Source organism: Pseudomonas sp. KSR10, assembly GCF_022355455.1.
Lineage (GTDB): Bacteria > Pseudomonadota > Gammaproteobacteria > Pseudomonadales > Pseudomonadaceae > Stutzerimonas > Stutzerimonas stutzeri_E.
On sequence record NZ_JAKOEN010000015.1, the window covers coordinates 57,672 to 115,342 of the forward strand.

Below are 57,671 nucleotides of genomic sequence, written 5' to 3' on the forward strand. Positions count from 1 at the left end.
CGAGCTCGCATTTTTCGCTGAAAGAGGACGCTGGGCACTTTTGGATGCGCCCTGACGGGCGGGGTGACTTCTGTGATACGAGCCACTAGAATGCTTGCCCATTCTGGGGCCGGAATGCCGGCTTATGTCTGTGCAACGAGGAAAATCCATGCAAGTTTCTGTTGAAAGCACCTCCGCTCTTGAGCGCCGCATGACCATTGGCGTGCCGGTCGAGCGCATCGAGACCGAAGTCAACAAGCGTCTGCAACAGACCGCCAGCCGTGCAAAAATCCCAGGTTTCCGCCCCGGCAAGGTGCCGATGAGCGTCATCCGCCAGCGTTATGAAGCTGCAGCACGTCAGGAAGCACTGGGCGACCTGATCCAGGCCACCTTCTATGAAGCCGTGGTTGCCGAGAAGCTGAATCCCGCCGGCGCGCCTGCGGTCGAGCCGAAGGTGTTCGAGAAGGGCAAGGATCTGGAATACGTTGCGACGTTCGAAGTTTTTCCCGAGTTCAAGGTTGCCGGTTTCGACGGCATTGAGATCGAGCGTTTGCAGGCCGAAGTAGCTGATACCGACGTCGACAACATGCTCGATATCCTGCGCAAGCAGAACACTCGCTACGAAACAGTTGATCGTGCCGCCGAAGACGGCGATCAGCTGAACATCGATTTCGTCGGCAAGATCGACGGTGAGGCCTTTGCAGGCGGTTCGGCGAAGGGTACCCAGCTCGTACTGGGTTCCGGCCGCATGATTCCGGGCTTCGAATCCGCTCTGGTTGGCGCCAAGGCTGGCGAAGAGCGGGTCATCAACCCGACGTTCCCTGAGGACTACCAGAATCTCGATCTGGCCGGCAAGACCGCTGAGTTCACCGTGACCGTCAACAGCGTTGAGGCACCTCAGTTGCCCGAGCTGAACGAGGAGTTCTTCGCCCAATTCGGTGTTCAGGAAGGTGGTCTGGAAGGTTTCCGCACCGAGGTCAAGAAAAACATGGAGCGTGAACTGCGCCAGGCGATCAAGACCAAAGTGAAGAACCAGGTCATGGAAGGTCTGGTCAGTGCCAACCCGATCGAAGTGCCGAAAGCACTGATCGACAACGAAGTGAACCGTTTGCGCGTTCAGGCCGTTCAGCAATTCGGTGGCAACATCAAGCCCGACCAGCTGCCGGCAGAGTTGTTCGCAGAGCAGGCCAAGCGCCGTGTCGTGCTGGGGCTGATCGTCGCCGAGGTGGTCAAGCAAAACGAGCTCAAGCCTGACGATGCACGCGTTCGCGAGCTGATCGAAGAAATGGCTTCCGCTTACCAAGAGCCGGAGCAGGTCGTGTCCTGGTACTACAAGAACGACGAGCAGTTGAACGAAGTCCGTTCTGTTGTGCTCGAAGAACAAGTTGTAGATACTGTCCTGCAGCAGGCTAAAGTGACCGACAAGTCGGTCTCCTACGAAGAAGCAGTGAAGCCTGCGGAAGCCCCGCAAGCTGCCTGAGCCTCTTCAACCGTTTAATGCACATTCATAAGCCAGCCTCGTGCTGGCTTATGTCTTTGCGGCGTGACATAGGGAGTATCGTTGGACATGTCCGGCAATTCGTTTATGCAAGCACCAGACATCCAGGCAGCTGGCGGCCTGGTGCCAATGGTCATCGAGCAGTCTGCGCGTGGCGAGCGCGCGTATGACATCTATTCCCGTCTCCTGAAGGAGCGGGTGATTTTCATGGTGGGCCAGGTAGAGGATTACATGGCCAACCTGATCGTCGCGCAAATGCTATTCCTCGAGGCTGAAAATCCCGAGAAGGACATTCATCTGTATATCAATTCTCCGGGCGGCTCCGTCACTGCGGGCATGGCCATTTACGACACCATGCAATTCATTAAGGCGGATGTTTCCACCACCTGCATCGGTCAGGCCTGCAGCATGGGCGCGTTCCTGCTCGCCGGTGGTGCAAAGGGCAAGCGCTTCTGCCTTCCCAATGCCCGGGTGATGATTCATCAACCCCTGGGCGGTTTCCAGGGCCAGGCGTCAGACATCGATATCCACGCGCGTGAGATTCTCTACATTCGTGAGCGGCTGAACCAGTTGCTGGCCCATCACACGGGGCAGGACCTGGAGACGATCGAGCGCGACACCAATCGCGACTACTTTATGAGTGCTTCGCGAGCGCTGGAGTATGGGGTCGTTGACGCTGTCCACGAAAAACGGCAACTGCCGGTCTAATACCGGTCTTGGAGGGCGTTGTGAGCGGGCACCCGTCATGTGCGCTGTGCGCACCCTTGAAAATGCCCGCATTTGCCTTCATCTTGTATTTCAAGCCTTCCCGATTGGATCGATCGAATGACTGACACCCGCAACGGCGAGGATTCCGGCAAGCTGCTTTATTGCTCTTTCTGCGGCAAAAGCCAGCATGAAGTACGCAAGTTGATTGCCGGGCCCTCGGTCTTTATCTGCGACGAGTGCGTCGACCTGTGCAATGACATCATCCGTGAGGAGGTGCAAGAAGCACAGGCCGAGAGCAGCGCGCAAAAACTGCCTGCGCCAAAGGAAATCAGCGGCATCCTCGACCAGTACGTCATTGGTCAGGAACGTGCCAAGAAGATTCTGGCCGTGGCTGTTTACAACCATTACAAGCGACTCAACCAGCGCGACAAGAAAGAAGAAGTCGAACTGGGCAAGAGCAATATCCTGCTGATCGGGCCGACCGGTTCGGGCAAGACGCTGCTTGCCGAGACGCTCGCACGGCTGCTGAATGTGCCGTTCACGATCGCCGACGCCACCACCCTCACCGAGGCGGGATACGTGGGCGAGGACGTCGAGAACATCATTCAGAAGCTGCTGCAGAAGTGTGATTACGATGTCGAGAAGGCCCAGATGGGCATTGTCTACATCGACGAGATCGACAAGATTTCGCGCAAATCCGATAACCCGTCGATTACCCGCGACGTGTCGGGCGAGGGCGTGCAGCAGGCGCTGCTCAAGCTGGTCGAGGGTACGGTCGCTTCGGTTCCGCCACAGGGTGGCCGTAAGCATCCGCAACAGGAATTTCTGCAGGTCGATACGCGCAACATCCTGTTCATCTGTGGCGGGGCGTTTGCGGGCTTGGAAAAGGTCATCCAGGGGCGATCGACCCAGGGCGGTATCGGCTTCAACGCCGAGGTTCGCAGCAAGGATCCGGGCAAGAAGATCGGTGAGTCGCTGCGAGCAGTAGAGCCTGATGATCTGGTCAAGTTCGGCCTGATTCCCGAGTTCGTGGGACGGCTGCCAGTCATCGCCACCCTTGATGAACTGGACGAGGCTGCGCTGATTCAGATTCTGACTGAGCCCAAGAATGCGCTGACCAAGCAGTATGCCAAGCTGTTCGAGCTTGAGGGTGTGGATCTCGAGTTCCGCACCGACGCGCTCAAGGCCGTCGCGTCCCGCGCTTTGGAGCGCAAGACCGGAGCCCGTGGGCTGCGCTCGATTCTCGAGGGAGTGCTGCTGGACACCATGTACGAGATCCCATCGCAAAAGGATGTCAGCAAGGTGGTCATCGACGAGAGCGTCATCGAGGGTACGTCTCAGCCGCTTCTGATTTATGAGAACAGTGAGCCGCCTGCAAAGGCTGCGCCAGACGCGTGACAGCACAAGGGGCCTCCGGGCCCCTTTGCTTTTCTACAGCATCCTTGTTTTTTGCCCTGCGTGCCCTCATCTTGATTGCCAAGGTGTTTCCCGTTTACCGCCGTATGGCCGTCGTAGAGCTGAATTTATGAAGACAACCATCGAATTGCCCCTTTTGCCGCTGCGCGACGTAGTGGTCTACCCGCACATGGTGATTCCGCTGTTCGTTGGCCGGGAAAAATCCATCGAGGCCCTCGAATCCGCCATGGCTGGTGACAAGCAGATACTGCTCCTGGCCCAGAAGAACCCGGCTGACGACGATCCGGCCGAAGAGGCTCTGTACCGTGTGGGTACGGTTGCGACTGTGCTGCAGCTGCTCAAGCTGCCGGATGGCACCGTCAAGGTGCTCGTCGAAGGCGAACAGCGTGGCGTCATTGACCGTTTCTTTGAGGTGGACGACCACTGTCGCGCCGAAGTCTCGCTGATCGATGAGTCGGAAGTCGAAGAGCGCGAGGCGGAAGTCTTTACCCGCAGTCTGCTAAGCCAGTTCGAACAATACGTACAGCTCGGTAAGAAGGTTCCCTCCGAGGTGCTCTCATCGCTCGCAAGCATCGATGAGCCTGCACGCCTGGTCGATACCATGGCCGCGCACATGGCGCTCAAGATCGAGCAGAAGCAGGCTATCCTCGAGATCACCGATCTGCCGGCTCGTGTCGAGCACGTGCTGGCGCTGCTTGATGCAGAGATCGATCTGTTGCAGGTCGAAAAGCGCATCCGCGGCCGTGTCAAGAAGCAGATGGAGCGCAGCCAGCGAGAGTACTACCTGAATGAGCAGATGAAGGCAATTCAGAAGGAGCTGGGCGATATCGATGAAGGTCATAACGAAATTGATGACCTGAAGAAGCGCATTGAAAATGCCGGTTTGAGCAAAGATGCATATGCCAAGGCGACAACCGAGCTGAACAAACTCAAACAGATGTCGCCGATGTCGGCCGAGGCCACCGTGGTCAGGACTTACATCGACTGGCTCGTCAATGTGCCGTGGAAGTCTGCCAGCAAGGTGCGCCTGGATCTGGCGAAGGCTGAGGAAGTGCTTGATACCGACCACTACGGTCTCGAGGAAGTGAAAGACCGTATTCTGGAGTACCTCGCCGTCCAGAAGCGCGTGAAAAAGCTCAAGGGGCCGGTGTTGTGCCTGGTTGGTCCGCCTGGCGTGGGTAAGACTTCGCTGGCGGAGTCCATCGCGCGTTCTACCAACCGCAAGTTTGTCCGGATGGCATTGGGTGGCGTGCGTGACGAGGCCGAAATCAGAGGCCATCGCCGCACCTACATCGGTTCGATGCCTGGCCGATTGATTCAGAAGATGAGCAAGGTCGGGGTTCGCAATCCGCTGTTCCTGCTCGATGAGATCGATAAGATGGGCAACGACATGCGAGGCGATCCGGCTTCCGCGCTGCTCGAAGTGCTGGACCCCGAGCAGAACCATAATTTCAACGACCATTACCTCGAGGTCGATTACGACCTGTCCGACGTGATGTTTCTATGTACCGCAAACTCCATGAACATTCCGGCGCCGCTGCTGGACCGCATGGAAATCATCCGTCTTCCGGGTTATACCGAAGACGAAAAGATCAACATCGCGATTCGCTACCTGGTGCCGAAGCAGGTTCAGGCCAATGGCCTGAAAAAGACCGAGCTGCTGTTTGACGAGGACGCCATCCGCGACATCATCCGTTATTACACCCGTGAGGCTGGCGTTCGTGGGCTGGAGCGCCAGGTTGCGAAGGTCTGTCGCAAGGTGGTCAAGGAGCATGCGGCGGAGAAGAACTTCGAAGTGAAGGTTACCGCTGAGTCGCTGGAGCATTTCCTCGGTGTCCGCAAATTCCGCTACGGGCTTGCCGAGCAGCAGGACCAGGTCGGTCAGGTAACTGGTTTGGCGTGGACTCAGGTTGGCGGCGAGTTGCTCACGATCGAGGCAGCCGTAGTTCCTGGAAAGGGCCGGTTGACCAAGACCGGTTCGCTGGGTGATGTGATGGGTGAGTCGATCACCGCGGCGCTCACGGTTGTGCGTAGCCGAGCCAAGAGTCTAGGCATTTCGGTGGATTTCCACGAGAAGCAGGACATACACATCCATGTGCCTGAAGGCGCAACGCCGAAGGACGGTCCGAGCGCAGGAATCGGGATGTGCACCGCACTCGTTTCGGCGCTGACGCAGATTCCGGTTCGCGCCGAAGTGGCTATGACCGGAGAAATCACATTGCGTGGTCAGGTCTTGGCGATCGGTGGTTTGAAGGAGAAATTGCTTGCCGCGCATCGAGGCGGAATCAAGACGGTGATCATTCCGGAAGAAAATCAGCGTGATCTGAAAGAGATTCCTGAGAATATTAAGCAGGACCTACAGATTAAACCGGTGAAGTGGATTGACGAAGTCCTCCAAATTGCGCTGCAATACGCGCCGGAGCCCTTGCCCGATGCGGCTCCCGATATTGTTGCAAAGGACGACAAGCGCGAGTCTGATTCCAAGGAGCGAATCAGCACGCATTAGTCTGAAAGGCTTTGTTGACACATTTTCGGTAGCCTTGATATAAGCCGGCCCTCTGTGTTGCTGCTATTTCAGCACCGCTTTGCTTACACCCAAAAATTAAAGATACGACTCAACAGAAATAAGGGGACTTAGAGTGAACAAGTCGGAACTGATCGATGCCATCGCTGCATCTGCTGATATCCCGAAAGCTGTTGCTGGCCGCGCGCTGGATGCAGTGATTGAATCTGTCACTGGCGCTCTGAAGGCTGGTGATTCCGTGGTGCTGGTTGGTTTCGGTACTTTCGCTGTCAAGGAACGCGCCGCTCGTACTGGCCGTAACCCGCAGACTGGCAAGCCGATCAACATCGCTGCGGCCAAGATCCCGGGCTTCAAAGCTGGCAAGGCGCTGAAAGACGCTGTGAACTAAGCGTTTTCGATCCGGCCAGTTGCCAGTTAGCGCTGGTCCTGGCTTGGAGCGGTTAATCGAACAGGTGGTTGCCTGTTGCGTTCGGGCTTGGGGGATAAAGCCCAACCGCTCCAAAAGCTCCGAGAAGGCGCATCCCTGGATGCGCCTTTCTTTTATCCAGTTTCCACCCGTGCTGCAGTGGATATTGCGCAGCTGACTCCTGGGGGACGCATGCTTCAGAACATCAGGGACAATTCACAAGGCTGGATTGCCAAAACCATCATCGGCATCATCATTATGCTGTTGGCGTTGACCGGCTTCGACGCCATCTTCAACGCCGCCAGCAACAGTCGTAATGCCGCTGAGGTGAACGGTGAGGAAATCTCGCTGGACGAGCTCAACCAGGCGATGAATATGCAGCGTCGGCAGCTGGCTCAGCAGATGGGAGGCAATTTCGATCCGCCGCTGCTGGATGACAAACTGGTACGCGAGTCATCCCTGCGTGCGCTCATCGATCGTGCGTTGTTGCTGCAAGGTGCACGTGACGCCGATTTCGCCTTCTCCGAGGCCGCACTCGACCAACTGATTCTACAAACGCCAGAATTTACCGTAGACGGCGCTTTCAACGCAGCTCGGTTCGACCAAGTCATTCAGCAAATGGGCTACACGCGGCTGCAATTCCGCGAGCTGCTGAAGCAGGAAATGCTGATTGGTCAGCTGCGCGCTGGCATTTCCGGTTCCGGCTTCGTTACGGACGAGCAGATTGAAGCCTTTGCTCGCCTGGAACAGCAAACCCGTGACTTCGCCACCATCACCGTGCAGGCGGATGCCGGTGCGGCTGAAGTCAGCGACGAAGAGGCGCGTGAATATTACGAGCAGAACACTGACCGTTTTCGATCTCCAGAGCAGGTTGTTCTTGAGTACGTGGAGTTGAACAAGGAATCGTTCTTCGATCAGGTCGATGTTTCGGATGACGAGGTGAATGACCTCTATCAGCAGCGCATCGCTAACCTAGCGGAGCAGCGCCGTGCGGCACATATTCTGATCGAGGCCGATGACGCCAGCGACGCCGACGCCAAGAAAAAGATCGAGGAGATTGCCAAGCGGTTGGCTGCCGGCGAGGATTTTGCTGCATTGGCGAAAGAGGTCTCCGAGGATCCGGGTTCGGCCAATGAAGGGGGCGATCTGGGCTTTGCCGGTCCGGGCGTGTATGACCCGGCTTTCGAAAAGGCGCTGTATGCGCTTGAAGAAGGTCAGGTGTCGGCGCCGGTGCGTTCCGATTTCGGCTGGCATCTGATCAAGTTGTTGGGCGTGCAATCACCTGAGGTTCCGACGCTGGAGAGCCTGAAGCCGGAGCTGGTGCGTGAGCTCAAGGCGCAGCAGGTTGAACAGCGTTTTGTCGAGGCGAGCAAGCAACTAGAGGACACTGCTTTCGAGTCGTCCGATCTTGTCCAGCCGGCCCAGGAGTTGGGTTTGTCCGTGCAAACGACCGAGGCGTTCGGGCGCGAGGGTGGCGCTGGCATCGCAGCCAACAGGCAGGTTATCCAGGCGGCGTTCAGCGACGAGGTTCTGATTGATGGTGCTAACAGTAGCGTTATCGAACTGGATCCGGACACTGTCGTTGCGGTGCGTGTGAAAGAGCACCTGCAGCCAGAACTTCTGCCTTTCGATTCGGTGAAGGATGACATCGTTGCCCAGCTACAGCGCAGCAAGGCAGCCGAGCAGGCGCGTGAAGCGGGTGAGCGGATGATCGCGACGCTGCGGGACGGAGGCGAGGCAGACCAGCAGTGGGTGCCGGTGGAGGCCGCTTCGCGCAATCAGGACGGCATTGAACCCGCGGTACTGCAGCAGGTGTTCCGGATGCCAAAGCCCGAGGCGCCTGACAAGCCAACTTACGGCAGTGTCCGTCTCGCAGATGGGGATTTTGTCGTTGTTCGTCTGAGCGGAGTCAGCGAGCCGAAAAGCGAGCTCTCGGAACAAGACAAGCAGAACTATCGTCGCTTCCTGGCCTCGCGCAGTGGTCAGCAGGATTTCGCAGCGTACCGTCAGATGCTGCACGCCGACGCTGAGATCGAAACCTTCTAATCAAGCGCGGATAACTGCAGGCAAAAAAAACCGCATCCAGGATGCGGTTTTTTTTGGAGTGGTGAATCAGTCTTCCATCGCGCCCATTGCGGTGGTGTTGAAGCCGCCGTCGACGTAAAGAATTTCACCGCTGATACCGGACGCCAAATCCGAGCAGAGGAACGCGCCGGCATTGCCGACTTCCTCGATGGTGACGTTGCGGCGTAGCGGCGTCTGCTTCTCGTTGGCTGCGAGCATCTTGCGGAAGCTCTTGATTCCGGACGCCGCCAGCGTACGGATTGGGCCTGCCGATACGGCGTTTACGCGAGTACCCTCAGGGCCGAGGCTGCCGGCAAGGTAACGAACACCTGCTTCGAGACTGGCCTTGGCCATGCCCATCACATTGTAGTTAGGCATGGTGCGCTCGGCGCCCAGGTAGGAGAGGGTCAGGATGCTGCCGTTACGGCCTTTCATCATCGGGCGTCCGGCCTTGGCCAGTGCGACCAGGCTGTAGGCGCTGATGTCGTGCGCGATGCGGAAGCCTTCGCGGGTGGTAACTTCGGTGAAGTCACCGTCGAGCTGATCGCCCGGGGCAAAGCCGACTGAGTGAACGATACCGTCCAGGCCGTCCCACTTCTGGCCCAGCGCTTCGAAAACCTTGACGATCTCTTCGTCGCTGGCCACATCGCATGGGAAGCACAGCTCTGGACCCGAGCCCCAGCTGGCGGCGAACTCTTCGACGCGTCCCTTGAGTTTCTCGTTCTGATAGGTGAAAGCCAGCTCGGCGCCTTCACGATGCATGGCCGCGGCGATGCCGGAGGCAATCGACAGTTTGCTGGCGACGCCGACGATCAGTACGCGCTTACCGGTAAGAAAACCCATGTGCTTGTCCCTCTTCTGGTTGTTCATCAGTGGCCGGGGCCATAAAGGCAGACTCCAGCAACTGCTGTGTATACGGATGTTGGGGAGCGGCGAAGATAGCCTCGGCTGCTCCTTGTTCAACGACCTTTCCTTGCTTGATCACCATCATCTGGTGACTGAGCGCCCGTACCACCGCCAGATCATGGCTGATGAACAGGTAGGTCAGGTTGTACTTGGCCTGTAGCGAGCGTAGTAGCTCCACCACCTGCCGTTGTACGGTACGATCCAGCGCCGAGGTTGGTTCATCAAGCAGAATCAGCTCAGGCTTGAGTACCAGTGCTCTGGCTATGGCGATTCGTTGCCGCTGCCCCCCGGAAAATTCGTGAGGGTAGCGATGGCGACTTTCCGGGTCGAGCCCAACCTCGACCAGCGCATCGATGATCGCCTGCGCTTGTTCCTCAGCGGAGCCCTTTCCATGGATGCTGAGCCCCTCTCCGACGATCTGGCAGACCGACATCCGAGGGCTGAGACTGCCGAAAGGATCCTGGAACACGACCTGCATCTGGCGTCGTAATGGGCGTACCGCCCGTTGCGACATTTTTTCCAGGGCCTGATCCTGAAATCTAATCTGCCCAGTGCTGGACAACAGTCGCAAAATCGCCAATCCCAGCGTTGATTTTCCCGAGCCGCTTTCACCGACGATGCCCAGCGTCTGACCCTTCGGCAAGCTGAACGTGACTCCATCAACCGCTTTGACATGGTCGACGGTTTTCCTGAACAGCCCCTTTTTGATCGGAAACCAGACCCGCAGATCGCTTACTTCCAGCAACGTCGGCGACGAGGCCTCAACTGCTACAGGTCCGCCGCTAGGTTCCGCTGCGAGCAGTTCCTTAGTGTAAGGATGCTGCGGCGAGCGGAACAATTCTTCGCAAGGTGCTTGTTCGACGACGCGACCGCTCTGCATGACACATACATGATCAGCGATTCGGCGTACGAGGTTCAGATCGTGGCTTATCAGCAACAGAGCCATGCCCAGGCGGGCCTGCAACTCCTTGAGCAACTCCAGTATTTTCAGTTGTACCGTCACGTCCAGCGCGGTGGTTGGTTCGTCAGCGATAAGTAGCTCGGGCTCGTTCGCCAACGCCATGGCGATCATCACACGCTGACGCTGGCCGCCTGACAGTTCGTGGGGATAGGCTCGAATCCGCTTGGCGGGTTCGGGTATTCCGACCAGTTCGAGGAGCTCGAGGGTGCGTGCCGTGGCGGCCTTGCCGTTGAGCCCCTTGTGAATTTGCAGTACTTCGTTGATCTGTTTGCCGATGGTATGCAGCGGGTTGAGCGACGTCATCGGCTCCTGAAAGACCATGGCGATACGGTTGCCGCGTATTCGGCGCATGCGCTTTTCGCTTGCTTTGATCAGATCTTCACCGGCGTAGCGAACCTCACCGGCCGGATGCTGCGCGAGCGGATAGGGCAGCAGGCGCAAGATCGAGTGAGCCGTAACGGACTTGCCGGACCCACTTTCACCGACCAGCGCCAGGGTCTCGCCTTTGCGGATATCGAAGCTCACGGCCTCGACAACTCGCTGTGCCTGACCGCCGGTTACGAACTCGACGGCCAGATCGCGGACCTCTATCAGATTCTCAGCCATGCTATTTCCTAGGATCGAAGGCGTCGCGAGCGGCCTCGCCGATGAATACCAGCAAGGTCAGCATGATCGCGAGGACCATGAATGCGCTGATGCCGAGCCATGGCGCCTGCAGGTTCGCTTTCCCTTGTGCCACCAGTTCGCCCAGAGACGGAGCTCCGGGTGGCAGGCCGAAGCCAAGGAAATCCAAGGCCGTTAGCGTGCCGATCGCGCCGGTCAGGATGAACGGCATGAAGGTCATGGTCGAAACCATCGCGTTGGGCAGGATGTGACGGAACATGATCGCGCCGTTGCGCATACCCAGTGCTCGTGCCGCGCGTACGTATTCGAGGTTGCGGCCGCGGAGAAACTCGGCACGGACCACGTCGACCAAGCTCATCCAGGAAAACAGCAGCATGATGCCGAGTAACCACCAGAAATTGGGCTGCACGAAGCTTGCGAGAATGATGAGCAGGTAAAGCACGGGCAGTCCGGACCAGATTTCCAGCAGTCGCTGTCCAACGAGATCGACCCAGCCTCCATAGAATCCTTGCAACGCACCGGCAATGACGCCGATCACCGAGCTGATCAGCGTCAGCGTCAGCGCAAACAGAACCGAAATACGGAAGCCGTAGATGACTCGCGCAAGCACGTCCCGGCCCTGGTCGTCGGTGCCTAGCCAGTTATCCCATGAGGGTGGGGCGGGCGCGGGGACCTGAAGGTCATAGTTGATACTGGAATGATGAAACGGGATCGGGGGCCAGATCATCCAGCCGCCCTTCTTTGCGATCAGTTCCTGGATGTACGGACCCTTGTAATCGGCCTGTAGCGGAAACTCACCGCCGAAAACCGTCTCCGGATAACGTTTGAATACCGGAAAATACCAACCGCCATCGAAACGCACCACGATCGGTTTGTCGTTGGCGATCAGTTCGGCACCCAGGCTTAGGGTGAACAAGGTGAGAAACAGCCACAGCGACCACCAGCCGCGCTTGTGAGCTTTGAACAGGGCGAAGCGGCGCTGATTCAGCGGCGATAGCTGCATGTCAGGCCTCTCTGCTTTCGAAATCGATTCGCGGGTCGACGAGCGTGTAGGTCAAATCGCCGATCAGCTTGACCACGAGGCCGAGCAGGGTGAAGAGGAACAGTGTGCCGAACACGACGGGATAGTCGCGGTTGACGGCCGCTTCGAAACTGAGCAAGCCCAGCCCATCGAGCGAGAAGATCACCTCGATCAGCAGCGAGCCGGTGAAGAACATGCCGATGAAAGCCGATGGAAAGCCAGCGATGATGATCAGCATTGCATTGCGGAACACATGACCGTAGAGCACGCGATTCTTGCTCAGTCCTTTCGCCCGCGCTGTGATCACGTACTGCTTGTTGATCTCATCGAGAAAGCTGTTTTTGGTCAAAAGGGTCAGGGTCGCAAAATTGCCGATCACCAAGGCCGTGACCGGAAGTGCCAAGTGCCAGAAGTAATCGATGATCTTGCCGGTGAGTGTCAGATCGTCAAAGTTGCTGGAGGTCAGCCCCCTCAGTGGAAACCAATTCCAATAACTGCCGCCGGCGAACAGGACAATCAACAGGATCGCGAACAGAAACGCCGGTATCGCATAGCCGACGATAATGGCCGAGCTGGTCCAGACGTCGAATGGGCTGCCATGGCGGGTCGCCTTGGCAATGCCAAGTGGTATCGACGCCAGATACATGATCAGTGTGCTCCAGAGACCCAGCGAGATCGACACCGGCATCTTTTCGACGATCAGTTCCGTCACCGTTGCGTCGCGAAAGAAGCTTTCACCGAAATCCAGGCGCAGGTAGTTGCTGAGCATGATCCAGAATCGTTCGGGGGCCGGCTTGTCGAAGCCGTACAGACGCTCGATCTCGGCGATCAAATCCGGGTCCAGACCTTGTGCGCCCCGATAACTGTTGCTGCCGGTGGCCACTTCCGAGCCGCCGCCGGCGATTCGACTCGTAGCACCTTCAAAGCCTTCAAGCTTGGCGATTGCCTGTTCGACCGGACCGCCGGGGGCTGCCTGGATGATGATGAAGTTGATCAGCAGGATGCCGAACAGAGTGGGGATGATCAGCAGCAACCGCCGGAAAATATACGCGAGCATGCTTAGCGCTCCGTCCCGGAGGAGGGGCGCTTAGAGACGATCGGCGCGTCGGCCTGGTTTGCGGGCGGCTCCGGCGTTGGCCTCTTTACGTCGGGTTTTTCCCACCAGGTCATGAGACCGATGTCGTAATCGGGTGTGATCTCCGGATGCGCCAGATGATTCCAATAGGCGACACGCCAAGTTTTGATGTGCCAGTTTGGAATCACGTAGTGACCCCAGAGCAGCACACGATCCAGCGCTCGCGTTCGGGTGATCAACTCATCACGGGAGTCGGCGGCGATCAGCTTTTCTACCAGCGTATCGATGGCGGGGTCCTTGAGACCGATGAAGTTTAAGCTTCCAGGGTTGTCGGCACTTGTCGAATGCCAATATCCGCGTTGCTCGTTACCCGGTGAGTTCGATTGGCCGAAGCCGCTAACGATCATGTCGTAATCACGCGAGCGGCGTCGATTGACGTACTGCGAGACGTCGACGCGGCGAATCTCCAGATCGATGCCCAGGCTGGCCAAGTTGCGCTTGTAGGGTAAGAGTACGCGCTCGAAATCGGCCTGAAACAGCAGAAACTCGAATTTGACCGGTTTCCCATCGGCATCGACCATGCGGTCGTTTTCGATCTTCCATCCCGCAGCGGTGAACAATTCATACGCTTTGCGCTGCTGCTCCCGAATCATGCCATCGGCATTGGTCTGAGGCAGCTTGAAGGGCTTTTCGAACACTTCGTCGGGTATCTGGCCGCGTAGGGGTTCGAGCAGTTTCAGCTCTTCCTCGCTGGGCAGCCCAGACGCAGCCAGCTCGGAATTGTCGAAATAGCTGGCCGTACGGGTATAGGCGCCGTTGAACAGTTGCCGGTTGGTCCATTCAAAGTCGAATAGCAGCGAAAGTGCTTCTCGAACTCGGACGTCCTGCAGGCGTTTCCTGCGGGTATTGAAGATGAAACCCTGCATGCCTTGCGGGTTCCGATTGGCGATCTCCTCCTTGATGATTCGCCCGCCTTTGACTGCATCGATATCGTAAGCGGTGGCCCAATTCTTCGCACTAGTTTCGAACCAGTAGTCGAAGTGCCCAGCCTTAAAGGCTTGCAGTGCCACCGTGTTATCGCGGTAGTAGTCGAAGTGCACATGATCGAAGTTATATAAGCCCCGGTTGACCGCCAGGTCCTTGCCCCAGTAATCCTCGACGCGGGCATAGCGTACCGAACGGCCGGCTTCCAAATGCTCGATGCGATAGGGGCCGCTGCCCAGGGGTGGCTCCATGCTGCCTGAGGTGAAGTCTCTTTCCTCCCACCAGTGCTTCGGCAGGACCGGAAGTTGTCCCAATATCAATGGCAGCTCACGATTACCTGCGTGCTTGAAATCGAAACGAACGCGACGGGGACCCTCGACTACGGCTTTTTCGACATCGGCGTAGTAGCCGCGATAATGCGGCGCACCTTTGCTGAGCAAGGTTTCGAAGGTGAACACGACATCCTCGGCCGTTACTGGCTCGCCGTCGTGGAAGCGCGCTTCGGGGCGCAGGTAAAAACGTACCCACTCGTTTTTCGGACCCTTCTCTATTTTTTCCGCCAACAGGCCATATACCGTAAAGGGCTCATCCAGACTGTTGGTTGTCAGGGTGTCATAGATGAGGCCGATGTCATCAGCGGCTACGCCTTTACTGATGAAGGGGTTGAATGAGTCGAAACTGCCGAAGCCTGCCTGGCGCAGGGTTCCGCCCTTGGGGGCGTCCGGGTTGGTGTAATCGAAATGGGAGAAATCCGCGGGGTACTTGGGCTCTTCGCCGTACAGCGTCAGCGCATGCCGTGGCGCTGCCTCGATTGTGTTTACCAGACAAAGGAAGGCCAGGACGCCTGCATGCAAGATCGGCAGTCGTGCGTTTTTTGTCATTGAGCCTTCTCCAGGTCCTTCAACCACCACGCACGCAGCCCGAGGGTATAAGGCGGTGTGGTGACATGCGCGAACCGATTGCGATATGCCAGGCGGTGGTAACTGATGTACCAGTTGGGGATGATGTAGTGGTTCCAGAGCAGGACCCGATCGATTGCGCGTGCTGCGGCAATCTGTTCTTCCCGGGTCTTGGCTGCAAGCAGTTTCTCAAGCAGCCGGTCGACCACCGGGTTGGCGACACCCGCATAGTTGCGGCCCCCCTTGATGTTCACCTGACTGGAATGGAAATACAGCCACTGTTCGAGCCCCGGGCTGAGGCTCTGGGCCAGCGTGGTCAAAATCATGTCGTAATCGTACTGATCCAGGCGCTGCTTGTACTGCGCGCCGTCAACGCTGCGCAAGCGGGTATGGATGCCGATGCGCGCCAGGTTCTCCACATAGGGTTGGAGGATACGCTCGAGTCCCGGATTGACCAGCAGGATTTCGAACCTAAAAGCGCGGCCTGCCTTGTTGCGAAGACCGTCCGGAGTCAGTTTCCAGCCGGCTTGGCCAAGCAACGTCAGCGCCTTGCGCAAGGTGTCTCGCGGAATACCGCGCCCATCTGTCTTCGGCAGCGCGAACGGTTCGGTGAACAGGTGCGCCGGTAGTTGGTCTCGGAAAGGCGATAGCAGCAACCATTCGCCTCCTTCTGGTGTGCCGGTCGCGGAGAACTCACTGTTCGGATAGTAGCTTTCGCTGCGCTGATAGGCGCCATAGAACAGGGCGCGGTTGGTCCATTCGAAGTCGAACAGCATGCCCAGTGCTTGACGGACCTTGATGTCGGCAAATACCGGCCGGCGCCCGTTCATGAACAGTGCTTGCGTCTGGGTGGGGATCTGATGCGGAATCTCCGCACGGATCACATCACCACGAAGAACCGCCGGGAACTGATAACCGTTGGCCCAGTTTTTCGCCTGATGCTCAATATAGAAATCGAACTCGCCAACCTTGAAGGCTTCGAACGCGACCGTCGTGTCGCGGTAAAACTCTACATCGATCCGATCGAAGTTGTACTTTCCGCGGTTGGCAGGAAGATTGGCACCCCACCAGTTCTCCACGCGCTCGAAGCTCACTCTACGTCCCGGTTGGACATTGCTGACGCGGTACGGACCGCTGCCGAGTGGCGGCTCGAAGGTGGTGGCGCGAAAGTCACGGTCTTTCCAATAATGTTGCGGCAGTACCGGTAGTTCGCCGAGGCGCATGATCAGCAATGGCTGATCCGGTTTGTCGAACACGAAGCGAATTCGGTGGCTATTGAGAATATCGACGCGCTTGATACCTTTTAGATCGGTGCGGTATCGAGGGTGGCCATCCTTGATCAGCAAACGATAGGAAAAGGCCACGTCATAAGCCGTGATCGGGTGACCATCATGAAAGCGGGCCGAGTCGCGCAGATTGAACACTACCCAACTATGGTTATCGCTGTACTCGATCGTCTCGGCGATAAGTCCGTACGCCGAAGCCGGTTCGTCGCCGGACGGATCGTAAACACCGGTGCCCACCATCAACGGTTCATTCAATTCGCTGATGCCGTACTGGAAGAAGCCCGGCGTCGCGCTTGGACTGGTCCCTTTGAAAGTATAAGGGTTGAGCGTGTCGAATGTGCCGGACGCCATCAGTTGCACTCGGCCACCCTTCGGCGCATCGGGGTTCACCCAGTCGAAATGAGTGAAGCCTTCCGCATATTTCAGAGTCCCAAACTGCGCATAACCGTGGCTCTCGCTGATAGTCGCGAACGACGGAAAGCTCAATCCCAGACAGCTTAATAACAATAGGATGGGTCGCATCAAACGGTGAATCCGATCCATGGCGCTTTCGGTCTTTTCGGCGGAGTACAGTAACAGCTTGTATCCGCTGGAAAAAGGCCGACTATCTGGGCAAACTGCCTTTCCTTACTAGCCGCCCGGTCACAGGGTGAGGTCGCAGATTTTGAGTGAAACGAGCTATGGCCTGCAGTCTTGGATAGACCGCTTGAACCAGTCTGAGCTGCCCGCGCTGGCGGCGGTCGTGCAGGATCTGCAGCGCCTCACGGAGCAGGAACATGCGTCCGTGCAGCAGCTCGCGGACGTGCTATTGCGCGACGCTGCGCTGACCTCCAAGGTGCTTCGTGTCGGCAATAGCAGTTACTACAATCCGTCGCAGGAAACCATCAAGACCATCTCGCGTGCCATCGTCATGATCGGCTTCGACAATGTTCGCTTGATCAGTCTTTCGGTCAGCCTGATCGATGGCCTGCTCGATCGCGCGCCGCGCCAACAATTGCAGGAACTGCTGGCACGCTCGTTTCACGCTGCCGTGCAAGCACGCAATATCGCCGGTTACGTACTGACGAAGCACGAGGAGGAAGTTTTCATTGCAGCACTGCTTCATGAAGTGGGTGAACTTGCCTTCTGGGGCTGCGGTGGCAAGCAGGCCGACGAGCTTGGTGAGGCTCTCGCGGCTAGTGATGCGGATCATGATCAGGCTGTCGAGCGAGTGCTTGGCACCAGTTTTCGCCAGCTGAACCTGGGGCTGATTAAAAGTTGGAATATCGGTGAACTCGCCAGTTTTGCTCACGGATCGGCGAATCTGCGTGACCCCGCAGTGCACGCGGTCAGCCTGGGTGTTCGCATTGGTTCGGCAGCCTTGAACGGTTGGGGGTGTCCGGAGATGGAAGGCCTGGTCAAGGAGCTCGCCGAGTTCAGTGGTATATCTGAAGCAGACGCGATGCAACAGGTCCTTGCCAGCGCGGATGAAGCCGTCAACGTGGCGGCGACGTTCGGGGCCAGCCGGCTGTGCAAGCTGATTCCGTCAACCGATCCTGAGCAAGTGCAGCTGCAACAGGCGCAACGCGCAGCTAGCCTTTTGCAACCGAATCTGTTGCTGATGCAACAGGCCATGCAGGACCTTGGAATGATGGCCGCGAGTCGCGGTGACGTCGGGCTGATTCTCGATGCGTTGCTCAAGGGGCTGCATGAAGGAGCAGGGCTGGAGCGCGTGATGCTGACTGTTCTGGCCGATCACCAAACTGCGTTCCGCGCCAAGCGCGTTGCGGGGGAGCATACCCAATCCTGGCTTGACACCTTCGTCTTGCCTGTCGATCCATCGGGTCAATCGCACATTTTCAGCTACGTGCTTCGTCAACGCCAGCCGCTATGGATGGGGGTGCCAGCTAGCTATAACCTTGAGGAAATGGTGACCTTGCCGCTTCGCCAGCAGTTGGGTAAAGGAATGTTTTTCATTGCGCCGTTGATGGCGGGCGCGCGCGAGATCGGTGTGCTCTACGCTGACAATCGGATATCCGGTCGCGCGCTGAAGCATGAGCAGTTCGTTGCTTTCCAGCGATTCACACAGCTGGCCGGGCGTTGTCTCGATGCGCTGGGCAGGCGCTAAGGGGGCGCCTTGCCCAGGCGAATTACTGGGGGATATACAGCGTGAGGGTCTGGCCTGGCTTGAGCAGCGCGCTGTCCCTGGGATTCCAGGTTTTCAGGTGATTGATCTGGACATTGAAACGCTTGGCGATCTCGTAAAGTGAGTCACCTTTCTTGACCTTGTAATAGGTCGGCCTCGGGTTAGCCCGTTGGTTGCCGCCGGCAGCCTGTAAAAACAGTGCTTGACCTACCTTGATGTTGCTGCCTGAAAGGTTGTTCCAGCGCTGCAGATCATGAACCGAGACTTTTTGGGTCTTGGCGATATCCCAGAGATTGTCACCCTTGCGGACCCGATAGCTGCGCGGTGCCGGTTGGCTCCGCGCTACGGCATGCAGGAGTTCGCGAGATTGTCCCGTTCCGGCCGACTGCGGGATGCTCAGGACCTGCCCGATCTGCAAGCGATCGCCTCGAAGACGATTGATATCACGAATGATGTTGACCGATAGGCGGTGCCTGTTGGCGATTGCGCCAAGCGTGTCGCCCGGGCGGACCTTGTATTGCTGCCAATCAACCAGATCTTGCGGTTTCATCATTGCTAGATTGGCGGCGAACATCTCGGCCTTAGCGCTTGGAACGAGCAGATGTTGTGGGCCGTCCAGCGTAATGCGACGGGTGAACGCGGGGTTCAACTGATAGATTTCGTCTTCTTCGAGATCCGCCATTTTGGCGACCCTGGCGAGATCCATGCGTTGTTTCAGCGCGACCACTTCGAAATAGGGCTCGTTGGCGATCGGAGTCAGGTTGAGGCCATATGCTTCGGGGCTTTGCACCATCTGCGAGAGCGCCAGCAGCTTGGGTACGTAGTCGCGCGTTTCGCGGGGCAGAGGCAGGTTCCAGTAGTCGGTCGGCAAGCCGAGCTTCTGGTTGCGCTCGATGGCCCGGCTGACGGTTCCTTCGCCCGCGTTATAAGCTGCCAGCGCCAGTAGCCAGTCGTCATTGAACAAGCCGTGCAGGTAGGTCAGATAGCGTAATGCGGCGGTGGTAGAGGCGGTGATGTCGCGCCTGCCGTCGTACCAGCTGGTTTGTTGCAGATTAAAGTGGCGACCGGTCGAAGGAATGAATTGCCATAGGCCTACCGCCTGGGCTGGAGAATAGGCAAAGGGGTTGTAGGAACTCTCGATTATAGGCAGTAGCGCCAGCTCGAGCGGCATATCCCGCTCTTCCAATTGCTCGACGATATAGTGAATGTAAGGGCTACCTCGCTCGCTGGCCGCCTCGATGGACTGTGGGCGACTTGAGAAAAGCAGGCGCTGTTGCTCGATGCGAGGGTTGCTGTCCAGATAATCCTGCAGTTTGAAGCCCTGCCGCATGCGATCCCAGACGTCCGAGTGGGTCGGCGCGGCGGTTTTCACGTCCGTGAGCCACAGTGTGTCCTGGACCTGAGGTTCAGGTCGTGTTTGAGCTTCGCGGTCTGGCGAGGTGCGCGAACCGGTGCTTTGGCAGCCGGTGATAACGAGACAGATGGCCAGCGCCAGGGCCCGGCCGGAGGCTGCCAAGGCGTCCGGATGAGGGCTATTTGATGAGTCAGACGGCATTGGCTGAAGGTTTCCCTAGCGCAAAATTCGAGGGAGTGTAGGAATGCCGTTCCGGTGGGTCAACCCGGTGCCTTGTTTTTTGGAGACTGGTCGACTTAGTCAGAAGCTGTCTTTCCAGGTGCGCAATGCCGTGAATACGCTTTCTGGCGTGGTTAATTGACGGCCGGCATGGCGACTTGCTGCAGCCGCGACGGTGGGTTCGGTGCTGCGCAGGAACGGGTTGGTAGCCTGTTCGATGCGCATGTCAGTGGGAAGGGTAATGCGTTTTGCCTCACGCCAACGAATGACCTGTTCGATGCGCCCTGCGATTTCCTGGTTGTCCGGCTCCACTGCCTGGGCAAATCGCAGATTGCTCAGTGTGTATTCATGAGCGCAGTACACCCGGGTGGACGCGGGCAGCGCCGCCAGTCGTTGCAGAGAGTTGAACATCTGGGCTGCGGTGCCCTCGAAAAGGCGGCCGCAGCCTGCGGCGAACAAAGTGTCGCCGCTCAATAGCCATGGCTCCTTTGCGTTGTCGTGAAAGTAGGCGATGTGGCCGCTGGTATGCCCGGGCACTTCGATCACCTCCAGCTCCTGGTCGAGGACGCGGATACGCTGCCCATCAGCCAGCGCATTGTCCTTGCCAGGAATATTCTCTGCAGCCGGCCCATGGACCTTCGCCCCATGCGTGGCCTTGAGTTGTTGCACGCCGCCAACGTGATCGTGGTGGTGGTGGGTGATCAGAATATCGGTCAGGCGCCAGTCGGGATGAGCATCCAGCCAGCGCTGGACGGGGCCCGATTCACCCGGGTCCACCGCCGCGCAAAGGCGGCTTTGAGGATCCAGCAGCATCCATATGTAGTTGTCAGTGAAGGCCGGCAGAGCTTCTATCTTCAACATATGTACGGGTCGCCAAGTCATTAGCAAAAGCGCATCCTAACAGCGATATCGGAAAGTTGAACCGGCCGGTAGCTCCGATCTGACCGACCCAGCCGATGAATGGAGGCTAGCCATGAGTGAGTCTTGTACCAAGTCGGATGAAGATTGGCTGTCGCTGATGAACGAGGCGAGTGCCTGGTTCGATAGCCCAACGGGTCGACAGCTGTTGCAGCAGGAAGAGTGGGTGATCAGTCAGGAATTGTCGCGTTGCTTCGGCAGCTACCTGGTGCATTACGGACCGTTCGCCAATACGCCAATCGAGCCGCAGAAGATCAAGCGTAGTGTGCGATTGGGGCCACCGTTGGCGGGCGTCGAGATCGTTTGCGAAGAGCAGAGCTGGCCGATCGGTGAGCACGCCGCCGACGTCGTGGTGGTTCAGCACGGCCTTGATTTCAGTCTGTCGCCACACGCTTTGCTGCGCGAGGCGGCGCGTAGCGTCAGGCCGGGCGGGCACTTGTTGATCGTTGGAGTCAATCCGTGGAGTGCTTGGGGAGCGACGCGCCTGGTGTCACGCAAGGCCTTTCGTCGTGCTCGCTGCATCCGTTCCACACGCGTCGGGGACTGGTTGAACCTGCTTGGATTCGCGCTGGAGAAACGTCGGTTCGGATGCTATTGTCCGCCGCTTTCCTCGGGTCAGTGGCAGACACGATTGTCCGGCCTGGACATCGTCGGCCAACGACTGCAGATGCCAACCGGCGGTTTCTATCTGCTGGTGGCGCGAAAGCTGATGGTGGGCCTGCGACCTCTGCGACAGAGCCGTCGCGAGCGTATGGGTCAGCTGCTGCCAATGCCTGTGGCAAAGGTCAGTCGCCGTGATGCCGAACAGTAAAATTAGGCAAATAATCCTTCATGAGTGATGAAACGGTCGAGATATACACGGATGGCGCCTGCAAGGGTAATCCGGGTCCCGGTGGTTGGGGTGCGCTGCTTGTTTACAAGGGCGTTGAGCGCGAGCTGTGGGGCGGCGAAGCGGAAACCACCAATAATCGAATGGAGCTGATGGCAGCTATCCGTGCACTGGAAGAGCTGAAAAGGCCTTGCCGGGTCAAGCTGGTGACCGACTCCCAGTACGTCATGCAAGGCATCAACGACTGGATGCCCAACTGGAAGAAACGGGGTTGGAAAACCGCTGCCAAGCAGCCGGTAAAGAACGCCGATCTGTGGCGCCAGCTCGATGAGCAAGTCAATCGCCATCAAGTGAGCTGGCAATGGGTGCGCGGGCATACCGGCCACCCGGGAAACGAACGCGCCGATCTGCTGGCCAATCGCGGCGTAGTACAGGCTAAACGACAAACCGCTTGAGTGAGTTGAAACATGCGTAGCGTAGTGCTGGACACCGAAACCACTGGCATGCCGGTGACCGATGGGCACCGGATCATCGAGATCGGCTGTGTCGAAGTCATCGGCCGACGCCTCACGGGGCGGCATTATCACGTGTACCTTCAGCCGGACCGTGAGGTGGACGAGGGTGCCATCGCCGTTCACGGTATTACCAATGAGTTCTTGACCGATAAGCCCAGGTTCAAGGATGTCGCCGATGAGTTCTTCGATTTCATCAAAGGCGCGCAACTTATCATTCATAACGCAGCGTTCGACGTTGGCTTCATCAATAACGAGTTCGCCCTGCTCGGGCAGCAGGACCGTGCCGAGCTGAGCGACCACTGTAGCGTTCTCGATACATTGTTAATGGCGCGCGAGCGCCATCCGGGTCAGCGCAACAGCCTCGATGCGCTTTGCAAACGCTATGGCGTGGACAACTCCGGTCGCGACCTGCACGGCGCGCTGCTCGACGCCGAGATTCTCGCCGACGTCTACCTGACCATGACCGGCGGGCAGACCAATCTGTCCCTAGCAGGTGAGGGCGCCGAGTCTGAAAACGGCGGTCGGCAGCAGGCAACGCCAATCCGCCGGTTGCCGGCTGATCGTCCCGGCACGCTGGTCATTCGCGCCAGTGCCGAAGAAGTCGCCGCGCATGCGGCACGCATGCAAGCGATCGAAAAGGCTGCGGGTGCGGCGCCGCTCTGGGTGCAGCTGGAACAATCCTCTGAGATCGAGACTGAAGCCTTGCCGGCCTGATCCGTCGGCGCTGTCTGACGCGCCTATTGTCGCGTCGACTCGGCGCCATCGCATTTCACGCTTGGTGCTTGAGGGCGGACCTTCTACGCTGGGGGGAGTACGCCTCCAGGAAGCACCCATGTATAAAGACCTCAAGTTTCCCATCCTCATCGTTCACCGCGATATCAAAGCCGATACCGTCGCTGGCGAGCGTGTCCGCGAGATCGCTGCCGAGCTCGAACGGGACGGCTTCCATATTCTTCCCACGGGTAGCGCTGCCGAAGGTCGCATCGTCGCTTCTACGCACCACGGACTCGCCTGTATTCTGGTCGCTGCCGAGGGTGCCGGTGAGAATCAGCGGCTGCTGCAGGACGTGGTGGGACTTATTCGCGTCGCACGGCGGCGCGCGCCACAATTGCCGATCTTCGCGCTTGGTGAGCAGATCACTATCGAGAATGCCCCGGCCGAAGCGATGGCAGACCTGAACGAGCTGCGCGGGCTGCTCTACCTGTTCGAAGACACTGTTCCGTTCCTTGCACGACAAGTCGCGCGGGCCGCCCGGAGCTATCTGGACGGCTTGCTGCCTCCGTTCTTCCGCGCACTGGTTCAGCACACCGGCGATTCCAACTACTCGTGGCACACTCCGGGTCATGGCGGTGGCGTTGCGTTTCGCAAGAGCCCGGTCGGCCAGGCTTTCCATCAATTCTTCGGCGAGAACACCCTGCGTTCCGATCTGTCGGTCTCGGTGCCGGAGCTCGGCTCGCTGCTCGACCACACGGGGCCGCTGGCCGCAGCCGAAGCTCGGGCGGCGCGCAATTTCGGTGCGGACCATACTTTTTTCGTCATCAACGGAACGTCGACCGCGAACAAGATCGTCTGGCACTCGATGGTGGCGCGGGATGACCTGGTCCTGGTGGACCGCAACTGCCACAAATCGATACTGCATTCGATCATCATGACCGGGGCGATTCCGCTCTACCTGACGCCTTCGCGCAACGAGCTCGGCATTATCGGTCCGATTCCTCTCGAGGAGTTTTCCCCGGAATCGATTCAGGCCAAGATCGATGCCAACCCGCTAGCGCGCGGGAGACCGCCACGAGTCAGACTGGCCGTCGTCACCAATTCCACTTACGACGGGCTCTGTTATAACGCCAATCTGATCAAGCGCACCCTGGGCAACAGTGTCGATGTCTTGCACTTCGATGAGGCCTGGTATGCCTATGCGGCCTTTCACGAGTTCTACGATGGCCGCTATGGGATGGATACGCGCGAGCAGGGGCCGCTGGTGTTCACCACGCATTCGACGCACAAGGTATTGGCGGCCTTCAGCCAGGCCTCGATGATCCATGTGCTCGACAGTCAGCAGCGACAGTTGGATCGGGATCGCTTCAACGAAGCGTTCATGATGCATATCTCGACGTCGCCGCAGTACGGCATTCTTGCCTCGCTCGATGTGGCTTCGGCGATGATGGAAGGCCCCGCCGGGCGCTCGTTGATACAGGAAACCTTCGACGAGGCACTAAGTTTCCGTCGTGCACTGGCCAATCTCCGTCAGCATCTGGCGCCGGACGATTGGTGGTTCAGTATCTGGCAACCCACCGCGGCGGATGGCGCGGACGAACTGGTTACCGCTGACTGGCTGCTGCAGCCGGAAGCGGACTGGCATGGTTTCGGTGATGTGGCGGATGACTACGTATTGCTTGACCCCATCAAGGTCACGCTGGTCACACCTGGCCTCACTGCTGGCGGTAGGCTGAGTGAGCGGGGCATTCCCGCAGCGGTTGTCAGCAAGTTTCTCTGGGAGCGGGGGCTGGTCGTCGAAAAGACTGGTCTTTATTCGATTCTGGTGCTGTTTTCCATGGGCATCACCAAGGGCAAATGGAGCACGTTGCTAACCGAGTTACTGGAGTTCAAAAGGCACTACGACGATAACGTCCCGTTATGCGACGCGTTGCCCACCGTCGGGCAGACCGGCGGCAGCCAGTACGCCGGGATGGGGTTGCGCGACCTGTGTGACTCCTTGCACGAGTGCTACCGCGACAACGCCACCGCAAAAGCCATGCGGCGGATGTATACGGCGCTGCCGGCGCTGGCGATACAACCGGCCGATGCCTATGACAAGCTGGTTCGGGGAGAGGTCGAAGCTGTACCCATCGAAGCGCTGGAGGGCCGTATTGCCGCGGTAATGTTGGTGCCGTACCCGCCAGGTATTCCCCTGATCATGCCGGGCGAGCGGTTTACTCCCGAAACGCGCTCAATACTCGACTACCTTGCTTTCGCCCAACGCTTCGCCGCCCGCTTCCCCGGATTCGACGCCGATGTGCATGGGCTGCAGCACGAAGAGCATGCTGGGGGAACGCGGTATACGGTCGATTGCATCCTTGAGGAATAGGCAATACTTGGTATTGACCTGCTATCGCGAGATGTCAAAGCCGATGATGTGCAAGGGCGTGGGCTGCTTCACAACGTCCCGCATCGACTTTCACCCGGCTGTTGTTATAGTTGTTCGGCTGAGAACAGTCCCTGCGAAGGGCCTGTCCAACCTGTTTAAGGCACATGAGTGCCTCGGCTGTCGAGGATGATAGCGTGACTGAGTACCAAGCCTTCCGTGTGGAGTTGAAGGACAAGATCGCCCATGTAGCGATCAATCGACCTGACAAGGTCAATGCCATGAACGCTGCGTTCTGGAGTGAGATTGTCGATATTTTCGAGTGGATCGACGATACGGACGATGTCCGTGTAGTGGTGCTTTCAGGCGAGGGTAAACATTTTTCGGCCGGTATCGATCTGCAGTTGTTAGCGCAAGCCGCAACCCAGATGGGGAATGATGTCGGACGCAACGCCGAGCGCCTGCGCCGTCAGATTCTCAAGCTGCAAGCGTCGTTCAATGCCGTGGACAACTGCCGCAAGCCGGTTATCGCAGCCATCCAAGGATATTGCATAGGCGGTGCGATCGATCTGATCGCTGCTTGCGATATGCGTTACAGCACGCTCGACGCGCAATTCTCCATCAAGGAAATCGACATGGGCATGGCGGCTGATGTCGGAACACTGCAACGGCTGCCGCGAATCATCGGCGATGGAATGATGCGAGAGTTGGCTTATACCGGACGCACCGTTGAAGGCCAGGAAGCGCAGGCCATAGGATTGGTGAATCGAGCCTATCCTGATCAGCCGAAGCTGATGGCCGCGGTGTTCGCTCTGGCAGCTGACATCGCTGCGAAGTCGCCGGTGGCGATTCGCGGCACCAAGGAAATGATCCGCTATATGCGCGATCACCGCGTCGATGACGGTCTCGAGTACATTGCCACCTGGAATGCTGCAATGCTTCAGTCGGCAGACCTCAAGGTGGCCATGGCTGCCCATATGAGCAAACAGAAACCGGATTTCTCCGACTGATGCATCATCTAAACGTTGCGCGGGAGGCGCGCTAGGCATGGTTACCGGAGCTACTTCACTCAGCCTGGTCCGCGATGAACTATTCGCAACCATGGAGGAAGCCGAGCAGAGCCTCGAGCATTTCATCATTGATCGGAACAACGGAAGTCTGCTGCAACAGGCCGTGGAAAATCTCAAGCAGGTTCGGGGGACACTCAATCTCATCGAATTGACCGGGGCCGAGTTGCTGGCGCAGGAAATACTCCAGCTCGCCACCGATATTCCGGTTGGCGCAGGCGAAGAACGGGATACTCAGCTGGCAGCGCTGAGCAATGCCCTGTATGTGCTCGGGCGCTATCTTGAAAGTGTTGATGCCAGCCGTCAGGAAATGCCGGAACTGCTCCTGCCGCCGATCAACGCGCTGCGGCTCGTCAGTGCACAGTCCCCGTTACCCGAGAGTTTCTTCTTCAGTGCCCGACTCGATCATGCGCGACCACCAGTGGTGGCGGCAGTGCGAGAGCCTGCCGCGCGGATGACCGAAGCACGACGCTTACGACAGATGTATCAGGTCGGTCTGCTGGGTTTCATTCGTGAAGATAATGCTGCCGCGAGCCTCAAGCTCATGGCGCGAGCCCTCAGTCGATTGGATCTGCTGTTCGCCAATACTCCTGCTGGCCGCCTATGCTGGTTGGGCAGTGCGGCGTTGGAGGCCCAGCTGGATGGCCAGCTGCTGCCGCGTCAGTCACGCAAGCAACTGTTTTCCCGGCTCGACCGTGAGCTTCGACAACTCAGCATCAATACGGCCTACGAGCCGCCGCGTGTCCTGCTCAAGGAATTGCTGTATCTGGTTGCGTTGGCGGAAAGCAGCGGGCCCATGGCGACTCAGGTTCGCGAGACGTTCTCGCTTGGTCCGCTGCCCTTTACCGATCATCTGCTCGAGGACGAGTCCCAGCGCCTCGCTGGTCCCGGTCAGGCAGTGATGCGTTCGCTGTCATCGGCGATTCGTGAAGAACTGGCGAGCCTCAAGGATCTGCTGGACCTCATCGAAAGGCAGACGGCTCCGAGCGAATCGTACGCCAACCTGCACAGTCTGTTGGGGAAGCTGGCGAAGACCCTGGGTATGGTGGGGCTGTCTTCCGCTTCGAGTACCTTGCACGCTCAGCTTGCCACGGTCGCCGGCTGGAGCGCCGAACAGGCTCCGGACTCCCAGGCGCTGCTGAAGCTGGCCGACGCGGTGCTCTATGTCGAAAGCATGGTGGCAAGCCTGGAGCGCGGCGAGCGCCGTGATTCGCGGCCTCCAATTGCCCAACCGGGCCAGGAAGCTGAAGCCTTCGCCAATCATCAGCTCACCGAGGCCTGCATTGTTGTGATCGGCGAAGCGACCGCGGGCCTGGCGTTGGCCAAGCGCGCTATCACAGCCTATCTGGAGTCCAATGGGGAAAAGCTGCATCTGGCTAACGTCCCGTTCAGCTTGATGGCGGTTCGTGGCGGGTTGCGTTTCCTTGAGCAAGATCGGGCGGCCGAGCTGATCGGTGCTTGTGCCGACTTCATTCAGAAGCAGATGCTCGAAGGCGTGCAGATGCCTCCAGAGCAGATGCTCGAAACCCTTGCCGATGCCTTGACCAGCCTCGAGTACTACCTCGACGGTGGCGCAATACTGCGGCGCGACGACTCTCGCGCCAGCGTGCTGGATATTGCGTCCGAGAGCGTTCGCGCATTGGGTCTTCCGGTGGCTGCCTGATGAGCCTTCGCTGGCAGCCTGCACTGCTCGATCCCGCGAACGAAGGCGGGTGGGCCGTTGTGCATTGTCAGCAGGGTTTTCTTTTCGATGCCAACGGTGTGCTGTTTCCGAGAGGCTGGCTCAAGCGGCTTGAATTACCTGTGATAAGTGAGCAGGGCTTGGGTTACTTCGACGGCGACCCGGTGTTTCTGTTGGAGCTGGCTCACCCTGCCGAAGTGCCTGGTGCAGCCTGGCAGGGCTTGCGTCAGTTCATGATGCAGGACGATGATGTCGACAGGTTCCGTATGCTCGGCTTCGCCGCACAGATCGGCACCTGGGCCAATCATCATCGCTTCTGCGGAAGCTGTGGCAACCCGATGCGTCAGCATCCGACAGAGCGGGCAATGCAGTGCGAGAGTTGCGGCATTCATCATTACCCGCGTATATCTCCGAGCATGATCGTTCTGGTGACTCGTGGCGATGAATTGCTGCTGGCGCGTTCACCGCGCTTCGCGCCGGGTGTATACAGCACGCTGGCGGGCTTCGTTGAGCCTGGCGAGTCGGTCGAGCAGTGCGTCCGGCGAGAGGTGCATGAGGAAGTCGGTGTTTCGATCCAGGAGCCTCGCTACATCTGCAGCCAGGGCTGGCCGTTTCCGCACTCGTTGATGCTTGGCTTCCACGCGGAATATGCGTCGGGAGAGATCGTCATGCAGCCTGAGGAGATCGAAGATGCCGGCTGGTTCTCGATCCACGATCTGCCGGCACTACCAGCGCCAAAATCCATTGCCCGCTACTTGATCGACTTGTATGTGGCTCGACGTTCAGGCCGCCCCGAACCAGTGCTGCCAAGCTAATCTCAGGCTCAATGCCAGCACGACCGAAATAAAGATCGGTCGAATGAACTTCGATCCACCTTGGATCGCTGTGCGTGCCCCCAGGTAGGCGCCAACCATCAATGCGAGCCCCATGCCGATCCCCAATGCCCAGGCAACCTGGCCACTGATCACGAATACGGCAAGCGCAACACCGTTGCTGACGAAGTTCATGCTGCGCGCCACGCCGCTCGCTTTTAGCAGATCCAGTGGGTAGATCAGCATGTTGCTGACGGTCCAGAAGGCGCCGGTGCCGGGGCCGGCCACGCCATCGTAGAAACCCAGCGTCAGCCCCTGCGGCCATTGTCGGCGTTTGCCGATCGGCGCTGAATCTTCTCGTGGTGTGGTCGGCACCCGACCGAACAGCAGGTACAACCCACAGGCGAAGACCACCAAGGGCAGCATTTGATTAAGCCAGCGGGCGGGAATCCAGTGCGCCAGTCCTGCGCCTAGTGCTGCGCCTACGGCTGTAGCCGTGAGTGCGAATCGCCATTGCCCGGGATCGAAGAGCTTACGGCGATAAAACGTGAAGCTTGCCGTGGCCGAGCCGAAGGTCGCGCACAGTTTGTTGGTGCCGAGAACCAGATGTGGCGGTAAGCCGGCCGTGAGTAATGCGGGTAGGGTCAAGAGACCACCACCCCCAGCGATCGCATCGATAAAACCCGCAAAGAAGGCAACGGCCATCAGAGCGGCCAGTACCAGCGGGTCTGTGGCGAATTCAAGCATTGGCATGCGCGTCACTCATGAGCAAATTGGTGAAGACAGGCGGCGCATGATGCCGCTTGCGTTGCCGCAAGCCAATCGCGAGCTAATAAACGTCGTTTCACCGTATCGTTAGGAGGCAACAAAGCAGAATGTCGACTCGTAGTCAGTGTCCCCATCTGCTGCTGGCTGCGCTGCGTGACCCTGTCGATAATGTGCCGTCAAATTTTCGGGAATGTGGCGATGCAATATCTGGGGCTTGCAGTGGTTGTCGCGTTGCTTGCGCTGATCACTGCGCTGATAGCGGTGCGTATGCTGGTCGGCGGCCGCTGGCTGTTGGGGTGGCTGCGAGGCACCGTCGGTATGCTGGTCCTCGCGCTGGGTGGTCTGATTGGCTTGATCGCCTGGGACGTCACCACTTATCAGCCGCTGGAGCAGGGTGCACCGTTGGCGTCCTTGTCGTTTCAGGCCGATGGCCAGCAGCGCTATCAAGTAAAGGTGGAGGAGGGGCAGCAGATCCGTTTTGTCACGCTGGAGGGTGATCTTTGGCAACTCGACCTGCGTGCACTTCATTGGAAAGGTCTGGCAACGCTGATCGGTTTGAAATCGGGCTATCGGCTGGAGAAGCTTTCTGGTCGCTACCTCGCCGTCGAACAGCAGGATCAGGCTCGCCACCCTCATGTGGCGCTCGGACGGAGCCAAGCTGGGGTCGACTTCTGGGCTTGGCTGCAGCGCTGTCAGTGCGCACCGCTGGTCCTCGAGGCCCAGCCGCGACGGGTGAGCTTTCTACCGATCGCCGACGGCGCTACCTATACGGTTGAGATGGCACCCACGGGTCTGTTGGCGAAACCGGCAAACGCTGCAGCGGAACAGGCGATGAAAGACTGGTAACGGCGAAGATTTCAGCTAGTGAAGAAAGGGAACCCTGAGGTTCCCTTCTTTGTTTCAGACCCGTTAGGCGAGGTAGCCACCGTCCACGTTGAGCGACAGGCCTGTGGTGTAGCTCGATGCGTCGCTGGCCAGATACAGCACGGCGCCGGCCATTTCACTCGGGTCGGCGACGCGATTCAGCGGGATATGACGCAGCGCTTCTTCACGGATCGAGTCGTTCTTGACCAGCGCCGAGGCGAACTTGGTGTCGGTCAGGCCCGGCAGCAGCGCGTTACACCGAATGCCTTGCGGTGCGCATTCCTTGGCGAACGCCTTGGTCATATTGATCACCGCAGCTTTGGTGACTGAATAGATGCCCTGGAAGTTGCCTGGCGTCACGCCATTGATGGAGGCGACGTTGATGATGCTGCCGCCACCATTTGCACGCATCAGCTTGCCGGCCTCGACGGACATGAAAAAATATCCACGGATGTTCACGTCGACAGTTTTCTGAAAAGCCGAAACGTCGGTATCGAGGATGTGGCAGAACTGTGGGTTGGTCGCTGCGTTATTGACCAGGATGTCCAGCCGACCGAATTGCTCGCGAATCTGAGCGAATACCGTTTGAATCTGTTCCAGCTCACCGATGTGGCAGGCAACCGGCGTCGCTTTGCCACCAGCTGCGACGATTGCATCCGCGACAGCCTGACAGCCTTCGATTTTGCGACTGGAAACAATGACATGGGCGCCTTGCTGGGCCAGCAGTTTAGCGATGGCCTCGCCGATGCCGCGGCTGGCGCCAGAGACGAAAGCGATCTTGCCATCCAGGTCGAACAGGGTGGTTTTGCTCATGAACTGTATTCCTCTTGGTGAGCTGTATTACAGCTTCGATTTATGGATGACCTGCAGGCTTACTTGTTCGAGCAGGGCGTTCATTTGAACGAATTTAGCGAACCGCTGATCCTGGGTCTGGCCGTGGAAGTAGCGGTAGTAAATTTGTTGCACGATAGCCGCTAGACGAAACAGGCCGTAGGTGTAGTAGTAGTCGAAGTTATCGATATGAATGCCGGCACGCTCGGCGTAGTAATCGACGAACTCCTGGCGCGTTAGCATGCCTGGAGCATTGCTGGGCTGTTTGCGGATCAGTTGCATAGGCGGCGGATCTGTCGCTTCTATCCAATAGGCAAGCGTATTGCCCAGATCCATCAGCGGGTCACCAATGGTGGTCATTTCCCAGTCCAGCACGCCGATGATCTCCATCGGGTTCTCCGGGTTGAGGATGACATTGTCGAAGCGGTAGTCGTTGTGCACGATACCGGGCTTGTGGTGGTCAGCAGGCATCTTGTCGCGCAGCCAGGTTTTGATCGGTTCCCAACCAGGGGCATCCGGTGTGGCGGCCCGCTCGTAACGATCGATCCAGCCGGTAATCTGACGCTGCACGTAGCCTTCGGGCTTGCCCAAGTCGCCAAGGCCGCAGGCGCTGTAGTCCACGTTGTGCAGCTCGACGAACTTGTCGATGAAGCTCTTGCACAGCGCGGTCGTCTGTTCTGGCGTAAATCCGAGTTCAGCCGGCATGTCTTCACGCAGGATGATGCCCTGGACGCGCTCCATGACATAGAACTCGGCACCGATAAGCGCCTCGTCAGTGCAGTGGACGTAGGCTTTCGGGCAGTAAGGAAAGCCCGCGTTGAGCTGATTGAGGATTCGGTATTCGCGGCCCATGTCGTGTGCGGACTTGGCTCTGTGGCCAAACGGTGGGCGACGTAGCACGAATTCCTGCCGAGGATACTCCAGGAGGTAGGTCAGGTTGGACGCGCCACCCGGAAATTGCGAAATGTTCGGGCTGCCTTCCAGTCCCGAAATATGGGCTTTGAGGTATTGATCGATGACTGCAGCGGGCAGTTCTTCACCTTCACGGATGCGGCTGGTCTGATCTGTTAGCGCCATGCTTGTCCCTTTCTTGTAATCGATGCCTTGATGAGCAGGTTCATGGCGGCTGTACTCCGCAACGCCAGCTGACCATCCAGCACCTGTAATCTAATGGGCGCCCATGGCAGCACCAAGCAAAGACGGTCTTTATTGGTCGGGGTGTTGCTATGTAATCAAGATGCTTGATGCTTGAACGTCACTAAAAAAGCGCACAAAAAAGCCGAAGTCGCAAAACTTCGGCCTTTGCGTCACGTCTCGGCAAGTTAGGCGGGGAACAGCTCGCTCAGCTTCAGCGCGAGCATCATGTCGCCCTCGGCGCGCAGCTTGCCTGCCATGAACGCCTGCATGCCGTCGGTCTCGCCACTGATGACGCCCTGCATGGTTTCGCTGTCCATGATCAGCGTAACGTTGGCATCGGCGGACTCGCCTTTGTGAAAGTCACAGGTGCCATCCTTAACGACCAGATAGTAGTTTTCCGCGTCGGTGATATTGAACTGGAAAACCAGGTCCAGACCGGCTGCAGCGCTGGGGTTGAACTTGGCTTTCATGCCCTGGATGGTGTCGTCGACGTTGCTCATCGGATATGTCCTTTTTTATCGTGGAAATTGCAGCCTCGGGCTGCAGTCGGGTTGGAGCTTATCGATAGGTGACGAGCTCCGGATTCTTCAGCAGTTCCAGATGCACATGGCTGTTGAACGAAGCCAGCGCTACGTCGTTGTCGCGAAACTTCAGGCAGCTGAGCGAGGTGTTGACGATCTGCCAGTTCAATTCGAACGCCTTGATGGGCGGCACGCCGATGATCAGTTGAAGCAGTGCGGTGATGGTCCCGCCAGACGTGAAAACGGCGATGTGATCCTTTTTGTTCGCCTGATCGAGCAAACGGTTCAATCCGTTTTGGACACGGTCGATAAAGCTCTGCCAGCTTTCCAGCCCTGCTTTTTCATGCTCGCCAGAAACCCATCGATGAATCACGTAACTGAACAGTCGCTGGAACTCGGCACGGTGACTGGCAGCGTTGCTGAATATCTGCATCGCGTCAGGCTCAACGGCCAACAGATCGGCCATGTGAGCACGAATCACCTCGTCAGCGTGAAACTCATTGAACGCTGAATCGATTTCGATGGGACATTCATCTAGATCATGAGTGCTCATCCGCGCCAGGGTGGCCCGAGCGGTATCTTGCTGCCGGCTCAACTCTCCGCTCACGCAGCGGTCGAAACGAACACCTAATTGCTCCAAGTAATCTCCCAGGGCTGCTGACTGTCGAAAGCCAAGCGGCGACAGGGCATCGTAGTTTTCCGCGCCGAATGACGCCTGACCATGCCTGATCAGGTAAATACTGCCCATGTTCAGCTCCAGGACCCTGTTTTTCGCGAGGGTAGGGGGATCGACTAGGAGTGTCAACGATAAATCATACGTTTGTTTGAATCGGCTTCCGCTGGCTCAGGTGTCTATGCAATCGGTATGCTTGAGCGCTTTACGCCATGCCGTGTCCCGCTGGCAACCGTAGGTGATCCGAGGAGGATATGTGGAATTTCTTGCTGACTATGCAAGCTTTCTGGTTAAGACCGTCACGCTAGTGGCGGCTGTGCTGGTAGTGCTAGCTGCGCTCGCCACACTGCGGCGCGGAAGGAGCAAGCAGACGGGTGGCCATCTGGAAGTCCATAAACTTAACGACTTCTATAAATCGATGCGTGAGCGTCTCGAACAATCGCTGATCGATAAGGATCAACTCAAACTGCAGCGCAAGCGTGAAGCCAAGGCAGCCAAGCTGGCGAAGAAAAAGCCGGAAACCCGCCCGCGGGTGTTCGTGCTCGACTTCGACGGCGACATCAAGGCGTCGGCCGTCGACAACCTGCGGCATGAAATCACTGCACTGCTGACCTTGGCCACGCCACAGGACGAAGTGGTCCTTCGTCTGGAAAGTGGCGGCGGCATGGTCCACGGGTACGGACTCGCTGCCTCGCAGCTGGTGCGCATCCGTGATGCAGGTGTGCCGTTGACGGTGTGTGTCGACAAAGTTGCAGCGAGCGGCGGATACATGATGGCGTGTATCGGCCAGAAGATCCTCAGCGCACCTTTTGCAATTCTCGGCTCCATTGGGGTCGTAGCGCAGCTGCCCAATGTCCATCGATTGCTGAAGAAGCATGATGTCGATGTCGAGGTGCTCACCGCAGGTGAATACAAGCGTACCCTGACGATCTTTGGTGAAAATACCGATAAGGGACGGGAGAAATTCCAAGACGATCTGGAAACTACGCACGAGCTGTTCAAGAACTTCGTCGCCCGCTATCGCCAGCAGCTGTCTATCGACGATGTTGCCACTGGTGAGGTCTGGCTGGGTATCGCCGCTCTTGGCAAGCAGCTCGTTGATGAATTGAAGACGAGCGATGAGTATCTGGCCGCTCGCGCCCGCGAGGCGGATCTGTTCCAGCTGCACTATGCGGAGAAAAAAAGTCTTCCAGAGCGATTCGGCATGGCGGCGAGTGCCACCTTGGAGCACGGCTTGCTGAAGGGCTGGACACGTCTCAACGAACAGCGATTCTGGCAATAAGGAGCAACTGATGGGTAGCTTCAAAGCACTGCAAACCAGCGAACATGCCGATGGCCGTTTCGAAACACGTGTCGTCGAGAGAGCCATCGACGAACTCCCTGTGGGTGAGGTGTTGATTCGCGTTAGCTACTCATCGCTGAACTACAAGGATGCGTTGTCGGCCAGCGGCAACCGCGGCGTTACCCGAAGCTTTCCGCACACACCGGGCATTGATGCGGCCGGCACAGTTGCCGAATCGAGCGTCCCGGAGTTTTCCAAGGGCGATGAGGTCATCGTTACCGGATATGACCTTGGAATGAATACGGCGGGCGGTTTCGGTCAGTTCATTCGCGTGCCGTCGGCGTGGGTAATCAAGCGCCCTGCCGGGCTTTCCTTGCGCGAGGCCATGGCGCTTGGAACGGCAGGGCTGACTGCGGCACTCTGCGTGGACAAGCTCGAGTTGGCGGGCCTTGAGCCAACAACCGATGCGCCAGTTTTGGTGACCGGTGCTACGGGTGGAGTCGGCAGCATTGCGGTGGCCTTGCTGTCCCGTCTTGGTTACAGCGTCGCTGCGGTGACCGGTAAGGCCGATCAAGTCGATTTCCTAACCCGGCTTGGCGCCGCGCAGGTCATTGAGCGTGGTGTGCTTCAGGCGGGAGCGGAGAAACCTCTGTTCAAAGAGCAATGGGCCGGCGCGGTCGACACCGTCGGTGGCGAAATTCTTTTCAACGTCGTCAAATCGTTGCGGCGTGGCGCCAGTGTCGCCTGTTGCGGTCTGACTGCCGGGACGAATTTTCAGGCCAACGTCATGCCCTTCATTCTGCGCGGCGTGAATCTGCTTGGAGTCGACTCGGTGGAAATCCCGCTGGTCGTCAAAGCGTCGATGTGGGACAGACTGTCCGTGCAGTGGAAATTGCCGAATCTGGATGATCTGGTGCAGGAGATTTCGTTGGAGGAGTTGCCTGCAGCTATCGAGCGAATCCTGGCGGGGCAGCAGGCCGGTCGAGTACTTGTGCGGCTTGACTGACTGTGTGACCCCTTCGGTTGGGCGGCTTCGGTTAACCGGCTATTGATGATATAGCTAAAACCGATTTTGTTGCGTTGATCGAGTGAGCGAAGCTAGCGCCACTCCAACGCAACAGGAATGGGTCATGAAAGCACTGGCAGAGAAGATCATCGAAGCATTCGGCAAGAAGCAGCCGACCGAGGCCCTTCAGGTCGAGCACCCCAACTTCTGGATGTATCAATAAAAAAACCGCCGAAAGGCGGTTTTTTTATTGCAGCACGAGCGTGGATTCAGCCTTGTCGGCGGCGAAACAAGGGCAACGGTTCATCGACGGCCGATTGGTAGGTGACGGAGAAATCCTTCAAACCTTCCAGCGCCTCATAGGGGTCGCGGTCAGCGCGCACCGCGAAGGCGTCGAAACCGCAACGACGCATATAAAACAGTTGATCGCGCAGCACATCGCCTATGGCTCGGATCTCGCCTTTGTAGCCGTAACGCTCGCGCAGCAGGCGAGCGCTGGAGTAGTGGCGACCATCGGTAAAGGCAGGGAAGTTCAGTGCGATGACTTGGAAATGCTCAAGGTCGTCGGCGATTTCTTCCACGGCTTCGTCGGCGTCCAGCCAAACCCCGAGACCGCCGTCGCGAGCTTTCAATGCATGAGCATGATCGAGCCATAGCTGGAACGGCACGATCAGATCGTCACAATTGGACAGACCATCAAGCGTTACGTCCTTGGGTAGCAGATGCCAGGTTTCGTCGATGACCTGGCCGTCCTTAATGATTCGCTGCATAGACGCGCTCCTTGAAGGGGTCGATGCCGATACGGCGGAAGGTGTCGAGGAACTGTTCATCTTCTGTACGTTGCTCCACATAGACGCCGATGATCTTTTCGATCACGTCGGGCATAACGTCCTGAGCGAAGGACGGGCCAAGTATCTGGCCGAGGCTCGCATTGCGGCCGGAACTGCCGCCGAGGGAGACCTGGTAGAACTCGGCGCCTTTCTTGTCCACGCCCAGAATGCCGATGTGACCCACATGGTGATGTCCACATGCGTTCATGCAGCCGGAGATGTTCAGATCGATGTCGCCGATGTCGAACAGGTAGTCCATATCATCGAAACGGCGCTGGATGGCTTCAGCGATCGGAATCGACTTGGCATTGGCCAGCGAGCAGAAATCGCCGCCAGGGCAGCAGATGATATCGGTCAGCAGGCCGATATTCGGGGTGGCGACGCCCAGTTCGCGCAGCTCGCTCCACAACTCGAACAGCCGTGACTGTTCGACATCTGCGAGGATCATATTTTGTTCGTGGGAGTTGCGCACTTCACCGAAGCTGTAGCGATCGGCCAAATCGGCGATGGTATCGAGCTGCTTATCGGTCACATCGCCTGGAGCCACTCCGGTGCTCTTGAGCGATAGGGTGACGGCTGCGTAACCGGGCTTCTTGTGTGCCACCACGTTACGCTGGCGCCAGCGGGCGAAACCGGGATGCTCGGTATCGAGTTGAGCGAGCGCGGCGCTTTGATCTTCCAGAGGCTTGTAGGCCGGGTCGACGAAAAATTTGCTGACGCGCTCGACTTCGGCTTCGGTCAGCGTGCTAGGGCCATCTTTGAGATGGGACCACTCGGCCTCGACGCGCTCGGCGAAGACCTCCGGCGTGAGCGCCTTGACCAGAATCTTGATGCGCGCCTTGAACTTGTTGTCGCGACGGCCATAGCGGTTGTACACACGCAGGATGGCGTCGAGGTAGGTCAGCAGATGCTGCCAGGGAAGGAATTCGTTGATGAAGCTGCCCACGATCGGTGTGCGGCCCAAACCACCCCCGACTGACACGCGGAAGCCCAGCTCACCAGCCTCGTTGTTCACTGCTTCGAGGCCGATATCGTGCACTTCGATGGCGGCGCGGTCGCTCGCGGCTCCGTTCACGGCAATCTTGAACTTACGCGGCAGGAAAGCGAATTCCGGATGGAAGGTCGACCATTGGCGAATGATCTCGCACCAGGGGCGTGGGTCGATCAGCTCGTCTTTGGCTACACCGGCAAACTGGTCGGTAGTGGTATTGCGGATGCAATTGCCGCTGGTCTGGATCGCATGCATCTGCACCGTTGCCAGCTCGGCGAGAATCTCAGGGACATCTTCGAGTTCCGGCCAGTTGAACTGCACATTGGTCCGGGTACTGATGTGGGCGTAGCCCTTGTCGTACTTGCGGGCAATTTCAGCCAGCTTGCGCACCTGGGTCGAAGACAGCAGCCCATAGGGCACCGCGATACGCAACATGGGCGCATAGCGTTGAATGTACAGGCCGTTCTGCAGGCGCAGGGGGCGGAATTCCTCGCCACCGAGTTCACCCGCCAGAAAGCGACGGGTTTGATCGCGAAACTGGCGAACGCGATCCTCGATGATGTGTTGGTCGTACTGGTCGTAAACGTACATGGGATGTCCTGTTCTCAGGGCTGTCTACAGCTTATCGCGCGCACGGCCGCGCACCCATTCAGGGAGGGCGGCACGATACCAGCTAGCGGTTATGCGCAAAAGTGATGTTTGGGAATATGTTTAGAACGAAACGCTGCTTTATTGGCATTTGAAGCGGTGAGCTTGAGCGACTCGCTGGCGTGGTCTTAACTGCAAGCAACGTGAGCCCGATAACAAGGAGAGCAGCCGTGTCAGAGCAGTCCAATCAACGCGGTAATGACAGCGTGGCGGATGCCACCGCTATTTTCGTCCTGATAATTCTAGTCGTCGCAACGGCGGTTTTCTGGGTCAGTCACCAATAAAGCATGCTACCTGTGCCGGGGCTGTCACAGACCGGCAAGATACAGCACCAGCTTGACCACGCCGAGGATGATCAGTACGAACGCCACTGTGAAGCCGACACCCAACAGAATGAAGTGGCTCGGTTTTCCCTGACTGAAATCCCTTTCTCGGTTTTTTCCGCTCTGCACACCGAGCGCGCCAGCCAGAACGCTTTGTAGCATTTGCCGAAACGTGAGTGGTTTTGGTTGCTTGTCGTCGTTCATAGCCGCCCCGATATGACTGATCCCCTCGAAGTCTAGCCACCATCAAGCAAGCCGTCGCATCTAAGTTCCGAGGGTACCTGCAGCGGCTAGGGTTTGTTGCTTGATCTTGTCGGGTGCGCCGCGTAAGGTTCGCGCCTTCAGCCGCCAAGCGGCTGTCTTCATGGAGTGCGCGGTGCCCGGATCAAGGTTCGGGTTAAATGGGAAATCAGTACCAAGCTGATGCTGCCCCCGCAACGGTAGAGCCGAACCTTCGGCCAAGCCCGATACCAGCCCGTACTCCCCAAGGAATTGTCGCGGTGGGCGACATCCTCAGAACGCCTTGCGCCTGTTCCAGGCTGTGCGGCCGTTCTGCCGCCCGCGCGTCTCGAGACGGAGTGGGCATGTCTATCGTTTTCCGCTGGGCTGGTTTGGTGCTTTCGCTGCTGCTCGCTCCTCCCGCCCTGGGCGGGCAGGTTAAGGCGATCATCTCGCAGTACAGCGCGGCTGAATTCGCCTCGGCGGTGGCCCTGTTCAAACAGCGCCAACCGGACGAAATCATCGATGCACGGACCCCGGAACAGCTGAGCGAGATGGATGATGCCCGCATAGCCGAATGGCTCCAGGGCGGAGACACGCTGCTCGCTGTCGGCGTCTTCGGGTCCGAGGTGGAGCGCTTGCGGCCGCTGATCGAGGGGTACAGCTCCGGTGATCGTTACATCATGCACAGCGATCAGGGCTTGGTTGCGATGAGCCGTATCGATGGCACGCCCGTGTTCCGCGACCGTGAACAGGCATCACGTCTCGGCGCAGAAAAGCCCGGCGAGGATCTGGCCGGCTGGGTCCGCGAGCTTGGCGATGCCAATCCCGATCAGGCCGGGTGGATCGAGGCGCGTAGCTACTGGATTGCCGGTGGGAGCGATAACATCGCGCGCCTGCTGAGCTGGCTGTCCGACGATGGTTCGAGGCGGATCATGCCTGCCGAGCCGCGTCCAGCGCTACGCTTCTACCAGGACGGGCGTACTCTCAACGCATCTGAGCTCGTCTGGCGCGGCGACAGCATGGTCGCGGTGATCGATCATGGCCGTGCCGATCGCCGGGGCGACGCCGACCTCAACAACGCGCTCTGCCAGACGCTGCAACAGCGTGATATCGCCTGCGTCAGCCTGCTCGCTGGATGGGGCGAGGGCACCCTGCAGGCGCTGCGTTGGCTCGAAAGCGGTGCGCATCCGACGCTGGCGGCGGTGGTCGTGCTGCAGGATTTCGTGCTCGGCGGTGGCGAGGGGCGAGAAGAGGCCACCGAGATACTCAAGCGCCTCGATGTGCCTGTGCTCAAGGCCTTGCGCCTGGATGACCGTGACGAGAGCGCCTGGCAGCTCTCCAGTGACGGGCTCGGGCGCGACAAGGTCCACTACCAGTTGGCCATGCCGGAGCTGCAGGGCAGCAGCCAGCCGATGGTGCTGGCCGCGTGGGAGTCGGCGCAGATCGATCCGAATTCCGGTATCCGTTTTGGTTTCAGCCAGCCCTTGCCGTCCCGGATCGAAGCGTTCGCCGCTCGGATCCATCGCTGGCAGCGGTTACAGCGCAAGGCCAACAAGAACAAGCGTGTCGCCATCATCTATTACAACCATCCGCCGGGACGGCACAACATTGGTGCCGACAACCTGGACGTACCGCAATCCTTGCTCGCGATACTGCGGCGTCTCAAGGCTGAGGGCTACGAAACAGGCGAGTTGCCGCTGTCTTCCGAGGCGCTGCTGGGCATGCTGCAAGACCATGGCGTGAATCTGCCTGAGCAAGGGGATGCGTTGGCCAACATGGCCGAGAAGGTGCCCGGGCTCGACCGCGATGGATATCTGCGCTGGTTCCGTACCTTGCCGTCGGCCTTGCAGGCCGAGATGGTGCATGGCCCGTTGGGCCACTGGAGCGCGCAGATGCGTCGGGCACTGCAGGCGTCGCATCTGGATATCGCCCAGCAGACCTTGCGTGATGGGTCGAGCGAGCTGCATCACCTGCTCGATGGCGTCGAGCATCCGGCCAGAGCCCGCGCGCTGGATCTGCTCGGGCAACTCGAGCACTTCTACGAACGAGCGCTCGAGCAGCCCGGGCTGGCCAACTGGAGTGAAGCGGATGAGCTGATCGACGCGCTGGCGGCTACAGGCATCGAGGGGCTGCGTGGTTGGGGCGAAGCGCCTGGACGGGTGATGGTGCAAGGGGAGCGGATGGTTTTTCCAGGTCTACGACTGGGCAACGTCTTCCTCGGTCCGCAGCCGCCGCGAGGCTGGGAAGTGGACGAGGAATTGCTCCACGCCAACCTGGTCTTTCCGCCAACGCACCAGTATCTGGGCTTCTATCATTGGCTGCGCGACGACTTTCGTGCCGATGCCTTGGTGCACCTGGGGCGTCACTCTACCTACGAATTCCTGCCGCGGCGGCGTGCCGGGCTGAGTGCCGAGGATTACCCGCTGCAGATCGTCGGCGATCTGCCGAGCATCTATCCCTACATCGTCGATGGCGTGGGTGAGGGCATCCAGGCCAAGCGTCGAGGGCTCGCGGTGATGATCGATCACCTCACGCCGCCTCTGGTGGCGACGCCGCTGTACGACGATCTGCTCAAGCTGCGTCAGCTAATCGAGAGTTTCGAGGCCGGGACTGGCAGCACCGAAGGGCCCGCTCGGCGCGCGACTATCGCTGAGATCAAACGGCTGCTGAGCGAGTCCGGGTTGGAACCCGAGCTGCGCGATTCCATGGCCGAGCCGCTCGCCGCGCGCGGTATCGATTTCGATCAGGTCGACGACGATCTGCTGGTCCACGAGGTCGGTCATTACCTAACCAATATCCAGGAGCGCTTCATGCCGCTCGGTCTGCACGTGTTCGGCAAGCCCTGGTCCGAGGAGGCGGTCGATACTCTGATGGCGTCGATGGGCGCCGAACGGACCGAGTACCGCCAGGCATTGGTCGATTCCCCGGCAGCCGAGATGCGGGCGCTGATCCACGCGCTAGAGGGAGGCTTCGTCGCGCCGGGTAAAGGCAACGACCCGATCCGCACGCCGGAGGCGTTGCCCACGGGGCGCAACTTCCACGCGCTGGACAGCAGCCTGCTGCCGAGTCGTATCGGTTGGGGGATCGGTCGAGAACTGGCCGATCGCGCCCGTGAGCGAGCCATGCCGGAGGGCGGCCGTGAAGCGGTCATCCTTTGGGCCTCGGACACCGTACGAGACGAAGGCGCCATGGTTGCGTTCGGCCTCGATCTGCTCGGCGTCGAGCCGGTCTGGAACAGTCGGGGAATCGTCGAGGGGATCGAGCGGGTGCCGCTTGAGCAGGGTCATGAACGCCGTGACTTGATGTTCACCACCTCCGGCCTGTTCCGGGATTTGTACGCCGACCAGCTTGCGCTGCTCGAGCGCGGTGTGCTGTTGGCGCTGGACGGCGCCAGCAACACCATCCGCCGGGATTATCCCGCTCTGCGTATCGCTTTGGATGCCGCGCTGCAACCGATCGGTGCGCTGGCGACCGGCGGAGATGAGACCCTTTCACAGAACCGGATCGCCGCCAACTGGGTCGAGGACGCGGCGCGCCGATTGGACGGCGGCGCCGATGCCGAGCAAGCCGGAAGCCTGTCGGCGCTGCGCCTGTTTGGGGTGGCACCAGGCGCCTATGGTGCAGGCATCAACGCGCTGGTGGAACGCTCCGGCAGTTGGCAGGACCGTAGCGAGTTGGCGCGCAGCTACGTCAACCGGATGGGCCATGCCTACGGCCTGCAGCACAATGGCGAGCCGGTCCAGGCAGTGTTCGAGGCTGGCTTGAAGCAGGTCACACGTACCTATCTAGGACGTTCCAGCAACCTCTACGGGCTGATGGACAACAACGATGCGTTCGACTACCTCGGTGGCCTGAGCATGGCCGTCGAGCATTTGGCCGGCCAGGCGCCCGAAAATTTCGTCAGCTGGCACAACGACCCGACCAAGGTGCGCCTGGAACCCTTGCAGCAGGCGTTGCTGGCGGAGCTTCGCGGCCGCTTCCTCAATCCGGCCTGGATCAAGGCGTTGATGCAGCATGATTACGCTGGCGCGCGGACCATGGGCAGCGAGTTCCTGGAATATCTCTGGGGCTGGCAGGTGACCAACCCGGACATTATCCAGGACAGCGCCTGGGAGGAGGTCAAGGCGGTGTATCTCGATGATCGCTACCAGTTGGGGATCGATTCCTTTCTTGAACAGGGCGCCAATGTGCATGTGAAGGCCAACATGCTGGCGATCATGCTGGTGGCCATTCACAAGGGCTTCTGGCAGGCCGACGAGCAGACCCGGAGTGAGTTGGCTGAGGCCTTCGCCACGCTGGTTTCTGCGAATGGGCTCCCCGGCAGCGGCCACACCCGCCCCGACCATCCGATGATCGAGTGGCTGCTGCCCCAGCTGAAGCCCGACGTTCGGGAGGCTTTGCAGGCGCGTCTGGATGCCGCGAAGCGCGAGCCGCAGCAGACCATGAAGGCGCCCAGCAGTATCAGCGAGATCCAGCCAGACGTAGCCGAGCAGTCTGTCGAGGCGCAGGAGTCGCAAGGCGAGGGCGATACCAGTGCCAGCCAATACCTGTGGCTGGCTGCGCTAGTCATGCTGTTGCTGCTGGGCGTCGGTATCTGGCGAGGCCGCCGAGCACCATCCAGGGGTGGCTCATGAGCATGCTCGATGACCGTTTGTTCGGCTGGTTGCACCTGCTGGTGGGGTGGCTGCTGCAGCCCGTGACCTGGACGCTGTTCGGACTCATGGCCATGATGATCTGCGACGCAGGCGTCGCGGCGGGAGAGCGGTTTGGTGGGCTTCGGCGCTGGCGCATGCTGACGGTGGCCGAAATCGAGAGGCGTGCAAGGCGGCGGCTTGATCGCGCCGATCTGATCGCTCGCGTCGGGCCGATGCTCGGCCTGATGGGCACATTGATACCCCTCGGTCCGGGCCTGGCTGCGCTGGGAGACGGCAATGTGCAGATACTCAGCGTCGCGATGCGAGTGGCCTTCGATACCACCGTGCTCGGGCTGTTGATCGGGGTGGGCGGCTTTGCGCTCGGCCGTTTGCGACGACGTTGGTATGACGAGCTGCTGGATGAGATCGAAGCGGCGGAGGCGCGCGACAATGAGTCGACGGTGGCGATCTAGTCGATTTGCGGCTGGCGATGACGATCCGTTGGGACCCTTGGCCAATCTGGTCGACGTAGTCCTGGTATTCGCCTGTGGCTTGATCGCCGCGTTAGTCGCCCAGACCGATCTACTGGAGCAACTCGATGCCGCCAAACAGCCCGTGACGGTCGAACGCGGGCGTGAGCTGCCGCGCTTGCCAGACAGTCTGGAGGGCAGCTCCGGCCAAGGCTTGGAAAGTGTCGGGCAGGTCTATCGTGATCCCGTGACCGGCAAACTCATCCTGATCGGAGACTGACTACCGAGTCCTATCGTCTCAGCCGCCGCCTTTGAACCAGTCCCACAGCCCCAGCGAATAGTTCGGCAACAGGTTGATCCCGAGCGCCGACTTGATCAGATAGAGCACCACCAGGCCGACCAGCACGGAGAACATCAGGAACAAGGTGATCGCGCCGGCCTTTGCAGCCAGCGAAAGGCTGCGCTGCGCGCGGGACAGGTTGCGTTTGTTGCGCCCGCCAACCAGTACGAAATAGTACTGGTTGCTCCACAGGCTGAACGTACCGCGCCAGTCAATCTTGTGACGGCCCCAGGAACGCGTGGCGAAGGCGCTGCGCAATCCTTCCAGCTGCTGTTCACTAAAGCTTTCACGCAAGTGTTCGGGCAGTCGTTGCTTGAGTCCGACGATGAATGGGTCGTGCTCGAGCGCAACGTTAGCGTTGGCCGCTGGCGACTGGGCGTTTGTGTCGTTATTGCGTGGTTCGGAGTGAGACATGCGTCAGAAAGCCGTCAGAGCTGGAAAAGTCGATTCCCTCCATGCAACTAATCGGCCGTATCGGTCCGTCCGGCGCAAATTGCTTCGAGCGCCTGGTTCAGTTGCGCGAAGTCCGGTCTTTCCAGTACGGCGTCAAGGAGGCAGCGGCGCTTCAGCTCGCCGAGGTCTCGCAGAGCCGGATCGTGGTCGGCGACCGTGCAATGCGCCAGTAGCTCTTCCAGCAGGCATCCGAACGCGCGTGCTTCGAGTCGCTGCAATGCAGGTGCTTGTGCGCCTTGCGGATCATAGAACGATGCAGCACCAAAATCGCTGAGCAGGGTCTGACCGCGCGGATCCACCATCAGATTGTGTGCGTAGAGATCGCCGTGCAGGATGCCTCGTGCGTGCAGGTGAGCGACCACAGATCCGACGCTGGCTGCGATGCGAAGCACCTGTGCAGGGCTGAACTGGCAGCTCGCTGGATAGCAATCGCGCGTACAACTGGACAGCGATGGCGGGCCGGCGAGCGTCTGGAAGGCGGGATCGATCAGGGTCAACAGCAGCCCAGGAAGAGCACCAGCCTGCTCGGCCAGTGGTCCCGCTACCGGAATCAGGTTGGCGTGCGCGCCGGCTGCGATGCTGGCGGCCATCTCGCTATGAGGCAATCCATCGCTGGTCAGGTTGCCTTTGAACAGCTTGGCTGCCATGGCTTGTCCGGCGCTCCCCGGGCGCTGCCATTCGGCACGATGGATAACCCCGGACGCGCCCTGGCCAAGCACATCTTCGAACGACACCTGCGCGCGATCAATGGGCGGCAATGGATGCTGGGCCAGGATCTCCGCCTCCATCTTGTCGCTAAAGGGATTGCCGGCAAATGCCAGCCAGCTCAGCCGGGGCATACGCAGCAGCCAGCCAGGAAGGGCGGGGAGCTGGTTGGCAGCGATTCGCAGCAACTCCAGGCGCCGGCAGTCGGCGAGCGATTCAGGAAGTTCACGCAGCCGGTTTCCCGCCAGCATCAGTTTCTGCAGGCGGTCGCATCGGCCGATCTCGGTGGGCAACGCTTCGAGCTGGTTGTCGGTGAGAATCAGCCAGCGCAGCAGGGTGGGTAGTGCTTCGGCCGGTAGCGTGCGGATGCGGTTTGCTTTGAAACCGACCATTTCCAGTTGGGCGCAGCGGCCAATCACAGCGGGCACGGCGGTAAAGGCGTTATCGGAGCAGAACAGGATGCGCAGTTTGTGCAGGCGCGGAAGGTCATCTGGAAGGCGGGTCAGTCTGTTGCCGGACAGGTTGAGCACTTCCAGGCTGTCGGCCAGTTCGAAGATTTCCGATGGGAATACGTCGAGTCCTTCGGACAGGTCGAGACGGGTGATGCCCGTCAGCTCACCGCGCTTCAGTTGTTCCAGTGTGTGCATGCTGTTCTCGTAGCCCGTCACTGGGCATGGTTGTGCGGCCGCCGCAGTCTGTATCGGCCGGTCGGGGCCTAGTTCGACTCAGTCGCGCTAGGACAACGGCATGCGACACTTGTTCAGCGCAACGGCTCTGGCCTGGATGTTTGGGAGGATTGGCGGCGATCGCGCACGATGCGTTCGGCGCGCGCACGCAGTTGTCCACAACCGCCGTCGATGTCCTGTCCGGCAGAATTGCGCACTTTGGTCAGCACGCCATTGTCGTGCAGATAACGCATGATCTGGCGAATCCGCTCGGCTTCGGGTCGTTGAAATTCATCGTCGTCCAGGCTGTTGTACGGAATGACGTTCATGATCGCGAACTTGCCGCGCAATAAACGGATGATGCCGTCCATCTCGTCCGGGCTGTCGTTGATGCCCTTTAGCAGCGTCCACTGGTACTGGATCGGATAATCGACCAGCCGCGCATAGCGCTCGCCCAGTTCGACCAGCTCGGCGGGGTCGAATACCGGTGCGCGCGGCAGTAGCTCGCGCCGCAGTGCGGCGTCGGTAGTGTGCAGCGAAAGTGCCAGTGCGGGTTTGATCTTTTGGCTCGGGAGGCGTTCGAACACGCGTGGATCGCCAACGGTAGAGAACACCAGGTTCTTGTGGCCTATGCCTCCGTCGGTGCCCAGCAGATCGATGGCGTCGAGGACATTGTCGAGGTTGTGCGCGGGTTCGCCCATGCCCATGAATACCACCTTCTTCACCGGGCGGTAGCGGCGGGCAAGGGCAACCTGGGCGACGATCTCGGCGCTGCCGAGCTGGCGCAGCAGGCCACTTTTACCCGTCATGCAGAACACGCAACCGACTGCGCAGCCGATCTGGCTCGACACGCACAGACCGTCGTGCGGCAACAGCACGCTTTCGACCATCTGGCCGTCCGCCAGCTCGACCAGTAACCGGGCCGAGCCATCGCCACCGGGATGTTCGGAGCGCAGGCGAGCCAGCCCAGCGACGGTTTCGCTGATCTTGGGCAGCCCGTTGCGCACCGACAATGGCAGGAAGTCTTCGGTCTTCTGGTGACGGGTTCCGACATCCAGCGCCTGCCCTTTGAGCCAGGCACGCGTGATCCGACCGATATGGACGGGCTTGGCACCGATCTCGGCGAGCTGTCGATGGATGTCTTGGATGCGCATAGGGCGCGCATTCTAGCCAAAGGTCGAGGCCTGGTCTGTAGTGTGGTGAAGATTGCCAGCTCCCGCGCCGGGACATTCATTCCTTGAAGCGACGACTGCCCAGGGTGAGCCCGAACAACAGTATCGCGAGCAAGCCAAAAGCAAGCGTCAGCGAACTGTAGTGAGCGATCACGCCAATCACGGCTGGGCCTGCAAGTACGCCGGCAAAGCCGATGGTGGTCGCCGCGGTGATGGCCTGATGAACCGGCATGCTGTGCTGCCGGCTCAAGGAGGAAATCAGCACTGGCGAGACATTGGCGCAACCCAGGCCACACAGGCCGTAACCGAGGAGGGCGAACCCCCAATGCTCGGTCAGGATACTCAGGCCGATGCCAAATCCCGCCAACAGTCCGCCGAAACCGATCACCCGTGCGGTCCCTAGGCTGTTTACCACAGGCGCTCCGGCGAAGCGGCCGACGGTCACCATCAAGGCGAAGCTTGCGTAACCCAGGCCGCCCTTGGCGGTTTCCAATGCCTTGTGCTCGGTGAGGTAGAGCGCGCTCCAGTCCAGTACTGCACCCTCGGCCAGGTAGACGACGAAACACAGGGCGCCCACCAGCAGCACCATCCCGGTCGGGCGGATGAGCGCGACCCCGCCGCCCGGTGCCTTGTCCCGTAGAAACCCGGATGATACGGCGAGGTTGGCCAAAGCGATCACGGCAATCATCAACAGTGTGCCGGTTGCCGGTGCGAGGCCCAGGGTCAGCGCGCCGGTCAGTGCCAGCGCACCGCAGATTGATCCCAGGCTGAACATGCCATGGAAGTTCGACATGTGTCGCTTGCCGGAGCCACGCTCGATGAGCACACCCTGAATATTGAGCACCACATCGATGACACCCAGGCTGCCACCGAAGCAGAACAACGCCAAGGCGAGGACCCAGATCGATTCGGTCAGCGCCATTCCGGTCAGTGCAAAAAGCAATAGCGCGACGCTCGACAGCACCACAGGACGGATGCCGCAGCGGGTCACCAGCAATCCAGATAACGGCATCCAGCTCAACGAGCCGATGCCGATGCATAGCAATAGCGTGCCGAACAGGGCATCGCTCATCTCGATGCGCTCGCGCACATAGGGCACCAGCGGCGCCCATACGGACAGACCGAATCCGGCCATGAAGAAACCGACCCGAGTCGCGCGGCGCGCGAGGGGAGATGTAGCATCAACGCAACGGGGCACCGGCGACATTCGTGGGTGTCCTTGATCAGCAGGAGTGAAAGCCAGCGCTAGCGCGCCAAAGGCCGTGTACAGGCGTCATTGTGGCAAATTCCAGCGTGCCGGGTGTGCCCAGCGTCGCTCGTGCCCATGGTAATCTTCGCCTTTGCCAGAACGCGGTCCGGAGCGGTACATGAAGTTCATTCACCAGCGCGAACATCTCAACGAAGACGACTTCGTGATCATCGAATGTTCGCAGCCTTGCAATATCCGTCTGATGAACGACAAGAATTTCCGCAGCTTCAAGAACGGCGGGCGTCATGCGTATCACGGCGGTGCGTTTGACAAGTTTCCAGCGAAGATCAAGGTGCCCAACACCGGCTTCTGGAATATCACCATCGACACCGTGACGCGCAAGGCCATCAGTGTCACTCGTAAGCCTGCGCTCACACACTCGATCAAAATCGTTCGTAATTCGCCGTCCGAGCTGAAGTAACGCTGTCCATCGGGCGCGCAGCTCCGGTTGCCGCCCGGTTCCTGGTTGATCAAACGTCACTCGTCGATCAGTGCGCCGCCTGAGCCGTAATCGCTTGCCTTTGGTTCTTCGTTTAAATATCTTCACATGAAGATTCTTTTCGTGGAGATATCTATGCGCAAGCCCAAAGGCGGCGATCACGTCGATGGCGTGCTCGCTCAATGGCAAAACGTCCGCCCGGAAGGCGACGCATCGCCGATGGCAATCTTTACGCGAGTGTATCGGCTGTCCAAATACCTCAACCGGCGCATCGCCGACGTATTTCGCAAGCACGGTCTGCACGACGGCGAGTTCGATCTGCTCGCGACGCTTTATCGCAGCGGCCAACCGCAAGGACTGACACCGAACGCCTTGCGGCATGCCGCCGTACTCAGCTCGGGTGCCATGACCAATCGGCTCGATCGACTGGAGACGGCCGGTCTGATCCAGCGCGTTCCCAACCCGAACGATCGGCGCAGCCTGTTGATACGCCTCACCGATGAAGGACAGGCCGTATTGCTCGGCTGCCTCGATGAATATCTCGCGACCCTGGACGGTCTGCAGGCGCCGCTCGATAACCAGCAGCGACAGGCCCTGGCGAGCGGGCTGCGCATATTGCTGCGGACACTAGAGGAGCAAGGCGATGACTGAGGCGAAGCGTGGCGCCACTCGTGCGCATTTGGGCATGCTGCTCTGGGCATTGTTCGTTGGCCTGTCTTTTCCTGCGGTGGGGTTGATGAGCGAAGGCTTGCCGCCGCTGCTACTGACCTCTATCCGGTTCAGCATCGCCACGCTGGCGTTGTTGCCGCTGCTGGTGCGTCAGGGTGCACGTTGGCCAAGTATTCCCGGATTGCTGCTGTATGCCCTGATGGGCCTGAGTCTGGCCGGTTTCTTCGGCACCATGTTCTGGGCGGCGCACCGTATCAGTGCGCTGTCGATGGCTACTCTGTTCGTCACTGTACCGCTGCTGGCTTACTGCATTGGCCGTGGCCTGGGTGTCGAGCAACCAGCGGGTCGGCTACTGGCGATTCTTGCGTTGGGTGCGCTGGGTGCGCTGGGGCTGGCTGTTGCGGAAAACAATGGAGACCTTGCGCAGCTCAAGTTCGGCTTTGGCGAGCTGGCGTTTTTCTTCGGTTGTATTGCTTCGGCGATGTACCCGGTGCTGAGCAAGTGGGGGTTGCAGCGCGGCATATTGGCTCCGCAGGCCGGTTTGCGAACATTCTGGAGCCTGCTGACAGGCGCGATCCTGATCGGCCTGCTCGGGGCGATCTGGGAGCAACCGGCGACATTGTTGCGGATGGACCTGCGCGACGTGATGCTGGTTATCTATCTGGGTGTGTTTTCCAGCGGCATGACCTTCTTCCTGCAACAGCGGGCCACGGCAGTGCTGACGCCGGGTGCCGTTACTGCCTACAGCTACCTGGTGCCGTTTGTGTCGATGTTGTTGCTGTTCTTCACCCAGCCACAGCGCATCGGCTGGCAGTGGCTACCGGGCAGCCTGCTGGTGCTGCTGGCGATCGCCCTGTTGCTGCGCCGCGGCGCGCGCGAAGGCTGACAGGCAAGCGCGTGTTACGACCATCGAGCAACCGCTTACGTCAGCACCACTGACGGGGCGGGGTCGAAGGACAGGTCTGGCGCCAAAGCGGTGTACCAGCACTGAAGCAACAGGTGGCGGCTTGTCGCGCTTGGCGGGCGCTTCAGACGTCTTCGCTAACGATTACCGCTCCGAGGCAGCGCAGGTGATGTTTGCCTTCGTCCAGTGACCAGGCATCGTCCGCTTCGAGATAGGTCGCCTCCATGACCTGGTTGTAGCTGAAGCGCCACACCCGTCGTTCCCGGCCATCGAGTCCTTCGATGGTGACCACGGTTTCCTCGCTGTCGAATGCCAGCTCTGCTTCGGCGGCGGCGTCAGCTTGGTCGAGGAGGGCATCGTTAAGCTCGAACTGCCAGGCATGCAGGCCGTCGATTTCCAGCATGTCCGCAACTTCAAGTTGATCGAGTAGGTAGAGCGTGTCGCTTGGCATGGTTTCGTCATCCAGAGGGAAGTGTGGCGGAGCCGAGCGGTGCTCGCAGGGTAGCTATTTAAACCCGGCCAGCACATGCGCAGCCAGACCTTGGTCAAGTCAATGGTGAACATGGCCCATGATCTGGGTTGCAGCATCGTCGCCGAGGGGATTGAAGAGGCCGAAGTCTATGACCTACTGAGAGCGCTCGGCGGCGAGAGGCCCAGGGATATCTGCTCTCGATGCCCCTGCGCGCGGAAGCTTTCGAGCACTGGCTTGCCGAGCACTAGCCGTGCGGTTGTCGGTTGACGCGTCTGCGACTTGAGCGTTGGGGCATGGCAGGCGGCCTGGGGAATCCGGCCGCCGTCGTTGACAGCACACGCCCTTCGACAGGCGCAGTGCTTCTCAGGCGTCGTAGCCCAGGTTTGGCATCAGCCAGCGCTCGGTTACGGCAAGATCCTGCCCTTTGCGCTTGCTGTAGCTTTCGGCCTGATCCCTGTCGATCTTGCCGACCGCGAAGTATTGCGCCTTGGGGTGAGCGAAGTACCAGCCACTAACGGCCGCGGTTGGTAGCATGGCGAAGTGCTCGGTCAGAGTTACCAGGCTGGCACCGTCGGCATCGAGCAACCTGAACAGTGTGGCTTTCTCGGTGTGATCGGGGCAGGCCGGATAACCGGGGGCAGGGCGGATGCCCTTGTACTGTTCCTTGATCAGCTCTTCATTGCTCAGATGCTCTTCCGGATCATAGCCCCACCACTGCTTGCGCACCTGTTGGTGCAGCCACTCGGCGCAGGCTTCGGCCAAGCGATCGGCTAGCGCCTTGACCATGATCGAGTTGTAGTCATCACCGGCGTCCTGATAAGCCTTGGCGACTTCCTCTGCACCGATGCCCGCCGTGGTGATGAAACCGCCCACGTAATCGGTCACCCCGCTGCTCTTCGGTGCGACGAAGTCGGCCAGCGAGAAGTTCGGTTTGCCGTCGGTCTTCACCGTCTGCTGACGCAGATGATGCAGCGTGGCCAGGGCTTCGCCGTCGTCGCCATAGACCTGGATATCATCTTCGTCGACCTGGTTGGCTGGCCAGAAGCCGAACACCGCGCGAGCCTTGATCAGCTTTTCATCGACCAGTTTGGTGAGCATCGCCTGGGCATCGTTGAACAGCGAGGTGGCGGCTTCGCCGACGATTTCGTCCTCGAGAATGCGCGGATACTTACCAGCCAGGTCCCAGGCGATGAAGAACGGCGTCCAGTCGATGTAGTCGACCAGGGTGCGCAGATCGATGTCTTCGAGCACCTTGCGGCCGGTGAAGCTCGGCTTCACCGGGTTGTAGTCGGCCCAGTCGAATTTGGGTTTGACGGCAACCGCTTCGGGGTACGTCAGGCGTTCGGTGCGAGCGCTGCGGTTGGCGGTGCGCTCGCGGATCATCGCGTACTCTTCGCGAGTCTTCTGCACGAAGGCCGGCTTCAGTTCCTTCGACAACAATGTCGTCGCAACCCCGACGGCACGTGAAGCGTCGGTGACATAGACCACTGCATCGTTCTTGTAGTGCGGGTCGATTTTCACCGCCGTGTGCGCCTTGGAGGTGGTGGCGCCGCCGATCATCAATGGCAAATGGAAGTCCTGACGTTGCATTTCGCGGGCAACGTGGACCATCTCGTCCAAGGAAGGCGTGATCAGGCCGGACAGGCCGATGATGTCGCATTTCTCGGTAATCGCCGTCTGCAGAATTTTTTCTGCTGGGACCATCACGCCCATGTCGACCACGTCGTAGCCGTTACAGCCGAGCACCACGCCAACGATGTTCTTGCCGATGTCGTGGACGTCGCCCTTTACCGTCGCCATGAGGATCTTGCCCTTGGCTTCAGGCTTGTCGCCTTTCTCAGCTTCGATGAAGGGAATCAGATGCGCAACGGCCTGCTTCATCACACGGGCTGACTTCACCACCTGAGGCAGGAACATCTTGCCCGAGCCAAACAGGTCGCCGACCACGTTCATGCCCGCCATAAGCGGACCTTCGATGACCTCGATGGGGCGCGCGCACTGCTGGCGGAACTCTTCGGTGTCCTGGACGATGTGGGTGGTGATGCCCTTGACGAGCGCGTGCTCGAGCCGCTTCTCGACCGTATAACCACGCCATTCCTCTGTTTCCGCTTCCTTGACGCTGCCGTCGCCCTTGAATTCGTCGGCGATGGCGAGCAAAGCTTCGGTGCCGTTGGGCGTGCGGTTGAGCACCACGTCTTCGACCGCGTCGCGCAGCTGCTTCGGGATCTCGTCGTAGATCTCAAGCTGGCCGGCATTGACGATGCCCATCGTCAGCCCATTCTGGATCGCGTAATAGAGGAAGACCGAGTGGATTGCCTCCCGCACCGGGTTATTGCCGCGGAACGAGAAGGACACGTTGGACACGCCGCCCGAGGTCAGGGCATAGGGGAGGTGGTCGCGGATGTAAGCGCAGGCTTCGATGAAGTCCACGGCGTAATTGTTGTGCTCTTCGATGCCGGTGGCGACGGCGAAGATATTCGGGTCGAAGATGATGTCTTCCGGCGGGAAGCCGACCTCGTTTACCAGGATGTCGTAAGAGCGCTGGCAGATCTCACGCTTGCGCGCGGCGGTATCGGCCTGGCCGGCCTCGTCGAAGGCCATCACCACTACGGCGGCCCCGTAGCGCTTGCACAGGCGGGCATGATGCTTGAAGGCTTCGACGCCTTCTTTCATCGAGATCGAGTTAACGATGCCCTTGCCCTGGATGCATTTCAGACCGGCTTCGATCACCTCCCATTTGGAGGAGTCGATCATGATCGGCACGCGGGAAATGTCCGGTTCACCGGCGATCAGGTTGAGGAAGGTCACCATGGCCTTCTTCGAATCCAGCATGCCCTCGTCCATGTTGATGTCGATCACCTGGGCGCCGGCTTCCACCTGCTGCAGGGCGACTTCCAGAGCTTCCGTGTAGTTTTCCTCGCGGATCAGGCGAGCGAATTTCGCCGACCCGGTAATGTTGGTCCGCTCACCGACGTTGACGAACAGCGAGCTGCGATCGATCGTGAACGGCTCGAGGCCGGACAGGCGGCAGGCTTTGGGAATGTCGGGAATGACGCGTGGCGCATATTTCGCAACGGCCTTGGCAATCGCCTCGATATGCGCCGGTGTCGTACCGCAGCAGCCGCCGACGATGTTGAGAAAGCCGCTGGCGGCGAATTCCTCGACCACCCGGGCCATCTCCGCCGGGCTTTCGTCGTACTCGCCGAAGGCGTTCGGCAGGCCGGCGTTGGGGTGTGCCGAGACGTGAGTTTCGGCCTTGTTAGACAGTTCTTCCAGGTAGGGCCGTAGTTCCTTGGCGCCCAGAGCACAGTTCAGACCGACCGAGATCGGCTTGGCGTGGCGTACGGAGTTCCAAAAAGCTTCGGTGGTCTGTCCGGACAGGGTCCGGCCCGAAGCATCGGTAATGGTGCCGGAAATCATGATCGGCAGTTCGAACCCGATTTCCTCGAAGACTTCCTGAACCGCAAAGATCGCCGCCTTCGCATTGAGCGTATCGAAGATGGTCTCGATCAGTATCAGGTCAGAGCCGCCTTCAATGAGGCCTCGGGTGGCTTCGGTGTAGTTCTCGACCAGATCGTCGAATGTAACGTTGCGGTAGCCTGGGTTATTCACGTCCGGCGACAGCGAGCAGGTCCGGCTGGTCGGGCCCAGCACCCCGGCGACGAAGCGCGGGCGGTCTGGCGTCTCGGCAGTCTTGGCATCGGCTGCCTGGCGAGCGAGGCGGGCGCCTTCCACGTTCAACTCGTACACCAGCTCTTCCATGCCGTAATCGGCCTGGGAAACGCGCGTGGCGTTGAAGGTGTTGGTTTCGACGATATCGGCGCCGGCATCGAAGTAGGCCTTTTCGATGGCGCTGATTGCATCTGGGCGTGTCAGGATCAGCAAGTCATTATTGCCTTTGAGGTCCTGCGGCCAATCGGCAAAGCGCTCGCCGCGGTAATCGGGCTCGTCCAGTTTGTAGCTCTGGATCATGGTGCCCATGCCGCCGTCGAGAATCAGGATGCGCTCCTTGAGGGCCTTCTGGAGAGCCTGGAGACGGGCGTTGCGGTCTAGCATGGGGACTACCTGAAAAGCTGATTTCTAGAAGCGCGAATGATAACAAAGCTGCATGCTTTTTGATCATCAGCGCTTTTGTATGAGTGGCGCTCATATTCGTTGCTGGGTGTGACGTCTTGCGAACCGGTTCTGACGCTCCGCGTGAGGGGGCTGGACAGCTATCGGAGCCTCCAGCTCGGAAGGTTCTATTTCCTACTAAAACACTGGGACTTTATCCGGGGAGAGGGTTGGCGTACACTGCCCATCATGTCTGAGAGGAGTTCCCATGAGCGCCATTACCATTACCGAAGCTGCACACGATTATCTGGCAGACCTGCTCGAGAAGCAGAACACCACAGGGATCGGCATCCGGGTCTTCATCACTCAGCCCGGTACGCCCTATGCGGAAACCTGTATTGCCTATTGCAAGCCTGGTGAAGAAAAGCCGGATGACGTTCCCGTCGCACTGAAGCGTTTTACAGCCTGGATCGATAGTGTCAGCGAGCCCTTTCTGGAAGACGCCCTGGTGGATTACGCCACTGATCGCATGGGGGGGCAGCTGACGATCAAGGCGCCGAACGCCAAGGTGCCGATGGTCAACGAAGATAGCCCGCTGAACGAGCGCATCAACTACTACCTGCAGACCGAAATCAATCCAGGGCTTGCCAGCCATGGTGGCCAGGTCACCTTGATCGATGTGGTTGACGAGGGGGTCGCGGTGTTGCAGTTCGGTGGTGGTTGCCAAGGTTGCGGCCAGGCTGACGTTACGCTCAAGGAAGGCATCGAAAAAACCCTGCTGGAGCGAATTCCTGAGCTCAAGGGCGTGCGCGACGTGACCGATCACACCAATCGGGATAACGCTTACTATTAAGGCGGAACTGCCCAAACGGTGGTTGTTTCAGTCACTTCTTGGGCAAAGTGCCATTATAGTTTTGTGTCACCAACCCAGCGACCGTTTGCTGAGATAAGCTGTCCAGGTTTCTGATGCCTGGCTAAGTGAGCGAGCGCTGCATGTCTGCCGTTTCCCTGTTGATTTGCGATGATTCGAACCTGGCGCGCAAGCAATTGCTGCGTGCGCTGCCGGTTGCCTGGCCGCTGAACATCCGTCAGGCCGCCGGCGGCAGTGAGGCCCTTGAGCGCATACGCGAGGGCGGAATCGATGTGCTACTGCTCGACCTGACCATGCCGGATGTGGACGGCTATCAGGTGCTTGCTGCGCTTCGTGATGAGCAACTCGACTGCAAGGTCATTGTGGTCTCGGCGGATGTTCAGGAAGAGGCTGTACGGCGGGTGCTGGAGCTGGGAGCGCTGGCATTCATTCGTAAACCGGCAGATCCGGTGCACTTGCGACAGACCCTGGCCAGTCTGGGGATTGTGGGCAACGAGTTGCCAGCGCTGGGTGAGAGAGCGACAGGGCCCATCCCGTTTCGTGATGCCTTCCGCGAGGTGGTGAACGTTGCGATGGGGCGCGCGGCTGCGCTGCTTGCAAAGGTGCTTGGGGTTTTTGTTCAGCTACCGATTCCCAACGTGAACATCCTCGAAGTCGGCGAGTTGCACATGGCACTTGCCGATGCGGCCCAGGGAGACAAACTGACCGCGGTTTGCCAGGGTTATATCGGCGGTGGAATCGCCGGTGAGGCATTGCTGATCTTTCATGACTCGGAAGTGGCCGACATGGCGCGCCTGATGCGCGCAAAGGACTTCCGTGAACTGGAAATGCTGCTCGATCTGTCCAGTCTGCTGATCAGCGCATGCCTCAGCGGCATCGCCGATCAAATTGACGTGGTGTTCTCCCAGGGGCATCCGCAGGTGCTGGGCCAGCACGCGTCGATCGACGAGCTCATCCGGCTCAATCGGCAGCGTTGGAAAAGCACCCTTGCGGTGGAGATCAGCTACAGCCTGGAAGGCCATGATGTCCATTTCGATCTGTTGTTGCTGTTCACCGAAGACTCGGTTGAGCTGCTGTCTCGCAAACTCGCCTACCTGATGGCCTGAGCATGTCCGACTCGATGAATCTGAGCGAACTTCATTGGCTTCTGGCGATCATCCAGAGCATCGACGTTGGTGTTGTGGTCCTGAATCGCGAATACCGCATCGATGTGTGGAATACCTTCATGGAAAACCGCTCCGGGCGGCTGCCTGAAGATGCGCGGGAAAAATCTTTTTTCGAGCTGTTTCCGGAAGTGGATGAGCAATGGTTTCGGCGCAAGGTGGAGAACGTTGCGACGCTCGGCACGCCGTCGTTCACCATCTGGGAGCAACGTCCCTATTTGTTACGGTTCAAGAATTACCAGCCGATCACCGGGTTGGAAGATTTCATGTACCAGAACACCACTTTGATGCCCTTGAAAGGCCTCAGCGGCAACATTGACCAGATTTGCCTGATCATCTACGACGTGACCGACGTCGCCATCA

Annotated in this window: 49 protein-coding genes and 1 riboswitch (1 of these 50 only partly in view); of the genes, 27 read left to right on the forward strand and 22 right to left on the reverse strand. The window is 59.2% G+C overall.

The features are described 5' to 3' along the window. Positions 1–148 precede the first annotated feature (148 nt). The 6 genes from tig to MCB86_RS06105 all read left to right on the forward strand — a co-directional run bounded on the left by tig (position 149) and on the right by MCB86_RS06105 (position 8,577). On the forward strand, positions 149–1,459 hold the full coding sequence (gene tig / locus MCB86_RS06080) for a trigger factor (protein ID WP_045162377.1): 1,311 nt from the start codon (positions 149–151) through the stop codon (positions 1,457–1,459). An 87-nt stretch (positions 1,460–1,546) separates the two neighbouring features. Then, entirely contained in the window at positions 1,547–2,185 is a 639-nt protein-coding gene (gene clpP, locus MCB86_RS06085) for an ATP-dependent Clp endopeptidase proteolytic subunit ClpP (RefSeq protein ID WP_045162376.1), read from the forward strand. 117 nt (positions 2,186–2,302) lie between these two features. Continuing rightward, positions 2,303–3,583 carry an ATP-dependent Clp protease ATP-binding subunit ClpX gene (gene clpX, locus MCB86_RS06090; protein WP_045162375.1) on the forward strand — a complete coding sequence of 427 codons (1,281 nt, stop codon included), beginning with the start codon at positions 2,303–2,305 and terminating at the stop codon, positions 3,581–3,583. Between the two features lie 127 nt (positions 3,584–3,710). After that, positions 3,711–6,107, forward strand: a complete 2,397-nt coding sequence (gene lon / locus MCB86_RS06095; protein WP_239610314.1) for an endopeptidase La — start codon at positions 3,711–3,713, stop codon at positions 6,105–6,107. Between the two features lie 133 nt (positions 6,108–6,240). Then, positions 6,241–6,513 carry a nucleoid-associated protein HU-beta gene (gene hupB / locus MCB86_RS06100; protein ID WP_003282502.1) on the forward strand — a complete coding sequence of 91 codons (273 nt, stop codon included), beginning with the start codon at positions 6,241–6,243 and terminating at the stop codon, positions 6,511–6,513. A gap of 210 nt (positions 6,514–6,723) precedes the next feature. After that, positions 6,724–8,577, forward strand: coding sequence for a SurA N-terminal domain-containing protein (locus MCB86_RS06105; protein ID WP_239610315.1), 1,854 nt, complete (start codon positions 6,724–6,726; stop codon positions 8,575–8,577). Between the two features lie 66 nt (positions 8,578–8,643). Here MCB86_RS06105 and fabI read toward each other — a convergent pair whose 3' ends face one another. From fabI to MCB86_RS06135, 6 genes are read right to left on the reverse strand one after another with little or no spacing between them, the layout of a single operon-like run. After that, the gene (fabI, locus tag MCB86_RS06110; protein ID WP_045162372.1) at positions 8,644–9,438 is read right to left on the reverse strand and encodes an enoyl-ACP reductase FabI; all 795 of its coding nucleotides are present in this window, start codon (positions 9,436–9,438) and stop codon (positions 8,644–8,646) included. Further along, a complete protein-coding gene (locus MCB86_RS06115; protein WP_045162371.1) occupies positions 9,419–11,068 on the reverse strand; it encodes an ABC transporter ATP-binding protein in 1,650 nt (549 codons plus the stop codon). The genes fabI and MCB86_RS06115 overlap by 20 nt, the downstream gene beginning before the upstream one ends. Before the next feature lies 1 nt (position 11,069). Further along, complete coding sequence (locus MCB86_RS06120; protein ID WP_045162370.1) at positions 11,070–12,089, reverse strand: ABC transporter permease; 1,020 nt, start codon at positions 12,087–12,089, stop codon at positions 11,070–11,072. A gap of 1 nt (position 12,090) precedes the next feature. After that, complete coding sequence (locus MCB86_RS06125) at positions 12,091–13,164, reverse strand: microcin C ABC transporter permease YejB (protein WP_239610316.1); 1,074 nt, start codon at positions 13,162–13,164, stop codon at positions 12,091–12,093. Positions 13,165–13,166: 2 nt separating this feature from the next. Continuing rightward, on the reverse strand, positions 13,167–15,047 hold the full coding sequence (locus MCB86_RS06130) for an extracellular solute-binding protein (protein WP_239610317.1): 1,881 nt from the start codon (positions 15,045–15,047) through the stop codon (positions 13,167–13,169). Continuing rightward, entirely contained in the window at positions 15,044–16,873 is a 1,830-nt protein-coding gene (locus MCB86_RS06135; RefSeq protein WP_239610318.1) for an extracellular solute-binding protein, read from the reverse strand. The genes MCB86_RS06130 and MCB86_RS06135 overlap by 4 nt, the downstream gene beginning before the upstream one ends. Positions 16,874–17,036: 163 nt before the next feature. Here MCB86_RS06135 and MCB86_RS06140 point away from each other — a divergent pair, with 163 nt between their 5' ends. Then, on the forward strand, positions 17,037–18,458 hold the full coding sequence (locus tag MCB86_RS06140; protein WP_045162423.1) for an HDOD domain-containing protein: 1,422 nt from the start codon (positions 17,037–17,039) through the stop codon (positions 18,456–18,458). A gap of 22 nt (positions 18,459–18,480) precedes the next feature. On the opposite strand, the gene MCB86_RS06145 is transcribed toward MCB86_RS06140, so the two are convergent. Together MCB86_RS06145 and gloB are read right to left on the reverse strand one after the other, a co-directional pair. After that, positions 18,481–20,031 (reverse strand): LysM peptidoglycan-binding domain-containing protein, encoded by a 1,551-nt coding sequence (locus MCB86_RS06145; protein WP_080890607.1) that lies wholly within the window; start codon positions 20,029–20,031, stop codon positions 18,481–18,483. 99 nt (positions 20,032–20,130) lie between these two features. Further along, positions 20,131–20,910, reverse strand: coding sequence for a hydroxyacylglutathione hydrolase (gloB, locus tag MCB86_RS06150; protein ID WP_239610427.1), 780 nt, complete (start codon positions 20,908–20,910; stop codon positions 20,131–20,133). Positions 20,911–21,022: 112 nt separating this feature from the next. Here gloB and MCB86_RS06155 point away from each other — a divergent pair, with 112 nt between their 5' ends. The 7 genes from MCB86_RS06155 (at position 21,023) to nudC (ending at position 28,956) form a co-directional block, all read left to right on the forward strand. Further along, positions 21,023–21,778: a methyltransferase domain-containing protein gene (locus MCB86_RS06155; protein ID WP_045162366.1), complete on the forward strand. Its 756-nt coding sequence runs from the start codon at positions 21,023–21,025 to the stop codon at positions 21,776–21,778. 20 nt (positions 21,779–21,798) lie between these two features. Next, positions 21,799–22,251: a ribonuclease HI gene (gene rnhA, locus MCB86_RS06160; RefSeq protein WP_239610319.1), complete on the forward strand. Its 453-nt coding sequence runs from the start codon at positions 21,799–21,801 to the stop codon at positions 22,249–22,251. Between the two features lie 12 nt (positions 22,252–22,263). Then, the gene (gene dnaQ, locus MCB86_RS06165) at positions 22,264–23,025 is read left to right on the forward strand and encodes a DNA polymerase III subunit epsilon (RefSeq protein ID WP_045162364.1); all 762 of its coding nucleotides are present in this window, start codon (positions 22,264–22,266) and stop codon (positions 23,023–23,025) included. A 118-nt stretch (positions 23,026–23,143) separates the two neighbouring features. Beyond that, positions 23,144–25,396 (forward strand): Orn/Lys/Arg decarboxylase N-terminal domain-containing protein, encoded by a 2,253-nt coding sequence (locus MCB86_RS06170; protein WP_239610320.1) that lies wholly within the window; start codon positions 23,144–23,146, stop codon positions 25,394–25,396. Between the two features lie 194 nt (positions 25,397–25,590). Then, positions 25,591–26,403, forward strand: coding sequence for a crotonase/enoyl-CoA hydratase family protein (locus tag MCB86_RS06175; protein WP_045162421.1), 813 nt, complete (start codon positions 25,591–25,593; stop codon positions 26,401–26,403). 37 nt (positions 26,404–26,440) lie between these two features. After that, positions 26,441–28,123: a hypothetical protein gene (locus tag MCB86_RS06180; RefSeq protein ID WP_045162362.1), complete on the forward strand. Its 1,683-nt coding sequence runs from the start codon at positions 26,441–26,443 to the stop codon at positions 28,121–28,123. Next, complete coding sequence (gene nudC, locus MCB86_RS06185) at positions 28,123–28,956, forward strand: NAD(+) diphosphatase (RefSeq protein ID WP_045162361.1); 834 nt, start codon at positions 28,123–28,125, stop codon at positions 28,954–28,956. The genes MCB86_RS06180 and nudC overlap by 1 nt, the downstream gene beginning before the upstream one ends. On the opposite strand, the gene MCB86_RS06190 is transcribed toward nudC, so the two are convergent. Continuing rightward, positions 28,924–29,706, reverse strand: a complete 783-nt coding sequence (locus MCB86_RS06190; RefSeq protein WP_045162360.1) for a TSUP family transporter — start codon at positions 29,704–29,706, stop codon at positions 28,924–28,926. The genes nudC and MCB86_RS06190 overlap by 33 nt on opposite strands. Positions 29,707–29,919: 213 nt before the next feature. Here MCB86_RS06190 and MCB86_RS06195 point away from each other — a divergent pair, with 213 nt between their 5' ends. Beyond that, positions 29,920–30,567 carry a hypothetical protein gene (locus tag MCB86_RS06195; RefSeq protein WP_045162359.1) on the forward strand — a complete coding sequence of 216 codons (648 nt, stop codon included), beginning with the start codon at positions 29,920–29,922 and terminating at the stop codon, positions 30,565–30,567. A gap of 63 nt (positions 30,568–30,630) precedes the next feature. Here the strand turns inward: MCB86_RS06195 and MCB86_RS06200 are convergent, their stop codons facing one another. From MCB86_RS06200 to MCB86_RS06215, 4 genes are all read right to left on the reverse strand, one after another. Next, positions 30,631–31,407, reverse strand: coding sequence for an SDR family oxidoreductase (locus MCB86_RS06200; RefSeq protein ID WP_268988819.1), 777 nt, complete (start codon positions 31,405–31,407; stop codon positions 30,631–30,633). Positions 31,408–31,425: 18 nt separating this feature from the next. After that, positions 31,426–32,493 (reverse strand): phosphotransferase family protein, encoded by a 1,068-nt coding sequence (locus tag MCB86_RS06205; RefSeq protein ID WP_239610321.1) that lies wholly within the window; start codon positions 32,491–32,493, stop codon positions 31,426–31,428. Positions 32,494–32,738: 245 nt separating this feature from the next. Next, the gene (locus MCB86_RS06210) at positions 32,739–33,053 is read right to left on the reverse strand and encodes an SCP2 sterol-binding domain-containing protein (protein ID WP_025241974.1); all 315 of its coding nucleotides are present in this window, start codon (positions 33,051–33,053) and stop codon (positions 32,739–32,741) included. 58 nt (positions 33,054–33,111) lie between these two features. Beyond that, positions 33,112–33,822 carry a histidine phosphatase family protein gene (locus MCB86_RS06215; RefSeq protein WP_239610322.1) on the reverse strand — a complete coding sequence of 237 codons (711 nt, stop codon included), beginning with the start codon at positions 33,820–33,822 and terminating at the stop codon, positions 33,112–33,114. 181 nt (positions 33,823–34,003) lie between these two features. Here MCB86_RS06215 and sohB point away from each other — a divergent pair, with 181 nt between their 5' ends. Next, positions 34,004–35,029, forward strand: coding sequence for a protease SohB (sohB, locus tag MCB86_RS06220; protein ID WP_239610323.1), 1,026 nt, complete (start codon positions 34,004–34,006; stop codon positions 35,027–35,029). A 10-nt stretch (positions 35,030–35,039) separates the two neighbouring features. After that, positions 35,040–36,035 (forward strand): YhdH/YhfP family quinone oxidoreductase, encoded by a 996-nt coding sequence (locus tag MCB86_RS06225; RefSeq protein WP_239610324.1) that lies wholly within the window; start codon positions 35,040–35,042, stop codon positions 36,033–36,035. Positions 36,036–36,304: 269 nt separating this feature from the next. Here MCB86_RS06225 and MCB86_RS06230 read toward each other — a convergent pair whose 3' ends face one another. From MCB86_RS06230 to MCB86_RS06240, 3 genes are all read right to left on the reverse strand, one after another. Then, positions 36,305–36,805, reverse strand: coding sequence for a DUF934 domain-containing protein (locus MCB86_RS06230; protein ID WP_045162353.1), 501 nt, complete (start codon positions 36,803–36,805; stop codon positions 36,305–36,307). Beyond that, complete coding sequence (locus MCB86_RS06235) at positions 36,789–38,447, reverse strand: nitrite/sulfite reductase (RefSeq protein WP_239610325.1); 1,659 nt, start codon at positions 38,445–38,447, stop codon at positions 36,789–36,791. The genes MCB86_RS06230 and MCB86_RS06235 overlap by 17 nt, the downstream gene beginning before the upstream one ends. A 365-nt stretch (positions 38,448–38,812) precedes the next feature. After that, entirely contained in the window at positions 38,813–39,031 is a 219-nt protein-coding gene (locus MCB86_RS06240) for a DUF2970 domain-containing protein (protein WP_045162351.1), read from the reverse strand. 153 nt (positions 39,032–39,184) lie between these two features. Next, positions 39,185–39,321, forward strand: a riboswitch (cobalamin riboswitch). 90 nt (positions 39,322–39,411) lie between these two features. On the opposite strand from MCB86_RS06240, the gene MCB86_RS06245 reads away from it, so the two are divergent. The 3 genes from MCB86_RS06245 to MCB86_RS06255 are packed head-to-tail and all read left to right on the forward strand — an operon-like array spanning position 39,412 to position 44,433. After that, a complete protein-coding gene (locus MCB86_RS06245) occupies positions 39,412–43,683 on the forward strand; it encodes a cobaltochelatase subunit CobN (RefSeq protein ID WP_239610326.1) in 4,272 nt (1,423 codons plus the stop codon). Beyond that, on the forward strand, positions 43,680–44,156 hold the full coding sequence (locus MCB86_RS06250) for a MotA/TolQ/ExbB proton channel family protein (RefSeq protein WP_239610327.1): 477 nt from the start codon (positions 43,680–43,682) through the stop codon (positions 44,154–44,156). The genes MCB86_RS06245 and MCB86_RS06250 overlap by 4 nt, the downstream gene beginning before the upstream one ends. After that, entirely contained in the window at positions 44,134–44,433 is a 300-nt protein-coding gene (locus tag MCB86_RS06255) for a DUF2149 domain-containing protein (protein ID WP_239610328.1), read from the forward strand. Before MCB86_RS06250 ends, MCB86_RS06255 begins: the two co-directional genes overlap by 23 nt. A gap of 18 nt (positions 44,434–44,451) precedes the next feature. Here the strand turns inward: MCB86_RS06255 and MCB86_RS06260 are convergent, their stop codons facing one another. The 4 genes from MCB86_RS06260 to MCB86_RS06275 form a co-directional block, all read right to left on the reverse strand. Beyond that, positions 44,452–44,907 (reverse strand): hypothetical protein, encoded by a 456-nt coding sequence (locus tag MCB86_RS06260; protein WP_045162348.1) that lies wholly within the window; start codon positions 44,905–44,907, stop codon positions 44,452–44,454. A 47-nt stretch (positions 44,908–44,954) separates the two neighbouring features. Next, positions 44,955–46,298, reverse strand: coding sequence for a leucine-rich repeat-containing protein kinase family protein (locus MCB86_RS06265; RefSeq protein ID WP_239610329.1), 1,344 nt, complete (start codon positions 46,296–46,298; stop codon positions 44,955–44,957). 113 nt (positions 46,299–46,411) lie between these two features. Continuing rightward, positions 46,412–47,470, reverse strand: a complete 1,059-nt coding sequence (locus tag MCB86_RS06270) for an RNA methyltransferase (protein ID WP_239610330.1) — start codon at positions 47,468–47,470, stop codon at positions 46,412–46,414. Between the two features lie 76 nt (positions 47,471–47,546). Next, positions 47,547–48,695 carry an MFS transporter gene (locus MCB86_RS06275; protein ID WP_239610331.1) on the reverse strand — a complete coding sequence of 383 codons (1,149 nt, stop codon included), beginning with the start codon at positions 48,693–48,695 and terminating at the stop codon, positions 47,547–47,549. 160 nt (positions 48,696–48,855) lie between these two features. Between MCB86_RS06275 and MCB86_RS06280 the strand changes: the two genes are divergently transcribed. The 3 genes from MCB86_RS06280 (at position 48,856) to MCB86_RS06290 (ending at position 50,731) form a co-directional block, all read left to right on the forward strand. Next, positions 48,856–49,158, forward strand: a complete 303-nt coding sequence (locus tag MCB86_RS06280) for a DUF1883 domain-containing protein (protein ID WP_045162344.1) — start codon at positions 48,856–48,858, stop codon at positions 49,156–49,158. Between the two features lie 153 nt (positions 49,159–49,311). Next, on the forward strand, positions 49,312–49,827 hold the full coding sequence (locus MCB86_RS06285; RefSeq protein WP_045162343.1) for a MarR family transcriptional regulator: 516 nt from the start codon (positions 49,312–49,314) through the stop codon (positions 49,825–49,827). Next, entirely contained in the window at positions 49,820–50,731 is a 912-nt protein-coding gene (locus MCB86_RS06290) for a DMT family transporter (protein ID WP_239610332.1), read from the forward strand. The genes MCB86_RS06285 and MCB86_RS06290 overlap by 8 nt, the downstream gene beginning before the upstream one ends. Before the next feature lie 142 nt (positions 50,732–50,873). On the opposite strand, the gene MCB86_RS06295 is transcribed toward MCB86_RS06290, so the two are convergent. After that, entirely contained in the window at positions 50,874–51,200 is a 327-nt protein-coding gene (locus MCB86_RS06295) for a DUF5629 family protein (protein ID WP_045162341.1), read from the reverse strand. 111 nt (positions 51,201–51,311) lie between these two features. Here MCB86_RS06295 and MCB86_RS06300 point away from each other — a divergent pair, with 111 nt between their 5' ends. After that, on the forward strand, positions 51,312–51,488 hold the full coding sequence (locus MCB86_RS06300; protein WP_239610428.1) for a hypothetical protein: 177 nt from the start codon (positions 51,312–51,314) through the stop codon (positions 51,486–51,488). A gap of 96 nt (positions 51,489–51,584) precedes the next feature. Here the strand turns inward: MCB86_RS06300 and metH are convergent, their stop codons facing one another. Continuing rightward, complete coding sequence (gene metH, locus MCB86_RS06305) at positions 51,585–55,277, reverse strand: methionine synthase (RefSeq protein WP_239610333.1); 3,693 nt, start codon at positions 55,275–55,277, stop codon at positions 51,585–51,587. 265 nt (positions 55,278–55,542) lie between these two features. On the opposite strand from metH, the gene nfuA reads away from it, so the two are divergent. From nfuA to MCB86_RS06320, 3 genes are all read left to right on the forward strand, one after another. Then, positions 55,543–56,127 (forward strand): Fe-S biogenesis protein NfuA, encoded by a 585-nt coding sequence (nfuA, locus tag MCB86_RS06310; protein ID WP_045162339.1) that lies wholly within the window; start codon positions 55,543–55,545, stop codon positions 56,125–56,127. Positions 56,128–56,267: 140 nt separating this feature from the next. Next, entirely contained in the window at positions 56,268–57,251 is a 984-nt protein-coding gene (locus MCB86_RS06315) for a response regulator (protein WP_239610334.1), read from the forward strand. A 2-nt stretch (positions 57,252–57,253) separates the two neighbouring features. Further along, positions 57,254–57,671, forward strand: the 5' end (the start) of a protein-coding gene (locus tag MCB86_RS06320) for a sensor domain-containing diguanylate cyclase (protein ID WP_239610335.1). 536 nt of this gene lie beyond the right edge of the window; 418 of the gene's 954 nt are visible here — the first part of the coding sequence; it begins with the start codon at positions 57,254–57,256; its stop codon lies off the right edge, out of view.

Coding starts and splice junctions, on each gene's coding strand:
- MCB86_RS06260 (WP_045162348.1), bottom strand. CDS start 44,907: ATGTCTCACTCCGAACCACGCAATAACGACACAAACGCCCAGTCGCCA.
- MCB86_RS06170 (WP_239610320.1), top strand. CDS start 23,144: ATGTATAAAGACCTCAAGTTTCCCATCCTCATCGTTCACCGCGATATC.
- MCB86_RS06190 (WP_045162360.1), bottom strand. CDS start 29,706: ATGCCAATGCTTGAATTCGCCACAGACCCGCTGGTACTGGCCGCTCTG.
- MCB86_RS06280 (WP_045162344.1), top strand. CDS start 48,856: ATGAAGTTCATTCACCAGCGCGAACATCTCAACGAAGACGACTTCGTG.
- MCB86_RS06230 (WP_045162353.1), bottom strand. CDS start 36,805: ATGCAGCGAATCATTAAGGACGGCCAGGTCATCGACGAAACCTGGCAT.
- clpP (WP_045162376.1), top strand. CDS start 1,547: ATGTCCGGCAATTCGTTTATGCAAGCACCAGACATCCAGGCAGCTGGC.
- MCB86_RS06255 (WP_239610328.1), top strand. CDS start 44,134: ATGAGTCGACGGTGGCGATCTAGTCGATTTGCGGCTGGCGATGACGAT.
- MCB86_RS06215 (WP_239610322.1), bottom strand. CDS start 33,822: ATGGGCAGTATTTACCTGATCAGGCATGGTCAGGCGTCATTCGGCGCG.
- MCB86_RS06240 (WP_045162351.1), bottom strand. CDS start 39,031: ATGAACGACGACAAGCAACCAAAACCACTCACGTTTCGGCAAATGCTA.
- MCB86_RS06105 (WP_239610315.1), top strand. CDS start 6,724: ATGCTTCAGAACATCAGGGACAATTCACAAGGCTGGATTGCCAAAACC.
- MCB86_RS06195 (WP_045162359.1), top strand. CDS start 29,920: ATGCAATATCTGGGGCTTGCAGTGGTTGTCGCGTTGCTTGCGCTGATC.
- metH (WP_239610333.1), bottom strand. CDS start 55,277: ATGCTAGACCGCAACGCCCGTCTCCAGGCTCTCCAGAAGGCCCTCAAG.
- MCB86_RS06235 (WP_239610325.1), bottom strand. CDS start 38,447: ATGTACGTTTACGACCAGTACGACCAACACATCATCGAGGATCGCGTT.
- MCB86_RS06130 (WP_239610317.1), bottom strand. CDS start 15,047: ATGACAAAAAACGCACGACTGCCGATCTTGCATGCAGGCGTCCTGGCC.
- MCB86_RS06120 (WP_045162370.1), bottom strand. CDS start 12,089: ATGCAGCTATCGCCGCTGAATCAGCGCCGCTTCGCCCTGTTCAAAGCT.
- MCB86_RS06275 (WP_239610331.1), bottom strand. CDS start 48,695: ATGTCGCCGGTGCCCCGTTGCGTTGATGCTACATCTCCCCTCGCGCGC.
- MCB86_RS06155 (WP_045162366.1), top strand. CDS start 21,023: ATGAGTGAGTCTTGTACCAAGTCGGATGAAGATTGGCTGTCGCTGATG.
- tig (WP_045162377.1), top strand. CDS start 149: ATGCAAGTTTCTGTTGAAAGCACCTCCGCTCTTGAGCGCCGCATGACC.
- MCB86_RS06145 (WP_080890607.1), bottom strand. CDS start 20,031: ATGCCGTCTGACTCATCAAATAGCCCTCATCCGGACGCCTTGGCAGCC.
- MCB86_RS06115 (WP_045162371.1), bottom strand. CDS start 11,068: ATGGCTGAGAATCTGATAGAGGTCCGCGATCTGGCCGTCGAGTTCGTA.
- lon (WP_239610314.1), top strand. CDS start 3,711: ATGAAGACAACCATCGAATTGCCCCTTTTGCCGCTGCGCGACGTAGTG.
- MCB86_RS06225 (WP_239610324.1), top strand. CDS start 35,040: ATGGGTAGCTTCAAAGCACTGCAAACCAGCGAACATGCCGATGGCCGT.
- MCB86_RS06285 (WP_045162343.1), top strand. CDS start 49,312: ATGCGCAAGCCCAAAGGCGGCGATCACGTCGATGGCGTGCTCGCTCAA.
- MCB86_RS06300 (WP_239610428.1), top strand. CDS start 51,312: ATGGCCCATGATCTGGGTTGCAGCATCGTCGCCGAGGGGATTGAAGAG.
- rnhA (WP_239610319.1), top strand. CDS start 21,799: ATGAGTGATGAAACGGTCGAGATATACACGGATGGCGCCTGCAAGGGT.
- clpX (WP_045162375.1), top strand. CDS start 2,303: ATGACTGACACCCGCAACGGCGAGGATTCCGGCAAGCTGCTTTATTGC.
- dnaQ (WP_045162364.1), top strand. CDS start 22,264: ATGCGTAGCGTAGTGCTGGACACCGAAACCACTGGCATGCCGGTGACC.
- fabI (WP_045162372.1), bottom strand. CDS start 9,438: ATGGGTTTTCTTACCGGTAAGCGCGTACTGATCGTCGGCGTCGCCAGC.
- MCB86_RS06205 (WP_239610321.1), bottom strand. CDS start 32,493: ATGGCGCTAACAGATCAGACCAGCCGCATCCGTGAAGGTGAAGAACTG.
- MCB86_RS06210 (WP_025241974.1), bottom strand. CDS start 33,053: ATGAGCAACGTCGACGACACCATCCAGGGCATGAAAGCCAAGTTCAAC.
- nudC (WP_045162361.1), top strand. CDS start 28,123: ATGAGCCTTCGCTGGCAGCCTGCACTGCTCGATCCCGCGAACGAAGGC.
- gloB (WP_239610427.1), bottom strand. CDS start 20,910: ATGTTGAAGATAGAAGCTCTGCCGGCCTTCACTGACAACTACATATGG.
- MCB86_RS06250 (WP_239610327.1), top strand. CDS start 43,680: ATGAGCATGCTCGATGACCGTTTGTTCGGCTGGTTGCACCTGCTGGTG.
- MCB86_RS06135 (WP_239610318.1), bottom strand. CDS start 16,873: ATGCGACCCATCCTATTGTTATTAAGCTGTCTGGGATTGAGCTTTCCG.
- MCB86_RS06245 (WP_239610326.1), top strand. CDS start 39,412: ATGTCTATCGTTTTCCGCTGGGCTGGTTTGGTGCTTTCGCTGCTGCTC.
- MCB86_RS06125 (WP_239610316.1), bottom strand. CDS start 13,164: ATGCTCGCGTATATTTTCCGGCGGTTGCTGCTGATCATCCCCACTCTG.
- MCB86_RS06265 (WP_239610329.1), bottom strand. CDS start 46,298: ATGCACACACTGGAACAACTGAAGCGCGGTGAGCTGACGGGCATCACC.
- MCB86_RS06180 (WP_045162362.1), top strand. CDS start 26,441: ATGGTTACCGGAGCTACTTCACTCAGCCTGGTCCGCGATGAACTATTC.
- MCB86_RS06315 (WP_239610334.1), top strand. CDS start 56,268: ATGTCTGCCGTTTCCCTGTTGATTTGCGATGATTCGAACCTGGCGCGC.
- MCB86_RS06270 (WP_239610330.1), bottom strand. CDS start 47,470: ATGCGCATCCAAGACATCCATCGACAGCTCGCCGAGATCGGTGCCAAG.
- MCB86_RS06290 (WP_239610332.1), top strand. CDS start 49,820: ATGACTGAGGCGAAGCGTGGCGCCACTCGTGCGCATTTGGGCATGCTG.
- MCB86_RS06295 (WP_045162341.1), bottom strand. CDS start 51,200: ATGCCAAGCGACACGCTCTACCTACTCGATCAACTTGAAGTTGCGGAC.
- nfuA (WP_045162339.1), top strand. CDS start 55,543: ATGAGCGCCATTACCATTACCGAAGCTGCACACGATTATCTGGCAGAC.